The sequence below is a fragment of the Streptomyces sp. NPDC048361 genome (assembly GCF_040651795.1).
GTDB lineage: Bacteria > Actinomycetota > Actinomycetes > Streptomycetales > Streptomycetaceae > Streptomyces.
In genome coordinates this window covers 1-57,671 of record NZ_JBEZKW010000021.1, presented here as the reverse complement: position 1 = coordinate 57,671, position 57,671 = coordinate 1, and the positions used below count along the sequence as shown (strand labels likewise).

The 57,671-nt window shown below is 72.1% G+C and carries 43 protein-coding genes, 1 tRNA gene and 1 pseudogene (1 of these 45 running past the window's edge); 25 read left to right on the top strand and 20 right to left on the bottom strand.

The genetic code is table 11. The features are described 5' to 3' along the window. The 11 genes from AB0D31_RS14875 to AB0D31_RS14825 all read left to right on the top strand — a co-directional run. Positions 1 to 1,472, top strand: partial view of a sodium-translocating pyrophosphatase gene (locus AB0D31_RS14875; protein ID WP_362722029.1) — the 3' portion only. The gene continues 922 nt to the left of window position 1, outside the view; the window shows 1,472 of its 2,394 coding nt (coding positions 923-2,394); the start codon falls outside the window, past its left edge; the stop codon is at positions 1,470 to 1,472. Between the two features lie 178 nt (positions 1,473 to 1,650). Further along, the gene (locus tag AB0D31_RS14870; RefSeq protein WP_362722026.1) at positions 1,651 to 2,328 is read left to right on the top strand and encodes a small secreted protein; all 678 of its coding nucleotides are present in this window, start codon (positions 1,651 to 1,653) and stop codon (positions 2,326 to 2,328) included. A gap of 156 nt (positions 2,329 to 2,484) precedes the next feature. Then, on the top strand, positions 2,485 to 3,984 hold the full coding sequence (locus AB0D31_RS14865) for a methyltransferase (protein ID WP_362722023.1): 1,500 nt from the start codon (positions 2,485 to 2,487) through the stop codon (positions 3,982 to 3,984). A 492-nt stretch (positions 3,985 to 4,476) separates the two neighbouring features. Continuing rightward, on the top strand, positions 4,477 to 4,704 hold the full coding sequence (locus AB0D31_RS14860; protein WP_362722020.1) for a hypothetical protein: 228 nt from the start codon (positions 4,477 to 4,479) through the stop codon (positions 4,702 to 4,704). A 198-nt stretch (positions 4,705 to 4,902) separates the two neighbouring features. Further along, positions 4,903 to 7,728: a type I DNA topoisomerase gene (gene topA, locus AB0D31_RS14855; RefSeq protein WP_362722017.1), complete on the top strand. Its 2,826-nt coding sequence runs from the start codon at positions 4,903 to 4,905 to the stop codon at positions 7,726 to 7,728. Between the two features lie 142 nt (positions 7,729 to 7,870). Then, on the top strand, positions 7,871 to 11,326 hold the full coding sequence (gene tmk / locus AB0D31_RS14850) for a dTMP kinase (RefSeq protein WP_362722014.1): 3,456 nt from the start codon (positions 7,871 to 7,873) through the stop codon (positions 11,324 to 11,326). A 532-nt stretch (positions 11,327 to 11,858) separates the two neighbouring features. Further along, positions 11,859 to 13,064 carry a DNA polymerase III subunit delta' gene (locus tag AB0D31_RS14845; protein ID WP_362722164.1) on the top strand — a complete coding sequence of 402 codons (1,206 nt, stop codon included), beginning with the start codon at positions 11,859 to 11,861 and terminating at the stop codon, positions 13,062 to 13,064. A gap of 129 nt (positions 13,065 to 13,193) precedes the next feature. Continuing rightward, complete coding sequence (locus AB0D31_RS14840; RefSeq protein ID WP_362722012.1) at positions 13,194 to 14,753, top strand: alpha/beta hydrolase; 1,560 nt, start codon at positions 13,194 to 13,196, stop codon at positions 14,751 to 14,753. Between the two features lie 104 nt (positions 14,754 to 14,857). Next, positions 14,858 to 14,931, top strand: a tRNA-Thr gene (locus tag AB0D31_RS14835). A gap of 268 nt (positions 14,932 to 15,199) precedes the next feature. Further along, positions 15,200 to 15,778: an ABC transporter permease gene (locus AB0D31_RS14830; protein WP_362722010.1), complete on the top strand. Its 579-nt coding sequence runs from the start codon at positions 15,200 to 15,202 to the stop codon at positions 15,776 to 15,778. Between the two features lie 730 nt (positions 15,779 to 16,508). Next, on the top strand, positions 16,509 to 17,087 hold the full coding sequence (locus tag AB0D31_RS14825) for an ABC transporter permease (protein ID WP_362722008.1): 579 nt from the start codon (positions 16,509 to 16,511) through the stop codon (positions 17,085 to 17,087). 200 nt (positions 17,088 to 17,287) lie between these two features. Here AB0D31_RS14825 and AB0D31_RS14820 read toward each other — a convergent pair whose 3' ends face one another. The 5 genes from AB0D31_RS14820 to AB0D31_RS14800 form a co-directional block, all read right to left on the bottom strand. Then, complete coding sequence (locus AB0D31_RS14820) at positions 17,288 to 17,518, bottom strand: hypothetical protein (RefSeq protein ID WP_362722005.1); 231 nt, start codon at positions 17,516 to 17,518, stop codon at positions 17,288 to 17,290. Positions 17,519 to 17,525: 7 nt separating this feature from the next. Then, on the bottom strand, positions 17,526 to 17,846 hold the full coding sequence (locus AB0D31_RS14815) for a hypothetical protein (RefSeq protein ID WP_362722002.1): 321 nt from the start codon (positions 17,844 to 17,846) through the stop codon (positions 17,526 to 17,528). A 621-nt stretch (positions 17,847 to 18,467) separates the two neighbouring features. Then, positions 18,468 to 18,830 (bottom strand): DUF4333 domain-containing protein, encoded by a 363-nt coding sequence (locus AB0D31_RS14810; RefSeq protein ID WP_362722161.1) that lies wholly within the window; start codon positions 18,828 to 18,830, stop codon positions 18,468 to 18,470. Positions 18,831 to 19,157: 327 nt separating this feature from the next. Next, positions 19,158 to 20,390, bottom strand: coding sequence for an MFS transporter (locus AB0D31_RS14805; RefSeq protein ID WP_362722159.1), 1,233 nt, complete (start codon positions 20,388 to 20,390; stop codon positions 19,158 to 19,160). Between the two features lie 180 nt (positions 20,391 to 20,570). After that, positions 20,571 to 22,028 (bottom strand): GH1 family beta-glucosidase, encoded by a 1,458-nt coding sequence (locus AB0D31_RS14800; protein ID WP_362721999.1) that lies wholly within the window; start codon positions 22,026 to 22,028, stop codon positions 20,571 to 20,573. 215 nt (positions 22,029 to 22,243) lie between these two features. On the opposite strand from AB0D31_RS14800, the gene AB0D31_RS14795 reads away from it, so the two are divergent. Further along, positions 22,244 to 22,891, top strand: a complete 648-nt coding sequence (locus tag AB0D31_RS14795; protein WP_362721996.1) for a histidine phosphatase family protein — start codon at positions 22,244 to 22,246, stop codon at positions 22,889 to 22,891. A gap of 109 nt (positions 22,892 to 23,000) precedes the next feature. On the opposite strand, the gene galE is transcribed toward AB0D31_RS14795, so the two are convergent. From galE to AB0D31_RS14780, 3 genes are all read right to left on the bottom strand, one after another. Next, the gene (gene galE / locus AB0D31_RS14790) at positions 23,001 to 23,999 is read right to left on the bottom strand and encodes a UDP-glucose 4-epimerase GalE (RefSeq protein ID WP_362721994.1); all 999 of its coding nucleotides are present in this window, start codon (positions 23,997 to 23,999) and stop codon (positions 23,001 to 23,003) included. Between the two features lie 351 nt (positions 24,000 to 24,350). After that, a complete protein-coding gene (locus tag AB0D31_RS14785; protein ID WP_362721992.1) occupies positions 24,351 to 26,084 on the bottom strand; it encodes a bifunctional 3'-5' exonuclease/DNA polymerase in 1,734 nt (577 codons plus the stop codon). Positions 26,085 to 26,466: 382 nt separating this feature from the next. Then, complete coding sequence (locus AB0D31_RS14780; protein ID WP_362721989.1) at positions 26,467 to 27,810, bottom strand: LuxR C-terminal-related transcriptional regulator; 1,344 nt, start codon at positions 27,808 to 27,810, stop codon at positions 26,467 to 26,469. A 161-nt stretch (positions 27,811 to 27,971) separates the two neighbouring features. On the opposite strand from AB0D31_RS14780, the gene AB0D31_RS14775 reads away from it, so the two are divergent. After that, positions 27,972 to 28,880, top strand: coding sequence for an NADP-dependent oxidoreductase (locus AB0D31_RS14775; protein WP_362721986.1), 909 nt, complete (start codon positions 27,972 to 27,974; stop codon positions 28,878 to 28,880). Between the two features lie 147 nt (positions 28,881 to 29,027). On the opposite strand, the gene AB0D31_RS14770 is transcribed toward AB0D31_RS14775, so the two are convergent. Then, the gene (locus AB0D31_RS14770) at positions 29,028 to 29,942 is read right to left on the bottom strand and encodes an AraC family transcriptional regulator (protein ID WP_362721983.1); all 915 of its coding nucleotides are present in this window, start codon (positions 29,940 to 29,942) and stop codon (positions 29,028 to 29,030) included. Between the two features lie 132 nt (positions 29,943 to 30,074). Here AB0D31_RS14770 and AB0D31_RS14765 point away from each other — a divergent pair, with 132 nt between their 5' ends. Next, a complete protein-coding gene (locus AB0D31_RS14765) occupies positions 30,075 to 30,968 on the top strand; it encodes an MBL fold metallo-hydrolase (RefSeq protein ID WP_362721981.1) in 894 nt (297 codons plus the stop codon). Between the two features lie 104 nt (positions 30,969 to 31,072). Here AB0D31_RS14765 and AB0D31_RS14760 read toward each other — a convergent pair whose 3' ends face one another. Then, the gene (locus AB0D31_RS14760; protein WP_362721978.1) at positions 31,073 to 31,753 is read right to left on the bottom strand and encodes a GDSL-type esterase/lipase family protein; all 681 of its coding nucleotides are present in this window, start codon (positions 31,751 to 31,753) and stop codon (positions 31,073 to 31,075) included. Positions 31,754 to 31,841: 88 nt separating this feature from the next. Between AB0D31_RS14760 and AB0D31_RS14755 the strand changes: the two genes are divergently transcribed. Then, positions 31,842 to 32,819 (top strand): WD40 repeat domain-containing protein, encoded by a 978-nt coding sequence (locus tag AB0D31_RS14755; protein ID WP_362721975.1) that lies wholly within the window; start codon positions 31,842 to 31,844, stop codon positions 32,817 to 32,819. Positions 32,820 to 32,923: 104 nt separating this feature from the next. On the opposite strand, the gene AB0D31_RS14750 is transcribed toward AB0D31_RS14755, so the two are convergent. From AB0D31_RS14750 to AB0D31_RS14715, 8 genes are all read right to left on the bottom strand, one after another. Then, the gene (locus tag AB0D31_RS14750; protein ID WP_362721972.1) at positions 32,924 to 33,580 is read right to left on the bottom strand and encodes a DUF4360 domain-containing protein; all 657 of its coding nucleotides are present in this window, start codon (positions 33,578 to 33,580) and stop codon (positions 32,924 to 32,926) included. 344 nt (positions 33,581 to 33,924) lie between these two features. Beyond that, positions 33,925 to 35,043 (bottom strand): phosphoserine transaminase, encoded by a 1,119-nt coding sequence (serC, locus tag AB0D31_RS14745; RefSeq protein WP_362721969.1) that lies wholly within the window; start codon positions 35,041 to 35,043, stop codon positions 33,925 to 33,927. Between the two features lie 126 nt (positions 35,044 to 35,169). Beyond that, positions 35,170 to 36,423: a cytochrome P450 gene (locus AB0D31_RS14740; protein WP_362722156.1), complete on the bottom strand. Its 1,254-nt coding sequence runs from the start codon at positions 36,421 to 36,423 to the stop codon at positions 35,170 to 35,172. Between the two features lie 8 nt (positions 36,424 to 36,431). Beyond that, positions 36,432 to 37,661: a cytochrome P450 gene (locus AB0D31_RS14735; RefSeq protein ID WP_362721966.1), complete on the bottom strand. Its 1,230-nt coding sequence runs from the start codon at positions 37,659 to 37,661 to the stop codon at positions 36,432 to 36,434. Continuing rightward, positions 37,658 to 38,257 carry an ATP/GTP-binding protein gene (locus tag AB0D31_RS14730; protein WP_362721963.1) on the bottom strand — a complete coding sequence of 200 codons (600 nt, stop codon included), beginning with the start codon at positions 38,255 to 38,257 and terminating at the stop codon, positions 37,658 to 37,660. The genes AB0D31_RS14735 and AB0D31_RS14730 overlap by 4 nt, the downstream gene beginning before the upstream one ends. Beyond that, positions 38,238 to 38,585 (bottom strand): DUF742 domain-containing protein, encoded by a 348-nt coding sequence (locus AB0D31_RS14725; protein ID WP_362721961.1) that lies wholly within the window; start codon positions 38,583 to 38,585, stop codon positions 38,238 to 38,240. Before AB0D31_RS14725 ends, AB0D31_RS14730 begins: the two co-directional genes overlap by 20 nt. Further along, positions 38,582 to 38,983 (bottom strand): roadblock/LC7 domain-containing protein, encoded by a 402-nt coding sequence (locus tag AB0D31_RS14720; protein WP_362721959.1) that lies wholly within the window; start codon positions 38,981 to 38,983, stop codon positions 38,582 to 38,584. The genes AB0D31_RS14725 and AB0D31_RS14720 overlap by 4 nt, the downstream gene beginning before the upstream one ends. Further along, the gene (locus tag AB0D31_RS14715; protein WP_362721956.1) at positions 38,980 to 40,509 is read right to left on the bottom strand and encodes an ATP-binding protein; all 1,530 of its coding nucleotides are present in this window, start codon (positions 40,507 to 40,509) and stop codon (positions 38,980 to 38,982) included. Before AB0D31_RS14715 ends, AB0D31_RS14720 begins: the two co-directional genes overlap by 4 nt. Before the next feature lie 261 nt (positions 40,510 to 40,770). Here AB0D31_RS14715 and AB0D31_RS14710 point away from each other — a divergent pair, with 261 nt between their 5' ends. Further along, entirely contained in the window at positions 40,771 to 43,890 is a 3,120-nt protein-coding gene (locus AB0D31_RS14710; RefSeq protein WP_362721953.1) for an FAD-binding and (Fe-S)-binding domain-containing protein, read from the top strand. Between the two features lie 193 nt (positions 43,891 to 44,083). Next, the gene (locus AB0D31_RS14705; protein ID WP_362721950.1) at positions 44,084 to 45,082 is read left to right on the top strand and encodes an EamA family transporter; all 999 of its coding nucleotides are present in this window, start codon (positions 44,084 to 44,086) and stop codon (positions 45,080 to 45,082) included. Positions 45,083 to 45,680: 598 nt separating this feature from the next. On the opposite strand, the gene AB0D31_RS14700 is transcribed toward AB0D31_RS14705, so the two are convergent. Beyond that, a complete protein-coding gene (locus AB0D31_RS14700) occupies positions 45,681 to 46,382 on the bottom strand; it encodes a DUF4232 domain-containing protein (RefSeq protein WP_362721948.1) in 702 nt (233 codons plus the stop codon). A 380-nt stretch (positions 46,383 to 46,762) separates the two neighbouring features. Between AB0D31_RS14700 and AB0D31_RS14695 the strand changes: the two genes are divergently transcribed. From AB0D31_RS14695 to AB0D31_RS14660, 8 genes are all read left to right on the top strand, one after another. Then, positions 46,763 to 47,641: a TIGR03084 family metal-binding protein gene (locus AB0D31_RS14695; RefSeq protein ID WP_362721945.1), complete on the top strand. Its 879-nt coding sequence runs from the start codon at positions 46,763 to 46,765 to the stop codon at positions 47,639 to 47,641. Continuing rightward, positions 47,638 to 49,338: an acyclic terpene utilization AtuA family protein gene (locus tag AB0D31_RS14690; protein WP_362721942.1), complete on the top strand. Its 1,701-nt coding sequence runs from the start codon at positions 47,638 to 47,640 to the stop codon at positions 49,336 to 49,338. The genes AB0D31_RS14695 and AB0D31_RS14690 overlap by 4 nt, the downstream gene beginning before the upstream one ends. A 185-nt stretch (positions 49,339 to 49,523) precedes the next feature. After that, positions 49,524 to 51,125, top strand: a complete 1,602-nt coding sequence (locus tag AB0D31_RS14685; RefSeq protein ID WP_362721939.1) for a carboxyl transferase domain-containing protein — start codon at positions 49,524 to 49,526, stop codon at positions 51,123 to 51,125. Positions 51,126 to 51,257: 132 nt separating this feature from the next. Then, on the top strand, positions 51,258 to 53,150 hold the full coding sequence (locus tag AB0D31_RS14680) for a biotin carboxylase N-terminal domain-containing protein (RefSeq protein ID WP_362722154.1): 1,893 nt from the start codon (positions 51,258 to 51,260) through the stop codon (positions 53,148 to 53,150). Further along, positions 53,147 to 54,280: an acyl-CoA dehydrogenase family protein gene (locus tag AB0D31_RS14675; protein ID WP_362721936.1), complete on the top strand. Its 1,134-nt coding sequence runs from the start codon at positions 53,147 to 53,149 to the stop codon at positions 54,278 to 54,280. Before AB0D31_RS14680 ends, AB0D31_RS14675 begins: the two co-directional genes overlap by 4 nt. A 24-nt stretch (positions 54,281 to 54,304) precedes the next feature. Further along, entirely contained in the window at positions 54,305 to 56,044 is a 1,740-nt protein-coding gene (locus AB0D31_RS14670; RefSeq protein WP_362722151.1) for a 4-coumarate--CoA ligase family protein, read from the top strand. Further along, positions 56,041 to 56,775, top strand: a complete 735-nt coding sequence (locus AB0D31_RS14665) for an enoyl-CoA hydratase family protein (protein ID WP_362721933.1) — start codon at positions 56,041 to 56,043, stop codon at positions 56,773 to 56,775. Before AB0D31_RS14670 ends, AB0D31_RS14665 begins: the two co-directional genes overlap by 4 nt. After that, positions 56,763 to 57,470 (top strand): TetR/AcrR family transcriptional regulator, encoded by a 708-nt coding sequence (locus AB0D31_RS14660; protein ID WP_362721931.1) that lies wholly within the window; start codon positions 56,763 to 56,765, stop codon positions 57,468 to 57,470. Before AB0D31_RS14665 ends, AB0D31_RS14660 begins: the two co-directional genes overlap by 13 nt. Before the next feature lie 106 nt (positions 57,471 to 57,576). Here AB0D31_RS14660 and AB0D31_RS14655 read toward each other — a convergent pair. Continuing rightward, positions 57,577 to 57,671 (bottom strand): annotated as a pseudogene (locus AB0D31_RS14655) (RdlA protein); the annotation flags it as partial.

Genomic DNA, 57,671 nt, shown 5'->3' with positions numbered 1-57,671 from the left:
GCATCTTCGCGGTCGCCCCGCGGCGCGCCGACCGCAGCGGAATGTCGGCCATCAACCGCGGCTTCTTCATCTCGGCGGTGATCTCGCTCGCCCTGGTGGCCGTCGCGGTCTTCGCCTATCTGCCGTCCTCGTACGCCCAGTTGAACGGCGTCACGGACCAGGTGATCAAGGGCCATGACGGTGACCCGCGGATCCTCGCGCTCGTCGCCGTCGCCATCGGCATCGTGCTGGCGGCGCTGATCCAGCAGCTGACGGGGTACTTCACCGAGACCACCCGGCGTCCCGTCAAGGACATCGGCAAGTCCTCGCTCACCGGCCCCGCCACCGTCGTCCTGGCCGGCATCGCCATCGGCCTCGAATCGGCCGTCTACACCGCCCTGCTGATCGGTCTCGGCGTCTACGGGGCCTTCCTGCTCGGCGGCACCTCGGTCATGCTCGCGCTGTTCGCGGTGGCGCTGGCCGGCACCGGCCTGCTCACCACGGTCGGCGTCATCGTCGCCATGGACACCTTCGGCCCGGTCTCCGACAACGCCCAGGGCATCGCCGAGATGTCCGGCGACGTCCAGGGTGCGGGCGCCCAGGTGCTCACCGACCTGGACGCTGTGGGCAACACCACCAAGGCCATCACCAAGGGCATCGCCATCGCGACGGCCGTCCTGGCCGCGGCGGCGCTCTACGGCTCGTTCAAGGACGCCATCGCCACGGCCGTGGGCGACGTCCACGCCAAGGCGAACGAACTGACCTTGAGCATGGACATCTCGCAGCCCAACAACCTGGTCGGGCTGATGCTGGGCGCGGCGGTCGTCTTCCTCTTCTCGGGGCTCGCGATCAACGCCGTGTCCCGGTCGGCCGGAGCCGTGGTCTTCGAGGTGCGGCGGCAGTTCCGCGAGCACCCCGGGATCATGGACTACACCGAGCAGCCGGAGTACGGGCGAGTCGTCGACATCTGCACGAAGGACGCGCTGCGCGAACTGGCCACCCCCGGCCTGCTCGCGGTGCTCGCCCCCATCGCCGTCGGCTTCACGCTCGGCGTCGGCGCGCTCGGCTCGTACCTGGCTGGAGCGATCGGCACCGGCACCCTGATGGCGGTGTTCCTCGCCAACTCGGGCGGCGCATGGGACAACGCCAAGAAGCTGGTCGAGGACGGCCACTTCGGCGGCAAGGGCAGCGACGCCCACGCCGCCACCGTCATCGGCGACACCGTAGGCGACCCCTTCAAGGACACCGCGGGCCCCGCGATCAACCCGCTCCTGAAGGTGATGAACCTGGTGGCGCTCCTCATCGCGCCGGCCATCGTCAAGTTCAGCTACGGCGACGACGCGAACCCGCTCGTCCGGGGGATCGTGGCGGCGCTCGCCATCCTCGTCATCATCGGCGCGGTGTACGTGTCGAAGCGGCGCCGCGTGGCCGTGGACGACGACGGCAGCAACGAACGGGTCGCGAAGTCGGCCGACCCGGCGGTGGTTTCGTAACCACCGGCACGACAAGGGGCGGGCGGACGGTGGGGTTTGACACACCGTCTGCCCGTTCCGCTTGGTGCAAATGGCTGCAAATAGCCGCAATGGGAGACACATCACACGGACGGCACGCGATTGTCGCCCACTTGGCGTGTATGTTCCGGGGCCGAGAGCCTTGGAAGGGACCAAACCGGTGAACAAGAAGCTTGCAGCCGCACTGTCCGGCGGTGCGGTACTGATGCTGACGTTGTCGGGCTGCAGCGACGACTCCAGCAAGAAGGTCGACGACTGGGCGAAGACCTTCTGCAACACGGCCCAGCCCCAGTTCAAGAAGATCACTGACGCCAATGCCGCCATCCAGGCGCAGACGCGCGACGACAGCAAGCCCGCCGATGTGCAGAAGACCGACTCCACGGCCTTCCAGCAGATTTCGGACGCCTACAAGGCGCTTGCCGGAGCCGTCGACAAGGCGGGCGCTCCGCCCGTCAAGGATGGCGCCACCACGCAGCAGGAGGCCGTCAAGGGCCTGAACGCCTCGTCCGTGGCGTACGCCAACCTCAAGAAGAAGGTCGACGCGCTCGACGCCGGCGACCAGGCCGCGTTCGCCAAGGGACTTGAGGACATCGCCACCGAGCTCGGCAAGACCAGCTCGACGGGTGACGCCTCCCTGAAGAACCTGGAGTCCGGCGACGTCGGCAAGGCGATGCAGAAGCAGCCCGGCTGCCAGAAGCAGACGCCGTCCTCGCCGGCGCCCGGTTCCGACACGTCGGCCTCGCCGTCCCAGTCGGCCTCGCCCTCGGGCTCCGCATCTCCCTCGGGTTCGGCGTCTCCGTCCGGTTCCGCCTCGCCGTCGCAGAGCGCCAAGTCGTAGCCCGTACGCGACCCCGCTCGTGGCCCGGCCCCCTCGCGGGGAGCCGGGCCACGAACGTGCGTGGGTGATGGTCAGAGGCAGCGGCGACAACGGCCGGGTGAGGACGACCAGACTTCCCGCGCGGTGATTGTCAGAGGCAGCGGCCACAATGGCCGGGTGAGTACGCCCAGTCTTCCCGCGCCCGGTCACGCAGCCCGCCTGCGCGACGCCCTGCTCGCCGCCGCGTTCACCGCCGACGGCCTGCTCGACCTGCTCGGTGCCCCCGCGTATGCCGCGCTGGCCCGCAGCGAGACCGTCCCCGCCCTGCGCGCCACCCGCGGGCAGGCGCCGCTCGACACCCTGGTGCGGCTCTTCCTGCTCCAGCAGCCCGTTCCTCACGAGCGTGCCCAGGCCGCACTGCCGCTCGACGAGGCGCTCGCGGACGGCTGGGTGGTCCGCGCGGGCGACGAGGTGCGGGCCACGGTCGACGTGCGGCCCTACGGCGGCCCCGAGGGGCAGGACTGGTTCATCGTCTCCGATCTCGGCTGCGCGGTCGGCGGCGCGGGCGGCGCGAGCGGGCGTGACGAGGCCATGGTGCTCGGCGTCGGCGGCGCCTCCACCACCCTGGCCGGCATCACCGTCCGGATGCCGGTGGGCTCGGCCCTCGATCTCGGTACCGGCTCCGGCATCCAGGCGCTGCACGCCGCGCAGCACGCCACACGCGTCACCGCCACCGACCTCAACCCGCGCGCCCTGGGCTTCACCCGTCTGACGCTGGCTCTGTCGGGCGCGCCCGAAGCCGAGTTGAGGACGGGCTCGCTGTACGAACCCGCGGGCGAGGAGACGTACGACCTCATCGTCTCCAACCCGCCGTTCGTCATCTCGCCCGGCGCCCGGCTGACCTACCGGGACGGCGGCATGGGCGGGGACGATCTGTGCCGCACGCTCGTTCAGCAGGCGGGGGAGCACCTCAACCCCGGCGGCTACGCCCAGTTCCTGGCCAACTGGCAGCACGTCGAGGGCGAGGAGTGGCAGGACCGGCTGCGCTCCTGGGTCCCGCGCGGCTGCGACGCCTGGATCGTGCAGCGTGAGGTCCAGGACATCGCCCAGTACGCCGAGTTGTGGCTGCGTGATGCAGGGGATCACCACACCGACCCGGCGCGCTACGCGGAGCGCTACGAGGCGTGGCTCGACGAGTTCGAGGCGCGCAAGACCAAAGCGGTCGGCTTCGGCTGGATCACCCTGCGCCGCACCGACAGCGACCAGCCGTCCATCGTGACCGAGGAGTGGCCCCACCCCGTCGAGCAGCCCCTCGGCGACACCGTGCGGGCGCACTTCGAGCGCCACGACTACCTGCGCCGGCAGGACGACGCGGCGCTGCTCGCCGACCGGTTCCGCCTCGCCGGCGAGGTGGTGCAGGAGCAGGTGGGGCTGCCGGGCGCCGAGGACCCGGAGCACGTCGTGCTGCGGCAGAACCGCGGCATGCGCCGGGCCACCAAGGTCGACACGGTCGGCGCCGGCTTCGCGGGCGTCTGCGATGGTCAGCTGCCGGCCGGCCGGATCCTGGACGCGATCGCCCAGCTGATCGACGAAGACCCGGTGCTGCTGCGCGACCGCACCCCGCAGTCCATCCGGCTCCTGGTGGAGCAGGGCTTCCTGGAGCCGGTGGGGGAGTGAACCGGGCAGGGCGCGCGGTCAGGAGATGCCGGTCGTCGCGCCCGCCCGGCTGCCGCTGATCCTGCTGCCGATCACCCTGGCCACCGCGGTCGTCGGAACATACTCCATGGTGGCGACCGTGCTGTGGGGGCGACTCCTTTTCGGGGTGCCGCCGAGCTTTCCGCACCCGGTGCTCTTCCTAGGCGCTGTTCGCGGTCGGTGTGGGCGCCGCGCCGCTCGCGGTGAGGCTGCTCGCCGCATTCGAGCGCGGCAGCAGACGGCGGGCGACGCTCGATGTGATGTGACGCCGGTGCGAGGTGACGCTCAGTGCCGGTGTGACGCTCGACGCCTTTTGCCGGTGCCGTCCGTCGCCCTGCCGGGGAGCCGCGATCCGGCTGTCGGGGAGGGGATCTGGCTGAAATGGGCATGATCGGACGACCGTTCACCCGGAGTTCGCCGCGATGCGGCCCCCGCTCTGCCCGGGGGCGTCACACCGTGACGAGGATCGCGCCCATGAACGCACTGGAAGGGACCGAGGCGGGGCCGGCCGTCTTCGCGGGGACGGTGTTGGTGCTGTTCGGGGGCGCTCTGCTGCTGTGGACGGCGTCCTGCGCGCGTCGCCGCACGCCCGTCGCGCTCGGGGTACCCCCGGTGGCCTCCGCCGTGCTCGCGGCCGCCTTCGGTGTCGGATTTCTCCTGCTTGGCGTCTGGTGCTTCACCCGCATCCAGGGAACGTTCTAGACCGAAAGGGGATGAAACGCTTTTCGGAAGGCTTCGGGACGGTCCGGGCGGCAGGATCTCGGTAAGTCGGGTTACCGTTCGAGTGGCCGCTGCGGGCTTTTGCTGTTTGACACGGGGGCGGGTTGTACCGTCACACTCCGCAGCGACACGTACTGAAACGTGCTGAAACCCGAGTGCCGACCGGAGAGAAGAGCGAAGTTGTCCCCGACCAGCGAGACCGCAAAGGGCGGCCGCCGACTCGTCATCGTCGAGTCTCCTGCCAAGGCGAAGACGATCAAGGGCTACCTCGGCCCCGGTTATGTCGTCGAGGCGAGCGTCGGGCACATCCGCGACCTGCCGAACGGCGCCGCCGAGGTGCCCGAGAAGTACACCGGCGAGGTGCGCCGGCTCGGCGTGGACGTCGAACACGACTTCCAGCCGATCTACGTCGTCAACGCCGACAAGAAGGCCCAGGTCAGGAAGCTCAAGGAGCTCCTTGCCGAGTCCGACGAACTGTTCCTCGCCACCGATGAGGACCGCGAGGGCGAAGCCATCGCGTGGCACCTCCAGGAAGTCCTCAAGCCCAAGGTCCCCGTCCACCGGATGGTCTTCCACGAGATCACCAAGGACGCCATCCGGGACGCCGTCGCCAACCCGCGCGAGCTCAACCAGCGCATGGTCGACGCCCAGGAGACCCGCCGCATCCTCGACCGTCTCTACGGCTACGAGGTCTCGCCGGTCCTGTGGAAAAAGGTCATGCCGCGGCTTTCCGCCGGGCGCGTCCAGTCGGTGGCCACCCGACTCGTCGTGGAGCGGGAACGCGAGCGCATCGCGTTTCGTTCAGCGGAGTACTGGGACCTGACCGGGACGTTCTCCACCGGACGGACGGGCGACGCCTCCGACCCGTCCACGCTGGTGGCACGGCTCAACACGGTCGACGGCCGGCGCATCGCGCAGGGCCGCGACTTCGGCCCCGACGGACAACTCAAGAGTGACGTCCTGCACCTGGACGAGGCCAACGCGCGGGCCCTGGCCGCTGCCCTCGCCGACTCCTCCTTCGCCGTGCGCTCGGTGGAGTCCAAGCCCTACCGCCGCTCGCCGTACGCCCCGTTCCGTACGACGACCCTCCAGCAGGAGGCCTCGCGCAAGCTGGGCTTCGGTGCGAAGGCGACCATGCAGGTCGCCCAGAAGCTGTACGAGAACGGCTTCATCACCTATATGCGTACGGACTCCACGACGCTGTCCGACACGGCGATCAACGCCGCCCGGGCGCAGGTGACGCAGCTGTACGGCGCCGACTACCTGCCGGACAAGCCGCGCACGTACGCCGGGAAGGTCAAGAACGCGCAGGAGGCGCACGAGGCGATCCGCCCTTCGGGTGATCGTTTCCGCACCCCGGCCGAGACGGGCCTGACGGGTGACCAGTTCCGGCTCTACGAGCTCATCTGGAAGCGGACCGTCGCCTCCCAGATGAAGGACGCGGTCGGCAACTCGGTGACCGTGAAGATCGCGGGACGGGCGAGCGACGGCCGACAGGCCGAGTTCACCGCCTCCGGCAAGACGATCACCTTCCACGGCTTCATGAAGGCGTACGTCGAAGGCGCGGACGACCCCAACGCCGAGCTCGACGACCGCGAGCGGCGGCTGCCGCAGGTCGCCGAGGGCGACGCCCTGGCCTCCGAGGAGATCTCGGTGGACGGCCACGCGACCAAGCCGCCGGCCCGCTACACCGAGGCCTCCCTGGTCAAGGAGTTGGAAGAGCGCGAGATCGGGCGCCCGTCCACGTACGCCTCGATCATCGGCACGATCCTGGACCGCGGCTACGTCTTCAAGAAGGGCACGGCGCTCGTGCCGTCCTTCCTGAGCTTCGCCGTCGTCAACCTCCTGGAGAAGCACTTCGGGCGGCTCGTCGACTACGACTTCACCGCCAAGATGGAGGACGACCTCGACCGCATCGCGCGGGGCGAGGCCCAGGCGGTGCCGTGGCTGAGGCGTTTCTACTTCGGTGAGGGCGACGCGGCGACCGCCGGCGCCGCCTCCTCCGCCGGCAACGGCGACGGCGACCACCTCGGCGGCCTCAAGGAGCTCGTCACCGACCTCGGCGCCATCGACGCCCGCGAGATCTCCTCGTTCCCCGTCGGTGACGGCATCGTGCTCCGCGTCGGGCGCTACGGCCCCTATGTCGAGCGCGGCGAGAAGGACTCCGAGGGCCACCAGCGCGCCGACGTCCCCGAGGACATGGCGCCCGACGAGCTGACCGTGGAGTACGCGGAGGAACTGCTCGCCAAGCCGAGCGGCGACTTCGAGCTGGGCGCGGACCCGGTGAGCGGCAACCAGATCGTCGCCAAGGACGGGCGTTACGGCCCGTACGTCACCGAGATCCTGCCCGAGGGGACCCCGAAGACCGGCAAGAACGCGGTCAAGCCGCGCACCGCATCCCTCTTCAAGTCGATGTCCCTCGACACGGTGACCCTGGACGACGCCCTGAAGCTCATGTCGCTGCCGCGCGTGGTGGGCGTCGATGCCGAGGGCGTCGAGATCACCGCACAGAACGGGCGCTATGGGCCCTATCTGAAGAAGGGCACCGACTCGCGCTCCCTGGAGACCGAGGATCAGCTCTTCTCCATCACGCTCGAAGAGTCCCTCGCGATCTACGCGCAACCCAAGCAGCGTGGCCGCGCCGCCGCCAAGCCCCCGCTCAAGGAGCTCGGCGTCGACCCGGTCAGCGAGAAGCCGGTCGTGGTGAAGGACGGCCGCTTCGGCCCGTACGTCACCGACGGCGAGACCAACGCGACGCTGCGCACCGACGACAGCGTCGAGGAGATCACGCCCGAGCGGGGCTTCGAGTTGCTCGCCGAGAAGCGGGCCAAGGGTCCCGCCAAGAAGACGGCGAAGAAGGCACCCGCCAAGAAGGCCGCCACCGCCAAGAAGGCACCGGCCAAGAAGACGGCGGCCGCCAAGAAGACGACCGCGTCCAAGACGACGGCGGCGAAGAAGGCACCCGCCAAGAAGGCCGTCGCCAAGAAGGCCGCGCCTTCGGAGTAGGCCGGCGCTGTTGACGGGGGGCCGGGGCACACGCCCCGGCCCCCCGTTCCGCGTCGGGCGCCGGTGGAGCCGGGCCGGAGGTATCCGCCCATATGTTCGGGCACCCCCGCCGGGACCACGGCGCTCCGGATAGGCTGGGCGGATGACGCGAGGAGCCGAGCATCACCCAAGCTCTGAAGGATCAGGGGGGACCCCCACGGTTGTGAGCCCCATCTCCGAAGCCCTGGCAGCAGATTCACGCGAACGTGCGGTACGCGCCCTCTTGCGCATCCCCACGTTGCGACGGCTGTGGAGCGCGCAGCTTGTCAGCGGGATCGGCGACGTACTCGCCGTCCTTGTCACCCTGCTGCTGGCATTGCAGGCCGCGCTGGCCCAGCAGTCCTTCGGGGGTGGTTACCGGGGGGCGGCGTTCGCCGTCGCGGCGGTCCTCGGAGCCCGGGCGCTCGCGACGGTGCTCTTCGGTGCCGTGCTGCTCGGCCCGGTCTCCGCGCTCACCGCGCCGAGCGGGCCGCTCGACCGGCGCTGGACCATGGTCGGCGCCGACGGCGTACGCGCCGCGCTCCTGATCGTGGCCCCGCTGTGGATCGACTGGACGCCGTCCCACGCCCTGCTCCTCGTCCTCATCACCGCCTTCCTCGCCGGCGTCGCCGAACGGTTCTGGACGGTCGCCAAGGAGAGCGCGGCGCCCGCGCTGCTGCCCGCGCCGCCCCTGGAGGGCGCCGCCGTCCGGCCGCTCCCCGACCACCTGGGCGCACTGCGCCGCCTGTCGCTGCGTACGACGTTCGTGGCGATCCCCCTCGGCGCCGCCGCCCTGCTCGTCGCTGCCCTCGTCAGCAATCTGCTCGGCACCGGCATCGACTGGTTCAAGCTGCACCAGGCCGCGCTCGGCTCCTACCTCGCCGCCGGCCTGTTCGCCGCGTCGATCTCCGTGGTAGCCCTGCTCGAACTCCCCGACACCCAGACGCCGCGCGCCCGTTCACCCCTGGAGGGGTTGCGCAGGCCCAGCACCGGCAACGGCCCCGACAAGGGCCGCACCGGCGCCATCCCGCTCCTGGTGCTCGCCTGTGCATCGGTCGCCGGCGCCATCGCCGCGGCCGCGTCCGTCGCCGTGCTGCACGCCGTCGACCTGGGCGGCGGCCCCGCCGCGTTCGCGCTCCTGGTCCTCGCCCTGACCGGCGGCACGGTGCTCGGGATCCGTGGCGCCGCCAAGATCCTCCCGGTGCTGTCGCGGCGCCGGCTGCTGTCGTTCGCCATCACCGTCACGGGCGTCGCCCTGCTCGCCATAGGTCTCGTGCCCGACCTCGCGACGGTGCTCTTCATCGCGCTGGTCGCGGGCATCGCCGCCGGCGTCGCGGCCAACACCGGGCACGTACTGATCGACCAGGAGACCGAGGAGTACCGCAGGGTCCGCACCGGCGAGCACCTCCAGGCGGTCGTACGGGTCTCCATCGGGCTCGGCGCCATCGTCGCGCCGCTGCTCGCCGCGGCCATCGGCAGCCACCGCGTCGAGTCGGGCTCGTTCGTCTTCGCACACGGCGGCGCCGGGTTCACGCTGATGCTGGTCGGCGCGCTGCTGCTGCCACTGGCCGCGGTGGTGCTCGCCAAGGCCGACGACCGCCAGGGCGTCCCGCTGCGACGCGACCTGGCCGACGCCGTACGCGGCGCAGACCCCGCGCAACTGCCGGCCACCTCCGGATTCTTCATCGCCCTCGAAGGCGGCGACGGGGCCGGCAAGTCCACGCAGGCCGAGGCGCTCGCCGAGTGGATCCGCGCCAAGGGCCACGAGGTCGTCGTCACCCGCGAGCCCGGCGCGACACCCGTGGGCAAGCGGCTGCGGTCGATCCTGCTCGACGTGTCGTCGGCCGGCCTCTCCAACCGCGCCGAGGCGCTCCTGTACGCGGCCGACCGCGCCGAACACGTCGACTCGCTGGTACGCCCCGCCCTGGAACGCGGCGCCATCGTCATCTCGGACCGCTACATCGACTCGTCCGTCGCCTACCAAGGGGCCGGCCGTGATCTGTCCCCGACCGAAATTGCCCGGATCAACCGGTGGGCAACTGGCGGACTCGTACCGCATCTGACCGTTCTGCTCGATGTTTCGCCCGAAACGGCCCGCGAGCGGTTCACGGAGGCGCCGGACCGTCTCGAGTCGGAGCCGCCGGAGTTCCACGGCCGGGTCAGGTCCGGGTTCCTCACCCTCGCCGCCGCCGACCCCTCCCGCTATCTGGTGGTCGACGCCGGGCAGGAGCCGGAGGCCGTCTCCACGGTCGTCCGCCATCGGCTCGACCAGATGCTGCCGCTCTCCGAGGCCGAGATCAGGGCCCAGGAGGAAGCGCGCGAGAAGGCAGAAGAAGAGGCCAGGAAGCGCGCCGAGGAAGAAGCCGCGCGCAAGGCCGAGGAAGAGCGTCTGGAGCGCGAGCGCCAGGCACAGCTCGCCAAGTTGCGCGCCGAGGAAGAGGAACGCAAGCGGCGCGAGCTGGAGGAGGCGCGCCGCCGTGAGGAGGAGCGCAAGGCGGAGGAGGCCCGGCAGCGGGCCGAGGAGGCCAGGCGCCTCGCCGAGGAGGAGCGGGTCAGGCGCGAGGCCGAGGAGAAGGCGCGCGCCGTCGAGCAGGAACGCCTGCGCAAGCAGGCCGAGGAGGAGGCCCGGCTGCGCGCCGAGGCGGAGGCCCGCCGCCTGGAGAAGCAGCGCAAGGCGGAGGAGGCGCTGCTGCGCGCGGAGGAGGCCCGCCGTTTGGCGGAGGCCGCCGCAGCGGCGGCAGCGGCGACCGCGGCCAGGGCGGCGGAGACCGGGGCGGGCGCGGCCGCGCCGACCCGCTCGACGGGCCCGTCCGGCGCTGCCCGGCCCGCCAAGGGCGCTACGCAGCCGGGTGGTTCCGCTCCTTCCGGCGCACCCGGTGGGTCTCCCGCTTCCGGAGCTTCCGGTACGTCTCACTCCGGTACGTCTCACTCCGGTACGTCCGATTCCGCTCGTTCGGCCGGGCCGGGTTCGGCGGACGAGTCGGCATCGGAGGTCACCGTGACGACCCCGATCGTCAGCCCGAACGAGGTGACCCAGGCGGTTCCGGTCGGTGAACCCAACGAGATCACGCAGCCCGTGCCGGTCGCCGAGCCGGAGAAGCGGGGCGCGAAGGGGGCCAGGGGCGTGGCCGGTGCCGCGGCCGGTCGCGGCACGGACGCCGAGGAGACGACGGTCCTCCCGGCGGTGTCCGCCGACGAGACGGCCGTGCTGCCCGCGGTGACCGGGCCGCCGTCCACACCGTCCTCGCCGCACTCGCCGTCCGGCGAGGAGACGGCCGTGCTGCCACGGGTGCGCGGCGCCGATCCGGCGGACCGGGTGCCGCGCGGCCTGTTCCGTGACGAGCACGATGCGGGCCGCCGGGACGGCGAGGCCCACCGGGACGTTGGGGGCGACGGAGGCAACGAGCGCACGCGCGAGCTGCCCCAGATCGACCCGGCTACGGGCCAGGAGCGGCCGCGCCGGCGCTCGGATTGGGCCGAGGAGACTCCGCTCGATGATCTGCCGACGCTCGCGGACGAACTGCTCGGCCCGCACGACGGCGACGAGGACGACGACGGGCGGCGCGGCCGCCGCCGCTGAGCGGACCGCCCGCGGCCCATGCCAGGCCCGGCATGGGCCCTGCGGTGAGGCAGTCCACACCCCGAACATTCGTGCTGGCACGCAGAGCGATCTGCGTGCCGGCACGATCGCGTAGGGGGCCGGGATTTCCTACCGTTGTCAGTGCCGCGCAGGGCAGGACGACGACGGGCGGCGGCTGCGGCCGACCGCGGACCGCCGGCCACCGACCGCCGTGGCCGATCGCCGACTGTCGTCCGGTGCCGGCCGTGGACGATCGCCGACCGACCGCCATGGCGACCACCGACCGCCATGGCGACCACCGACCGCCATGGCGACCACCGACCGCCATGGCGACCACCGACGGTCGTGGCGCCCACTGACGGTGGTGGACGACCATCATCGACCGCGATCGACCGCCATCGACCGTCGTGGACCGCAACAACCATCGGCGGGATCACCTCCCTGACCTGCGGGGTCTGTGTTCTGGCATCCGCTGTCAGTGGGGTGCCGCACAATGAACGCAGCAGCGACCGGAGGAACGGAGGGGCAGCAGATGACCGTGTGGGACGACCTGGTGGGTCAGGAGCGAGTACAGGAGCAGCTGGGTGCCGCCGCCCGGGATGCCGATGTGCTCGTCACCGCCGAGCGTTCCGGGCAGCCGCGCCCCGAGGCGTCCAAGATGACCCACGCCTGGCTGTTCACCGGTCCGCCCGGCTCCGGCTGCCCGACCGCGGCCCGTGCCTTCGCGGCCGCGTTGCAGTGTGTCAGCCCGGACCGCGCGCTGGGTGCCATTCCGGGCTGCGGCTTCTGCGACGGGTGCCATACGGCGCTGATCGCCACCCATGCCGATGTCACGGTCGTCACCACCGAGGGCCTCACCATCGGCGTCAAGCAGACCCGTGAGCTGGTGCGGGGTGCTCAGATGTCGCCGTCGGGCGGCCGCTGGCAGGTGATCATCGTCGAGGACGCTGACCGGTTCACCGAGCAGGCGGCCAACGCGGTGCTCAAGGCCGTGGAGGAGCCCGCGCCGCGCACCGTCTGGCTGCTCTGCGCCCCCTCCCTGGAGGACGTGCTGCCCACCATCAAGTCCCGCTGCCGCCATCTCACCCTGCGTACGCCACCGGTCGAGGCGGTGGCCGACGTACTGATCCGGCGCGACGGCATCGAGCCCGAGGCCGCGTACGCGGCGGCCCGCGCCACCCAGGGCCACATCGGCCGGGCCCGCCGCCTGGCCACGGACGCGTCGGCCCGGGCCCGGCGGGCCGCCGTCCTGAAGGTGCCGCTGCGCGTCGACGACGTGGGGGGCTGCCTCAAGGCGGCGCAGGAGTTGGTCGACACCGCGGCCGAGGACGCCAAGCAGATGGCCGAGGAGGTCGACGTCAAGGAGACGGAGGATCTCAAGGCGGCGATGGGCCAGGTCGCGGGCGGGCGCATGCCGCGCGGCACGGCCGGGGTGATGAAGGAGCTGGAGGACAAGCAGAAGCGTCGCAAGACCCGCACCCAGCGCGACAGCCTGGACCTCGCGCTCACCGAGCTGACCGGCTTCTACCGCGACGTCCTCGCTCAGCAGCTCGGCACGAGGGTGGCCATCGCCAACGAGGACGTACGCGACGCGGTGGACCGGATAGCCCGAGCCTCCCGCCCCGAAGCCACCCTGCGCCGCATCGAGTCCATCCTGGCGTGCCGCGACGCACTGGACCGCAACGTGGCCCCGCTCCTGGCGATGGAGGCGATGACGCTCTCGCTGAGAGCGGGCTGAGAGCGGGCTGAGAGCGGGCTGAGTCGGCCGAGCGAGCGGGCCGTGGCCCGGGTTGACGGGATCACCCGTACGAGCCGCGCCGCTGCGCACCCGCATCGCATCCCGTCACAAGACGGCTACGCTCCGGAGATGGACTCCAGGCGCCTGCTCCGTACTTCAGCCATCGCCGTCGCGACCACCGGCCTGCTCATCTCCGGCTGCTCGTCGGGCAGTTCGTCCACCTCCGCGACGGCCGCCGCGCACACCGCGGCGGACGGGAACCCGGCCGGCGCGCCGAGCGCCGAAGAGCTCGCCCCGTACTCCTCGCAGAAGCTGAGCTGGCGGGCGTGCGGAGTCGGGAAGTTCGAGTGCGCCACGATGAAGGCGCCGCTCGACTACGCGAAACCCGCCGGCGCCTCCATCAACCTGGCGGTGGCCCGGGTCAAGGCGACGGGACCGGGCAAGCGGATCGGATCGCTGCTGGTCAACCCGGGCGGGCCGGGCGGCTCGGCGGTCGGCTACCTCCAGGCGTACGCGGGCATCGGCTACCCCGCGCCGGTACGAGCGCGCTACGACATGGTGGCCGTCGACCCGCGCGGGGTGGCCCGCAGCGAGCCCGTCGAATGCCTCACGGGCCGGCAGATGGACGCGTACACGGAGGTCGACCAGACCCCCGACGACGCGGCTGAACAGACGGCTCTGACCAAGGCGTTCAAGGAGTTCGCCGCCGGTTGCGAGGCCAAGTCGGGCAAGGTTCTGCCCCATGTGTCCACGGTCGAGGCGGCCCGCGACATGGACCTGCTGCGGCAGGTGCTCGGCGACGAGAAGCTGCACTACGTCGGTGCCTCGTACGGCACGTTCCTCGGTGCGACCTATGCCGAGCTGTACCCCGCCCGCACCGGCCGGCTCGTCCTGGACGGCGCGATGGACCCCTCCCTCTCCGCCCTGGACATGAACCGGGACCAGACCGCGGGCTTCGAGACGGCCTTCAAATCCTTCGCGACGAACTGCGCCAAGCAGAAGGACTGCCCGCTGGGCACCGGGTCGGTCGAGGATGCGTCGGACCGGCTCCGCGCCTTCTTCAAGGCCGTCGACGCCAAGCCGATCCCCACCGGCCAGAGCCGCAAGCTGGGTGAGGCCCTCGCCACGACCGGGGTGATCGCCGCGATGTACGACGAGGCGGCGTGGCCGGAACTGCGCACGGCCCTGGCCCGCGCCATGAAGGGCGACGGGGCGGGGCTGCTCACGCTGGCGGACTCGTACTACGAGCGCGACGCGAGCGGGAAGTACGCGAACCTGATGTTCGCCAACGCCGCCGTGAACTGCCTGGACTCGCCGCCGTCCTTCTCCGGCCCCGCCGAGGTGACCGCGGCCCTGCCTTCCTTCGAACAGGCGTCCCCGGTCTTCGGCGACGGCTTCGCCTGGTCGAGCCTTAACTGCGCGTACTGGCCGGTCAAGTCCACCGGCACCCCGCACCGCATCGAGGCCAGGGGCGCCGCCCCGATCCTCGTCGTCGGCACCACCCGCGACCCCGCGACCCCGTACAAGTGGGCCCAGTCCCTCGCCGACCAGCTCTCCTCCGGCACCCTCCTCACCTACGAGGGCGACGGCCACACGGCATACGGCCGCGGCAGCGACTGCATCGACACCGCGATCAACACCTACCTCCTCGACGGCACCCCGCCGACCAAGGGAAAGCGCTGCTCATAACCCCCGCAGCCCCGACCGGGGCCGGCCCGGGACCTGGTCGGGAGCACTCCAGAAACTGTGTAGACTTGGCGACGCTGCTGCCGCACCATGGTGCGCAGAGCGGTGCCGCCTTAGCTCAGTTGGCCAGAGCAACGCACTCGTAATGCGTAGGTCTCGGGTTCGAATCCCGAAGGCGGCTCTGTGGAAGCCCCAGGACTCACTCGCCGTGACCTGGGGCTTTTGCTTTTGCTGGATACGTCGGCGGTGCCGCGCACGGGCGGGCGGCGGTCACCCGTCCCCGTATCCGTCCCCAGCCCCCGTCCCAGTTCCCGCCGCAGTCAGGGCTCGGGCGCGGTTTCCGCGCCGACAGGGACGCTCTCCTTCGCGGCGCGCACGGCCTCCGGCCGCGTCCCGCCCGCAGGAACGCCCTCACGGTCAACATCACCCAGGGCCGTACCGAGTTCCGTGTGGTCGGCACCGTCGACGGGCCGGGCTACTACTTCACCGACGGCTTCGCCGCGCGGCAGCAGCCGGGCGTCGGGGCCCTCGCACTCCTCACCGACCAGGGCACGTCCGCCGACGCCATCAAGGCGCGGGCCGTCCGCGCCGTGGGCGACCAGGGCACAGTGGTCTCCGGCGCGGCCCGCGCCGCACTCCAGCCGGCATACGTGGAGCACAAGCGGTTCCTCGGCACCCAGCTCATCGGAGCCATGGCCATGCTCGGCCTGTTCACCACCGTGTTCGTGGTCGCGTCCATGCTGGTCCTGGCGACCGTGCTGCGGCGCCGGGAGATCGGCCTGCTGCGCATGATCGGTGCCTCTCCGCGCCAGGTACGCCGGATGATCCTGGGCGAGGCGGCCCTCATCGGTCTGCTGGGCGCGTCGGCCGGCTGCGTGGCCGGCGTCGCCGCCGCTCCGCTGCTCCGCACCATCCTGCAGCGCCTCGACGTGACACCGCCCGAACTCTCCGTAAAGGTGACGATGTGGCCGCTGCTCACGGCGGCCGCGATCGGAGTCGGCGTCAGCGTCAGCGTCCTGGGGGCCTAGTCGGCCGGCCGGACGGCCGCACGGGTCGCGCCGATCGAGGCGCTGCTGGACAGCCGGGCGAACAGCGCAACGATGAGCCGCCCCCGCTGGATCGGCGCACTGACCGTACTCGGCCTCGGCGTGGTGCTCGCGATCGGGCCGCCACGGCCGGCGCCGGCACCCGGGTCACCCTGGCGCTCTTCGCCACCATGGTGCTCATCGTGGCGGCAGCACTGCTCGCCCCGGTGCTCGTCGGCCCCGTCGGACGGGCGCTCACCACGCCCTTCACGAGGCTCCGTTCCGCCACCGCGCTTCTGGTACGGGCGGGGCGGAACTGAGCGCCAACTCCCGCCGGGCGGCGTCCCTCGCGGCCCCGGTGATCGCGGCGGTCGGATTCGCAGTCCTGCTCAGCGGCATGGTCGACACGATGCGCGTGGCGTACCCGGCGGGCGACGCGCTCCAGCTCACGGGACAGGTCGTCGTGACGCCCCGGACAAGACCCCGGGCAACACTGACGAGGTGGTCGCCGCCAACCCGGTGGGCAAGGCCGCACTGCCGATCCGGGCCTTCGTCCGCGACAAGGACGGCACGCTCACCTTCATCGACGCGCTCGGCTCACGCGACGTCCGCTGGAACACGCCGGGCCAGGCGGTGCTCGGCGAGAAGACGGCGGACTTCCTCGGGGTGACGGCGGGCGACGAGTACGCGGTGCGGTTCGCCGACGGCGCCACGGCGAAGGTGCGCATCGCCCGTGTCCTGCCGGGCGAACCCCGCCCGAGGCGACTTCGTGCTGCCCCGTCAACTGGTACGCGAGCACGACCCGGCGGCACTCACCGACGACATCTTCGTCCCGGCGGAATCGAAGCCCGCCTCCGTCGTGTCCGGCACGGCAGTGCACGACGCGGTGCGGTTCGCACTCGACGACTACGCCACCGACGCGAAGCTGACCGAAAGCCTGGCCGTCATGCTGATCGTCATCACCGTCGGCTACAGCGGGATCGCCGTCGCCAACAGCATGGCCATGACCGCGCACGGCCGGCGCCGCGACTTCGCCGTGATGAAGTCGGCCGGCGGCACGGTACGCCAGCTCCTGATGGTCTCCGTCGCCGAGACGTTCCTCGTCGTCACCGTGTACGCGGCCCTGGGCATCCTGGTGACCCTGGCCCCGCTGACCGCCATGGCGTCCGGCCTGTCCCAGACGACCTCCGCGCAGGTCGGGCTACACCTGAACCCGCCCACCCTCGCCGCCGTGACCCTCGGCTCCCTGACACTGGCGACCACCGCGACCGTGGCCGTCACCTGGCGGACCATGCGGCGCGAGGGGGCGTAGGGGGGGCAGGGGGGCAGGGGGTAGGCGGTCCTAGCTGTACTGGCCGGCGGAGGCGGTGTGCCGGCGGCGGAGACGACGTGGCCCGCGGTTCCGGGCGGGAGCCGGAGGCCCGCCCAGGCGAGGCTGCCGCCCGTCGTTCGCCCCCGTTTACGGTCGGCAGTGGCCAACCAGCGGCATACCGATGGCCATCCGGTGGCCGGCTACCCGGCGCCCCCGTGCTTCTTGGTGACGTGGGCTTGCCACGCCCAGCGGGCGGTGGCACCGACGAGAAGCGCGAGGAGGACCGCTCCCCAGTCGACGACGTGGGGGAGGCCCGGGAAGAACGCGAAGAATGCCAAGGTCGCCGCGGCGCCGACGGCGAAGGCAAGGATGCCGGCACGGCGGCGCTTGCCCTCCCAGGCGGGGTCGCGCGGGGTGGGATCGCTGGTCATGTGCGGCTCACTTGGTGATGTGGTGACACTGGACAACCCGCCGTGCGCCGTTGACATTGAGGTGGGCGCACGCCTTGCCGTAGTGGGGGAGCTTCTGCGGGCCGTTGTTCCTCATCGGGTCGACCTTGCACTCGTAGTGAGTTCTGCCGCGCGAGGTGCGGTACGTCCTGTTGTTGGTGTCCGCGTAGCTGAAGTCGATGCGCCAGTTGCAGAAACCGGCATTGAGGGCGCCGACGAATCCGCAGTCCACGCCCGCGTTCTGGTAAGTGATGCTTCTGCCGCCACCGCGGATGATGTGGGTGAACATGCAGCCCGTCGGAATCTTCATGGTGACCCCTCCGACCCCGTAGTCGAAGGACGCTACGGGCGCGGTGCCGACGGCGCCGGCGTATGCCGGCGAAGGGGGTAAGACGCGAGTGCGGCGGCTGTGGCGAGGGTGGCGACGGTTCGGGCCTGGAAATGGTTGCCCACGGGAATTCCCTCCGACGTAGTGATTCTCAGGGCCGGGGAACTCCGAGCCGCTCCGAGGTTCTGCGCCGAAGAGCTGATCACCGCGATGAGTGATCAACGGATTGAGGGGCTGACCAGCCGTGACTGTCCGTCCGGGTGACACCCCATCAAGGAGACCTCGCTGTACGTTCCGTACCCGAGGGGAACCACACGGAGGATGCGGGTGGTGGCGAGTGCGACACCGCGTATCTGCTGTACGTGCCGGCGTGGACCGCGCAGTGCTGGAAGCACGGGCCGTTCCGCAGTCGGCCCGGTGCGGGGCGCGGCGCGGCGCGGCGACCGCAGTAACTCAGAAGGTTCTCGCCGGGCCCGCCGGGGAGGTCCCGGCAGGGAGAGGTAACTGGGGCGCTTGGTGCGGGAGTTCGGATGGACGCCGGTGGCGGCAATGGCGCCGGCGCCGGCGCCATTGCCGGCCCAAGCCAACCGCCCGCAGATCGAGTCAGTTCGACGGGGGCGAACCCCTCTCGTCGGCCTTGATGTCGAAGTTGACCTGATCATCCGCGACCGACGTCACCTTCACCGTCACGCCCAAGGTGCTTCCGTCGTCCGCCGTGAGGGTGCAGCGCGAGGTGGTACCGACCTTGCCCACAAGGTCCTCGGGGCAGGTGACATGGGGCTTCGGCTGCCCCGTCGTGGCGGCCAGCTTCTCCGCGACAGTGTCGGCGACCTTCGCCGCGGACAGCTTCGGCGTGGACCTGCCTACCTCGACAGAGGCCGAGCAGCCCAGAAGCAGCGTGCCTGCCGCGACGGCGGTGACGGCGGCGAGGAACGATATGCCTGTGGGCATACGGGTTGTGAGCATCGAGAACTCCTGGTCGGCGGCCCGGCGCAAGGCAAGCCAAAGCAAGCCAAGCAGGGCAAGCGGGCGGTCGGCATGACCGGAGGAGCGTACCGTCGCGGTGCCGAGCGCCACCGGGTCACCGGCACCACCGGGCCGCCAGGGCCACGGGCGCCCAGAGCCACCAGGGTCACTGGTCCGCCGGCGCCACCGGTTCTACCGGGCCGCCAGGGCCTCGGGCCACCAGGGCGTCGGGCCACCAGGCCCACTGGCCCTACCAGGGTCACCGGCCCCCCGGCGCCGCCAGCGCCCCGGCGCCACCAGACCCACCGGCCCGCCACCGTACGTCCCTCACCGCACCCCCCTGATCCGCCCCACCAACACCGACCCGCCCACCCCGATCGCCCCCGCCAGCGCGTACAGCGTTCCGTAGCCGCCCAGGTGGGTCACGATCGGGGCCGCGATCGCCGGGGCCAGGACCTGGGGCAGGGCGTTGGCTATGTTGATGACGCCCAGGTCCCGGCCGCGGTCGGCGGCGCTCGGCAGGACGTCGGTGAGGAGGGCGAAGTCGACGGCGGTGTACACGCCGTATCCGACGCCGAGCACCAGGGACGCCACCACCGCTCCGGTCCATGTCTGCCATACCGCGAGCAGCAGCGTCGCCGCCGCGATGACGAGCCCGGACCAGACCACGAACACCTTGCGCCGGCCCGTACGGTCCGACCAGATGCCGCCGATCACCACCGTACCGAGCAGCGTGACCGCGTCGAGCGCCGTCAGGATGAGCACCCCGGTGCCCGCGTCGCCCGCGTAGTGCACCGCGTCCGACAGGTAGTACAGCAGGTACATCGTGCTGATCGAGTACGACAGGTTCATCAGGAAGCGGGTCAGCCACGCCCACCCGAAGTCCGGGAAGCGGCGCGGATCGATCCAGAAGCCCCGCACGAACTGCACGAACTCCCGCCAATGGAAAGGAACGTGAGCCCCCGGCAGCACCACGGCATCCCTGCGCATCAGTACGTACGGGACGATCGCCAGGAGCGAGAAGGCCGCGCACGCCGCATAGCCCGCCGCGATGCCGCCCGCCACCGTCGCCAGCGCCGTACCCACCAGAATGCCGACCACCTGGGACACGCCGAGCCAACCGCCCACCAGCCCGCGGCGGCGATGCGGCACCTGGTCCGGCACGGCGGCCGTCAACGCGGCGAACGACGCGTTCAGGGCCAGCTGCACCAGGCACCAGCCCGCCGCCATCACCGCGACGTTCGGCGCCCACGCCAGGACCAGCAATCCGGCCACCCCGCCCGCTCCGCCCGCCACGACCCACGGGATCCGGCGTCCCACCCGCGCCGTCGTACGGTCGGACAGCGCGCCGAACACCGGGTTCGCCACCATGGAGACCGCCGCGCCAACTCCCGTGACCAGAGCGAGCGTTGAGGCCTTGTGGTCGGGCGCGAAGTGCTCTGCCTGGCGGGCCAGGAGCAGTTGCAGCGGGCCGAACCAGCCGACCCACACCCCGAGGTTGGCCAGCGCGAGTGCCCCCACCCAGCGCCCGCCCGGCTCCCTCTGCGAGCCCGGGCCCAATTCCGAACCCTCCGCGCCCACCACACCCTCCGCGCCCACCACACCCTGCGTGCCCTTCGTACCCTCCGCCGGTGCGTCCAGGACCCCTGTCTCAGACTCCGCACTCACCGCGCGCCCCGGTGGACAGTCCCGGGCACCGCTCTCACCGAGCCTCCCCGTGGACAGTCCCGCGCTCCGCACTCACCGAGCCTCCCCGTCCGGGCCCGTACGGCTGTCCCGGGAGCCCGTACGGCTGTGCCGGATGACATCCCGGTACCACGCGTACGAATCCTTCGGCGTGCGCGCCAGGGTGTCGTAATCGACGTGGACCAGGCCGAAGCGCTGCCGATACCCCTCCGCCCACTCGAAGTTGTCCAGGATCGACCAGATGAAGTAGCCGCGCACGTCGACCCCGTCCGCCATCGCCCGGTGCAGGGCGCGCAGATGGCCGTCGTGGTACGCGATCCGACGGGCGTCGGCCACCCGGCCCCCGGCCGCCGGGTCGGGCCCCTCCCCGTACGAGCAGCCGTTCTCGGTGATCATCAGCGGGGGAAGCGCATCGCCGTACCGGTCGCGGAAGGCGACGAGCAACTCGTGCAGCCCCTCCGGCACCACGGGCCAGCCGAAATCCGTCCGCTCACGGCCCTCGATCTCGTACAGACCGAACGGCAGATCCGGCGGAAGCGCGATCCCGGCGAGGCTGGTGACGGCGTCCGGCCTCGGAGCGCCCACCAGCGCCGGGTTGTAGTAGTTGATCCCGTACCAGTCGAGAGGCGCGGCGATCACCTTCAGATCCTCGGCCACGGGGCCCGGCATCAGCGACGCCAAGCCCTCGTCCGGGTAGGCGCCGGTGAGGATCGGGTCGGCGAAGAGGCGGTTCATGAGCATGTCGTACAGCTCGGCCGCGCCCCGGTCCTCGTCCGTGTCGCCGGCCGTCCACACCGGGCTGTGCGACGAGGCGATCCCGATCTCCCGCGCACCGGCCGCCCGCAGCGCTTCAACTGCCCTGCCGTGCGCGAGGAGTTGGTGGTGCGCGGCGGGCAGCGCCTCGAAGACGAGACGCTTGCCGGGGGCGTGCTCGCCGAGCCCGTACCCGAGGAGGGTGACCTCGGCCGGCTCGTTGAGGGTGATCCAGCGCGGCACCCGGTCGGCGAGCCGCTCCGCGACGACCGAGGCGTACGCGGCGAACCGTTCGGCCGTGTCCCGCTCCAGCCAGCCGCCGCGCTCCTCGACGGCGAGCGGAGTGTCCCAGTGGAACAGGGTGGGTACGGGGGCGATCCCGGCGGCACACACCTCGTCGACGAGGCGATCGTAGAAGTCGAGCCCCCGTTGGTTGACGGGGCCCGCGCCCGTCGGCTGCACGCGCGACCAGGAGAGGGAGAACCGGTAGGCGCCGACGCCGAGCCGGGCCATCAGCGCGACGTCCTCGCGGTAGCGGTGGTAGTGGTCGGTGGCCACGTCCGCGTGCGAACCGTCCTTGATGCGGCCCGCCTCCCTGGTGAAGGCGTCCCACACCGAAGGCCCCCGCCCGTCGGCGTCCACGGCCCCCTCGATCTGAAACGCGGAGGCGGACACGCCCCACAGGAAACCGGGCGGGAAGGCGGGCAGCGGCGGCAGGGACGGCTGAGGAGGTATGGGCGGCTGCGTGGGCGGCGTCATGGGGGAACTTTTGGGCCCGGTGATGGGCCCTGTCAATGGAAAGTGAACAACTTTCATGTTCGCGGGGCGGGGCGGTCACGGCAACCGTCCGTACGGTAACTCGCGTGTAGGGAGTGTCCGATGGCCGATGGCCGGCGACCGGCGACCCGCGACCGATGTCCGATATCGGATATCGGATGTCAGATGGTGTCCGCCCACTCCCGAGGAGTACGACCGTGCAGAAGCCCACCGCCACCCGCTACCTCTACCTCGCCCGGCACGGCGACGCCGGCCACGAAGGGCCCGTGCTGACCGAGGCGGGGCGGCGCCAGGCCGGGCTGCTCGGGCGGCGGCTCGCCGGGGCGCCGCTGGCCGCCGTGCACTACGGCCCGCTGGGCCGGGCCGCCGAGACCGCACGGCTGATCGCCGCCGAGCTGGACGGGGTGGCCCCGGCGGAGGCCGCCTGGGCGGGAGACTACGTACCGTACTGGCCGCAGCGGGCCGAACTCCCGCCCGCCCACGCCGACGGCATCCTGGGATTCCTCGGCGATCCCGAGCCGGGGGAGCGGGAGTTGGGGGACGCGCTCCTCAAGGAGGCGGTGGCCCGGTGCACCGGGCCCGTGGAGGGGACCGAGCCGCGCCACGAGCTCGTCGTCACCCACACGTTCCTCATCGGCTGGCTGGTGCGTGCCGCGCTCGACGCACCCGGCTGGCGCTGGGCCGGGCTCAACCACGGCAACGCCGCCCTCACCGTCATCCGGTACGCCCCCGGCCGGCCCGCCTCCGTCCTGCTCTACAACGACATGGCCCATCTGCCCGCCGCGCTGAAGTGGACCGGATACCCCGAGCAGTTCACGGCCGAGTTCGGGCAGTTCGCGGTGTGAGCGGGCACCCGGGGCGGGGCGGGGTGGGAGCTCCTTCTCGCCACCGAGCAGTGCGCGTTGAGGGCCGTCCCGCTGAGGGGACCACAGGGCCTACGGCGCTGAGGGGACCTCACTCACCACCAAGAACGGAATCGCGCTTTGCATACCAGCGAAGCGAATCACGAATTCCCTCTTCGATGGTGAACTCGGCCTTCCAGTCGAGCAGTTCCTCGGCGAGGGTACTGGCCGTGAAGGCCCCGACTGCATCCCCGGGGCGACGTCCCGTTTCCCTGACCGGAAGCTTCTCCTCGGTCACTGACTCGAATGCCGTAACGAGCTCACGCACCGTGGTGCCCTGGCCGGTACCCAGGTTGATCACGCGGTACGAAGTGTCGCGGGTGACATCGTCAAAATGCACCAATGCCTTGATGTGGGCCTGTGCAAGGTCCCACACGTGGATGTAATCGCGGATCCCGGAGCCGTCACGCGTAGGCCAATCAGTACCGGTGATGGTGAACGATTCGCCAGCGTGATGGACATCGATCATCTTGCCCAGCGCATGAGTGGGCCGACGGATCTGAAGCCCAGTGCGCAGCTGCGGGTCAGCGCCGATCGGGTTGAAGTAACGCAACGAGGTGACCCGCAGCATGTCCGCGGCCGCGATGTCCTGAAGGATCGTTTCGAAGACGGCCTTCGTACGGGCGTAAGGACTGCTGATCTCCAGAGGCGAGTTCTCGTCCACGGAGAATGTCGCCGGGTCCGACTTGTAGATGGAAGCGGAAGAACTGAACAGGAACTTACGGCAGCCGCTACGGATGACGTGCTCAACGAACTGGATACCCTTGGCTACGTTCGCTTGGTAGTAGTTGAGGGGATCCGAGACCGAGTCGGGCACCACGATAAGCGCGGCACAGTCGATTACCGCGTCGATGTCTGGATGGTCGGAGAAGATTCGATCGACAATCTGGCCATCGCTGATGTCACCCTCGTAAAAGACTCGACCCTCAACGAACTCACTACGACCAGTGACGAGGTTGTCCAGGATGACCGGTTGAATCTCATGGTCGAGACAGGCCGAGGCGATAGTACTGCCGATGAAACCGGCGCCACCCGCAATAAGAATCTTCATGGTTCCTCCCCTTGTCTTTGCTTGCCTTGGCGCCCTCAACGAGAGCCGGCCGGCGCTCATGCGCTTCGGCACGCAGGTCACCCTAAGGGTTCTCCCAGGGGGCCCCTGGGGTGGTGGTTGGTGCTGATTGGGCGCTGAGGAGGTCCGCGGCTATGGACGGCTATGGACGGCTATGGACGCGGGGGCGGAGGTTCGGCCCGGGTGGTGACGCGTGCCCGGGGTGGTTCGGCTCGGGTGGGTGTGGCGTGGTTGAGCGGTAGGGCGCGGGGTGGCCGGCGGCCGGGGCGGTTCAGCTGCGGGGGTGGCCGGCGGCCGGGGCGGTTCAGCAGCGGGGGTGGTGGGCGGCCGGGGCTACTTCGCGTCCGAGTAGCGTTCCACGATCGCCGTCGTGAAGGGGAACCGCACCGGTGTGTCCCCGAAGGTGATCCGCCCGGCCAGCTCGCCGGCCTCGCGGATCGCCTTCGCCACGGTGTCGGCCTCGTCGGCGGGACAGTGCACGATCACCTCGTCGTGCTGGAAGAAGACCAGCTCGGCCCGGAGCCCGGCCGCGGTGATCGCCTGGCGCAGTGCGGCGAGCAGGAGCAGCGCCCAGTCGGCGGCGCTGCCCTGCACCACGAAGTTGCGCGTGAAGCGGCCCCGCGCCCGGGCGTCGCGCGAGGCGTAGCCATACGTGAACTCGCCGCCCGCCGCGCCGGGTTGGGGCTCGGTGTCCTGGGGGATGCCCGCCTCGTCGGCCTCGCCCGCGCCGAGCGCCGGCGGGCTGGTGCGGCCGAGCCAGGTGCGGACCAGGCGGCCCTCCTCGCCGGCCTTCGCCGCGTCGTCCACGTACGCCACCGCGAGCGGGAAGCGCCGGCGCAGTGCCGCCAGGTTCTTCAGGCCGTCACCCGAGGTCTGGCCGTAGATCGCGCCGAGCAGCGCCAGCTTGGCGTGGTTGCGGTCGCCGGAGAACGCCCGGTCGGACAGCGAGGTGTACAGGTCGCCGTCGTGGCCCGCCACCTCCATCAGGCCGGGGTCGCGGGAGATCGCGGCGAGCACCCTCGGCTCCATCTGGTCGGCGTCGGCGACGACCAGGCGCCAGCCCTCGTCCGCGACGACCGCCTGCCGTATCACCTTGGGGATCTGCAGGGCGCCGCCCCCGTTGGTGGTCCACCGGCCGCTGACCGTGCCGCCCGGCGTGAACTCCGGGCGGAAGCGGCCTTCGCGCACCCAGTCCTGCAACCAGCTCCAGCCGTGCGCGGTCCAGATCCGGTACAGCTTCTTGTACTCGATGAGCGGCTCGACCGCCGGGTGGTCGAGCTCGGCCAGCTCCCAGCGGCGGGTCGACTTGATGCGCATCCCGGCCTCGGCGAACGCCTTCACCACGTCGGTCGGCAGGTCCGGTCTGACCCGGCGCCCGAAGGCCGCCGACACTTGGTCGGTGAGCTCGGCGAGACGGCGCGGCTCGCCGCCGCCCCCGGTGCGCGGCGACCCGCTCGCGTAGCGCTCGCCGAGCAGCTCGTCCAGGAGCTCGCGGTGCACATCGGCGCGCCAGGGCAGCCCCGAGCGGTGCATCTCGGCGGCGACCAGCATCCCCGCCGACTCGGACGCGGTCAGCAGCCGCATCCTGGCGGGGTGCTCGGCACGGTCGTGGCGGCGCTGCTGATCCGCGTACACCTCCAGGAGCGCCGCGAAGGGCAGGTCGGCGGTGGAGCGCGGCTCGAACTCGAAGAGGGAGGACTGCGAGCCCGGCTCGGCGGCCCTGGGCGGTGGGTCGGGCGGCACGGGCCGGTTGCGCAGCCGGGCCCACGCGGCCGCCGCGGAGCGGGGCTCGCCGTACCGGCCCTCGTGGCCGAGCAGCAGCAGCTCGGCGTCCTCGGTGTCGTAGCACCGCTCGATGCGGGCGCCCGCGGCGAGCAGCCGGGGGTAGATCTCGGCGGTGGAGCGCCACACCCAGCGGCCGACGTGCGGGCGCGCGAGGACGGCTGCCGCGAGGTCGGGCTCCTCGCGCGGCTCGCCCAGCGGCAGCCCGTCGTCCCCGAGGGGTGCGAGCCGTGCCCCGCCGCCCTCGGTCGCCTCGATGGCCCACCGATCCCACCGTTCGTCCACGCGATCGAGTCTGGCACCCGCCACTGACAACGGCCCGTCACTGACGACGGCCCGTCACTGACGACGGCCCGTCACTGACGACGGCCCGTCACTGACAACCGCCCGTCACTGACGACGGCCCGTCACTGACAACCGCCCGTCACTGACAACCGCCCGTCACTGACAACCGCCCGTCACTGCCAATGGCCCGCCACCGCGGCCGGGCGCGTCCGCGGTTCGCCGGGGTCGCACGGGGCCGCCGCGGCCCTGGGTCCTCAGGGGTGGGACCGCGGGTCGCCGGCTACGCGCCGAGCCGCGCTTGCGGGGCGTGGCGGGTGGGGCAGCTCGGCGTCGCGCTCCCGGGGCCTGGCGCACAGGGCCACGCGTCCCCGCGGCCCCGCACTCACGCCACCGCGTGCAGCAGCGCCGCCGCCTCGCCGCGTGAGCTGACGCCCAGTTTGGCCAGGATGTTCGCGACATGGAACTTCACCGTCGACTCGCTGATGTGCAGCGCCTCGGCGATCGTCCGGTTGCGGTGGCCCTGGGCGAGGTGGCCGAGTACCTCCGTCTCGCGCGGGTGCAGGCCGGCCAGCGGTTCGGCGCGCGGACCCGGTGCGGTGCCGAGCGGCAGGGTCACGGTGGCGGTGGTGCCCCAGCCGGGCAGCGCGTCCACGGCGAGGGTGCCGCCGAGCGCGGCCAGGCGCTGGGCGACCCGGCGGGTGTCGAGCGCGGCGCGCGCCGACTCGCCCGGTCCGTCGTCCCGTACGGCGGCGACCAGGTGGCAGTCGGCGATCCGCCAGCGGACGTGGATGCGGTGCACGCCGTCCTGCGCGGTCATGGCGAGCACCAGGGTGCGGACCGCGGCGCGCGCCAGGTGGGCGACGTCGGCCGGTACGGCCGTCTCGGCGGTCTCCGCCTCCGGCGGCGCGAGCTCCAGGCGCATCGCGCAGTGACGGAAGAGGGGGTGCAGGGAGTCGGCGAGCCGGGTGAAGGCTTCGGCCGCCGGTTCCTCGGTGAGCTTCTGGTCGCGGTCGGCCGTGGCGCGCAGCGCGACCAGCGCGGATCCCGCGAGGTCGACGGCGCGGTCCCGGGCCGCCCGGTCGTCGAGGCTCCGGCTGCGCAACACCCCGAGCAGGGCGGTGAGGGTGGCTTCGTGTGCCTCACCCAACTCGGTGATGACGCGGGCCCGTTCGGCCGCGGACGCCCGTGACTGGGCGAGCGCGCCCGGCACCGCCTCGATGTAGATGCGGGCGCGGTGTCCGGTCGCCAGGTCCCACAGGTGCTGCACGGTCGCCGCGTCCGCTTCGCCCAGCGGGGGCCCCGGCGATGTGCGTACGAGGACGAGCAGCGGCGGCCGGCCGGCCATCGGAGCGGCCTCGCTCGCGGCGGCGACCACGTCCCGTTCCGTGCCGCCGAGCACGGCGGCACCCTGCCACACGTGGCCCGGTGTGACGAGCGCGCCGAGCGCCTGGAGGTCGGCCGCGGTGATCCCCCGGGCCGCCGCCTCGCCGTGCACCTTGAACGGCGAGTGGCTGCAGTGCCCGGAGAGCTCGGCGGCGACCGTGTGCGAGAGGAGCGGGGCGATGGCCGCCGAGAGCGTCGGCAGGATCTCGTTCATCGGGCCGCACACCAGCTCCGCGGCCCGGGCGAGCGCGAGTGCGAGGGCGGCGGGGGCCATGGCCGGGTGGGCAGGCATCGGCTTGCCGGGGACGGCGCGGGGTGTGCTGCGGCTCGTGCGGGGCTCCATCGCCCCAGCGTACGGTCGGCGCGGCCGTCCGTGCCCCGTCCTTCGGCCAGGTCGAACCAGCCGTAAGACGGGCCTTGTTGGGCCCGGTGGCGGCGGAGGGTGGAGGTCAGGACGCAGAGGCCGCCGAGGCCGGCGTGGTGAACGATGCGAGGAGTGCTGTGATGGAAGCGATCGTGTACGAGCGGTTCGGCGGGCCCGAGGTGCTGGCCCTGGGCGAGCGGGACACGCCGCGCCCGGGCCCCGGCCAGGTGCGGGTCAAGGTGATCGTGGCGGGCGTCAACCCGGTCGACTACAAGGTCCGCAACGGCTGGATGCAGGGGCAGTTCCCGGTGGACTTCCCGGCCGTCCCGGGTCTGGAACTGGCCGGCGTCGTCGCGGAACTGGGCGAAGGCGTCACGGAGTTGACGATCGGTGACGAGGTGTTCGGGCACGCCGACTCCGGCGCGTACGCCGAGTACGCCCTGGCCACCCATGTCGTACGCAAGCCGGCCGCGCTGTCCTGGGAGCAGGCCGTCGCGCTGCCCATCGCGGGCGAGACCTCCGAGCGGGTCCTGAACCTGCTCGAACTGGGCTCGGGTGAAACCCTGTTGGTGCACGGAGCGGCCGGGGTGACCGGTTCGGTCGGCGTGCAGCTCGCGGTGGCCAGGGGGGCCACGGTGATCGGGACCGCTGCCCCGGACAACCATGCCTTCCTGCGCGAGCTGGGCGCGATCCCCGTCGCGTACGGGCCCGGCCTGGTCGAGCGGGTGCGCAAGGTCGCCCCTCAGGGCATCGACGCGGTGTATGACGCGGCCGGCAAGGGCGCGCTGCCCGATTCGGTCGCGCTGCGCGGCGGCACCGCATCGCGCATCGTCACCATCGCCGACACGGGCGCCGCCGAGTTCGGTGTCGTCTTCAGCGGCGAGATCGCACGGGACCCGCGTCCGGTCTTCACCGGCCATGCCCGCCTGGCGGCCGCGGGCAGGCTCCGCGTCCGTCACGCCGAGACGTTCCCGCTCGCCGACGCGGCGAAGGCCCTGGAGCTGAGCGAGGGCGGTCACGTCAAGGGCAAGCTCGTCCTCAAGCCGTGAGGGAAGCCATGAGGGAAGCCATGAGGGAAGCCGTGGGGGAAGCCGTGGGGGAAGCCGTGAAGGCTCGCTCCGGCGGCACACCCGACGCGGCTCACCCGACGCGGCTCACCCGACGCGGCTCACCCCACGCGGCTCACCCCGTGACGCTCACCCCGCCACGGCCCCCGCGCGATAGCGCCCCGGCGTCGTGCCGTACTGCCGGCTGAAGGCGTGGGAGAGGGCGTACGGGGTGCTGTAGCCGACGCGCCGGGCGATGGAGTCGAGCGCGTCGGGGGTGGTGCGCAGCAGCGCCGCCGCCCGGGTCAGCCGCCACCAGGTGAGGTACGCCATCGGCGCGCGCCCCACCAGGGCGGTGAACCGGCGCGCCAACGTGGCCCTGGACACGCCCACTTGGGCGGCGAGGGTGTCGTTGCTCCAGGGCCGCGCCGGGTCCTCGTGCAGGGCGTGCAGGGCGGCGGCCACCGCCGGGTCGTGCAGCGCGGCGGGCCAGCGCGAGGTGGTGCTGTCCGTCATCCAGGCCCGGACGAGATAGACGAGCAGCAGGTCGAGCAGGCTCGGCAGGGCGATCGCCGCGCCCGGCCGGGCGGAGCCGACCTCACGCCCCAACAGGTCGATGGCGGCGCGCAGTTCGTCGTGGCGGCCGGCCCGGTTCGGGATGTGCACGACGTCCGGCAGGTCGGCCAGGAGGGGATGGGTGTGGCGCCGGTCGAGGCGGTACTTGCCGCACAGCAGCTCCGTATCGCCTGCTGTGGCACCGGAGTTGGCGGCGGCGGTGCGGGACCACTGGGCGAAGTCGACGGCCCGGGCGAGGGTCGCCGTGTCCGCGGGGCGGTCGGCGATGACGTGTCCGCTGCCGTGCGGGAGCAGCACCGCGTCGCCGGTGTTGAGGGCGAGCGCCGTCCCGCCCTCGGTCAGCATCCAGCAGCCGCCCTCCAGGACGACGTGGAAGCCCGCGCCCTCGTACGGGTCGAGCCGGGCGCACCACCGGCCGCCCACCCGCAGCCTGGTGGAGGAGGGCCGCCCCACCCGTACCGCGGAGATCGCGTCGCTCACCAGGTCCATGCGGCCAGCCTAGCGGTGACGCGTCGAGCCGGTGAGGCGTTCGCGTATTCAGGTGAGCCGAGAGAGCATTGGGCGTCTCATGCCGGCTGTCTAGAGTCGTACCGACGGACAGTGAGCGGAAGGCGGCAGGGCATGCGGAGCATCACGCTGGGCGAGGTCGAGATCATCCGGGTCGTGGAGTGGGAGGGCACCTTCGGGTCCGCCCGAGCCATCGTGCCCGAGGCCGGGATCGAGGCGTGGAAGGCGGAAGAGGAGATGCTCGCGCCGCATTTCTGGGAGCGCGACAGCGACCAGTGGATCGGCGCCCTGCAAACGTGGGTGCTGCGCAGCGGCGGGCGGACCGTGCTCGTGGACACCGGCGTCGGCAACGGCCGCGAGCGGCCCAGCATGCCGATGTTCCACCACCGGAACACCGATTTCCTCGGCCAGTTGGCGGCCGCGGGGGTGCGGCCCGAGGACGTCGACGTCGTCGTCAACACGCATCTGCACGCCGACCACGTCGGCTGGAACACGGTGGCTGCGGGCCCCGGCGCGTGGGTGCCCGCCTTCCCCAACGCCACCTACCTCATGCCGGCCGCCGACCACGCCCACTTCGACCCGGCCAACGGCCGCGACCTGCGCGTGGACGACGTGGAACTCTTCGAGGACAGTGTCGCGCCCGTGGTGCGGGCCGGGCAGGCCGTGCTGTGGGAGGGCGAGCACCGCATCGACGACAACCTCGTCCTGGAGGCCGCGCCGGGGCACACCCCGGGCTCGTCCGTGCTGCGGCTCGCCTCGCGCGGCGAGCGGGCCGTGTTCGTCGGCGACCTGCTGCACAGCCCCGTGCAGATCGCTCATCCGACGCACAACAGCTGCTTCTGCGAGGACGAGACGCTGGCCGCCGCCACCCGCCACCGCATCCTGGGCCGCGCGGCCGACGAACGCGAACTCGTCGTGCCCGCGCACTTCGGCGGGCCCGGCGCCGTCGAAGTGCGCCGCGAGGGAAGCCGGTTCGCGGTCCAGGCGTGGGCCTCCTGCACCGCGTAACGCGGAGTGGGCGTCATTCAGCGCGTAGCGCGGGGTGGGCGTCATGCACCGCGTAACGCGGCCTGGCGGCCCCCCCCAGCGCGTAACGCGGCCCGGGCTGCTTCCTACAGCGCGTAACGCGCGCCGATCTCCCAGGCGCCGTGCAGCGCGCCCGCGAAGGCGGCCGCCAGCTTGTGCTCGCCGCCGGGGCTCGGATGCGTACCGTCGTAGGTGTCGGTGCGGATGTCGTACGTGTCGGGGACCGCGGCGAGCAGCAACGGCGAGGCGGCCGTGTCGAGGTCGGCGACGGCCTTGGCGAGCAGCACGTTGAAGCGGTCCACCTCGGCGGCGAACGGGGCGTCGTCGCGGGCCCGGATGTTGGGGATGACGGGCAGACACACCATGCGTACCCGCGGGTTGGCGGCGCGCGCGCCCGCGACGAACGCGCGCACACTGGCGGCGGTCTGCTCGGCGTCCGTGTAGAACCCGAGGTCTATCAGGCCGAGTGAGACGAGCAGGACGTCGGCCCGGCTCTCCGCGACGGCCGGGCCGATCAGCGGCGCCATGTGCAGCCAGCCCTCGCCCCAGCCCGCGAGGTGACGGCGGGCCGCGGCCGGGAAGTCGGGGGCGGCGTACTCGTGCGAGACGGGCGCCCCGGCCGCCGGGTCGTACAGCGCGGTGCGCGGCCCGACGATCTCGTAGGCGCCGTGCAGCGACGTTTCGAGGTGGCGCCACATGCGGTAGCGCCAGGTGAAGTCGCCGGGGCACCCGATGGTCATGGAGTCACCGACGAAGAGAAAACGCATGGGGGTCATCATTACCGATCGGTACGCCCGGCGGCGACGTGATGGTCGACACCTCCGGTGCGTGGAGTCGGCCGGGGAGACTGGGTCCATGCGTTCGCTTCTGAGAGTGTGCGGGACGGCCGGCGTCGTCCTGATGTGTGCGGCGGGTCCGGCCCTGGCCGACGACGGCGGCTTCACCATCAAGGACCCCCGGATCAAGGAGTCCAGCGGGCTCGCCGCGAGCCGCGCCCACCCCGGCATCTACTGGACGCACAACGACAGCGGTGACGGCCCCTATGTCTACGCCGTCGACGCGAAGACGGGACAGACCGTCGCCCGGGTCACCCTGACGGGCGTGGGCCGGCCGCGCGACGTGGAGGCCATCTCGATCGGTCCCGACGGCGACCTCTACGTCGGGGACATCGGCGACAACCTGGACGGCTCCTGGAACCACGTCTGGATCTACCGCTTCCCCGAGCCCGCCGAGCTGAAGGACCAGACGGTGAAGGCGACGCAGTACGACGTCCAGTACGCCGACGGGCCGCGCAACGCCGAGGCGCTGATGGTGCACCCCAAGACCGGCCGGGTCTACATCGCCTCCAAGCGCGAGAGCGGCGGCGGCCTCTACGAGGGCCCGGCCAAGCTGTCGGCGTCCGGCACGAACGTCTTCCACCGGGTCGGCGAGGTGCCGTGGGTGACCGACGGCGCGTTCTCGCCGGACGGTACGAAGCTGGCGCTGCGGGGCTACTTCGCGCTGGCCGAGTACGCCTGGAAGGGCGGCACGGGCGACCCGCTGGGCGACTGGCACGCGGTGCCCGGCACGCCGGTGCAGGCCCAGTCGGAATCGGTGACGTACACCCCGGACGGCTCGGCCCTGATGGTCGGCTCCGAGGGCGCGGGGAGCGGCGTGGTCCGCGTCCCTCTCAAGGAGGACGGCGCCAAGTCGCCCACGGCGGGCGGACGTTCCACCGGATCGGGTGACGGTGCGGGCAACGGGAACTTTGTCGTCGGCGCGATGGTTCTTGCGCTCGCCACCGCGCTCACCCTGGGCGCGAAGCGGGTGCTGAGACGGCCGGGGAACAGCTGAGAGGTGCCGTGCCGGGGGACGGGGACGGGGGCGGGGCCGGGGCCGGGGCGTGAGGGCGGGGCCGAGGGCCCGCGGGTATGCGGTGCGGGCCCCCGGTCGTGCGGTCAGCGCGGGTCGGGGCACTCCTTCCAGGCCAGGTGGTAGATGGTCTGGATGTCGCCGTCGGTGGAGTCCATGGCGATGAAACTGTTGCTGTGCGGGTCCGAGGTGCCGGCGCCGACCCGCAGCTCGGTGTTGATGTTGAAGTTGCGCTGGACACCGCAGGGGGCCCACACCAGCTGGCCCCAGTCGGTGGTGTCGTTGGCCTGCCAGTCGTCGTTGTAGGGGCCGGTGAAGGGGTGCGTTCTGCTTGCCGTGTCCGACGAGCCCTGGAAGTAGTACGAGGCCTTCTGGGTCGCGCTCGCGCCGCTCTCCAGGTGGGCGAAGCCGCGGTAGTCGGCGCTCGCGACGGCGTAGGTGAAGCCCGACGGGACGTGCACGATCAGGTTGAGCTGGCAGTTCTTGCGGAAGTCGGTCGGCTTGGCACCGGCGCCCACCTGGGCCAGGTACTGGCTGTACGTGACGGTGAAGGCGGTGTTGTCGGGCGAGACGGCGACCGCGGCGGTGCCGATGGGACAGCCGGAGCCGTTGACGGTCGCGATCTCGATGACGATCTTGTCGGGCGGGGCGGTGATGCCGGTCGCGGCGGGCGCGGCCTGCGTGAAGAGCGACGAGGCGAGGAAGGCCGCGGTCGCGGCGCCTGCGAGAAGTGCACCGGGCATGAGGTGATGCTCCGATCGGGGGTCGGTGGCCTTGCGGAACGTGGGGAGTCCAGCCGCATGCCCATGCCGTCGTGGATGCCGGCGCGGAGGTTGTCGTGGATGCCGACGTGGATGTCGTTGCGCGCGACATAGTTGAGACATGAACATGTCAAACCTGCGGATCGGTCCGGCCGTGGTGCGGAGCGTGCCGGATCGCTTTGGATGGTAGGGAGCAACTCCCTTGCGGAATAGGGCGGTTATCGGCCGCGGCGGCCGGGGTGGCTGCCGCCGTACGCACGAGGGCCCGGCACCTCGACGGTGCCGGGCCCTCGGACGCGTACGCGCGGGTGACTACGCGCCGATGCTCAGAGCTGCTCGATGACGTAGTCGACGCAGGCCGTCAGGGCCTGGACGTCGGCCGGGTCGATCGCCGGGAACATCGCGACGCGCAGCTGGTTGCGGCCGAGCTTGCGGTACGGCTCGGTGTCGACGATGCCGTTGGCGCGCAGCGCCTTGGCGATCGCGGCGGCGTCGATACCGTCCGCGAAGTCGATCGTGCCGATGACCTGCGAGCGCTTCGCGGGGTCGGTGACGAACGGGGTGGCGTGCTTGGAGTCCTCGGCCCAGCCGTACAGGGCGCTCGACGATGCCGCGGTGCGCGCCGTCGACCACGTGAGACCGCCCTGGCCGTTGATCCACTTCAGCTGCTCGTTGAGCAGGAACAGGGTGGACAGGGCGGGCGTGTTGTACGTCTGGTTCTTCAGCGAGTTGTCGATCGCGGTCGGCAGCGAGAAGAACTCCGGGACGTGACGGCCGCTCGCGTGGATGCGCTGGGCGCGCTCCAGGGCGGCCGGCGAGAACACCGCGAGCCACAGGCCGCCGTCGGAGGCGAACGACTTCTGCGGGGCGAAGTAGTAGACGTCCGTCTCGGTGATGTCGACGGGCAGGCCGCCGGCGCCGGAGGTCGCGTCCACCAGGACGAGGGCACCCTCGTCGGCGCCGGCCACGCGCTTGATCGGTGCGGCGACACCGGTCGAGGTCTCGTTGTGCGTGAACGCGTACACGTCCACACCCGCCTCGGCCTTCGGGTCCGGGTGGGTGCCCGGGTCGCTGCTGATGACGGTCGGCTCGGCCAGCCACGGCGCCAGCTTGGCGGCCTTGGCGAACTTGGAGGAGAACTCGCCGAAGTTCAGGTGCTGCGACTTGGTGTCGATCAGGCCGTGCGTCGCCACGTCCCAGAACGCGGTGGAGCCACCGTTGCCCAGGATCACCTCGTAGCCCTCGGGCAGGGAGAAGAGGTCGGCCACGCCCTGGCGCACCTCGCCGACCAGGTTCTTGACCGGGGCCTGGCGGTGGGAGGTGCCGAGCAGGGAGGTGCCGGTGGCGGCCAGGGCGTCCAGCGCCTCGGTACGCACCTTGGAGGGGCCCGCGCCGAAACGGCCGTCGGCGGGCTTCATGTCAGCGGGAATCTGGATCTCAGCCACGGTCGCGAGCGTAGCCGGTCCCGGTGTGTCCGGGGTGCCGGGTCCGCCCGGTGAGACGGCCCCCACACCCCCTTCCCCGGGGCTCCGCCCCGGACCCCGGTTCGCGCGCCCGTGGGCGGACCCGGGTCAGGACAGGTGGACCGGGAGGTCGAAGAGGTCGTTCTGGGTGACTATCGGCTTGTTGCGGAGGGCGGACGCCGGGACCGCGAGCCGCAGGGAGGGGAAGCGGGCGTACAGGGCCGGCAGGGCCACCCCCGCCTCCAGGCGGGACAGCGCCGCCCCGGGGCAGACGTGCGGGCCGTGACCGAAGGAGATGTGCCGGTTCGGCGTGCGGGTCACGTCGAAGTCACCCGCCGACGGCCCGTGCTGTGCCTCGTCGCGGCCTATCGCGCCGAAGGAGACGATCAGGGCCTCACCGGCCGGCAGGACACGGTCGCCCACCGCGACATCCTCCGTCGCGAAGCGGAACAGGACGTGCGAGGTCGGCGTCGACCAGCGCAGGGTCTCCTCGATCACGTTCTCCCACGAAACCGCCCCGTCGAGGACCAGCTTGCGCTGCTCGGGGTGGGTCTCCAGGGCGACCACCGCGTTCACGATGAGGCTGATCGTGGTCTCGTGGCCCGCCGCGATCATCAGCTGGAGGGTGTTGGTGATCTCCTCCGTGGTGAGATGGTCGCCGTCCTCGGACGCGGCGATCAGCGCACTCGTCAGGTCGTCGCCCTGCCCGCCCCGCTTCGATTCGACGATCCGCGCGAACAGCTCCCCGAGGTCCGCCATCATCTGCGGCACCTCCTCCGGCGGTGTCTGCGTGGAGAAGAACTTCTCGAAGAGGCTTTTCAGGCGCGGGTGGTCGGCGGCGTCCACGCCCATCAGCTCACTGACCACGTTCATGGGCAGCGGGTAGGCGAACTCCGCCTTCAGGTCCACCACTTCGCCGGCAGGCCGCGCCGCGAGCCGGTCGAGCATCGACGTCGTCAGCGACTCGATGCCCGCCCGCAGCCGCTCCACCCGCCGCACCGTCAGCGCCTGCGCGACCAGGGTGCGCAGCCGGCGGTGCTCCTCGCCGTCGACGGTCAGCATCGAGCGGCCCGGGTTGGCGAGCCCGATCAGCGGCCAGTCCAGCGGAATCTCGCCGCGCCGCCAGGCGCCCCAGCTGTCGATGTCCTTCACCAGACGCGGGTCGGTCAGCAGCGCCCGGGCCTCCGCGTGGTGCGTCACCGAGTAGCAGCCCACCCCGCCGGGCAGCACGACCCGTACCAGCGGACCCGCCGCGCGCAGCGCCGCGCTCTCCGCGTCGAGGTCGGCGACGAACGGGTCGAGGGTGAGGGCCCCGTCGTGGTCCACGGGGCACTGCGACGGTCTGCTCGGCCGGCTGCTCATCTGGCTGCTCATCTGGCTGCTCCAAGGGCGGGAGTGGGAGTGAACGTGACGGGAAGCTCGGTCAGGCCGCGCAGCCACGGTGACGGGCGGCGGGTCAACTGCCCGGCGGAGAGCGGAAGATCGACGTCTGGCAGCCGGTCGAGCAGCACCTCGATGCCGGTCCGCGCGATGACCTCGGCGACCTCCTGCGCGGGGAAGGGACAGCGGTGCTCGCCGTGCCCGAACGAGAAGAACGCACTGTTGCCGCCGGTCAGCGCGCCCGCGTCGATCCGTATCTGCGGGTCGCCGTTGGCCGCCGCGAGCCCGAGCAGCAGCAGGTCGCCCGCGCGGATGTGCTGCCCGCCCAGGCGCGTGTCGCGGGCGGCCCAGCGGCCCGCCACGTTCTGCGTGGGCGTGTCCTCCCACAGCACCTCGTTCATCGCCTCACCGACGCTGTGCCGCCCGCCGGCGAGCGAGGCCGCGAACCGGTCGTCGGTGAGCATCAGACGCAGCGAGTTGCCGATCCAGTCGGCGGTGGGCTGGTGACCGGCGGCCATCATCACCATCAGGTCCTGGCCGACCTCCTCGACGGTGAAGCCGTACGGGTTGGCGAGCATCCGCGACGCCACGTCCTCGCCCGGCTCGACCTGCTTGGCGTTGAGCAGCGCGTACATCGACTCGGCGAGATGGCGCTGCCCCTCAAGGGCGCCCTCCCGGCCGTTGATCATGTCGTTCATCGCGGTGACCAGGCCCGGGCCCTGCTCGTCGGCGAACCCGTACAGCTTCGCCAGGACCCGCACCGGCAGGAGCATCGCGTACTGGCCGACGATGTCGCAGCTGCCCGTCCCGCACAGCGCGTCGATGAGCTCGTCCGCGAACCGCTCGGCGTGGCTGCGCAGTTCGAACGGATCGACGGCTTCGAGCGCCTCGGAGACCATCGCCGCGCGCTCGCGGTGACGCTCGCCGACGGTGTAGAGGATCGACGGCTGCTTGCGGCCGATCATCGGCAGGAGCGGCCAGTCGGCGGGGATGCGGTCCCACTGGTTCCACAGGTCGGAGTCGCGCGAGAACAGCATCGGGTCGCTGGTGACCTGGTGCAGCTCGCGGTAGCCGAGCACCAGCCACGCCGGCACGTCGCCGTCGAGGACGACGGGCGCCACCGCGCCGTGGTCGCGCCGCATGTCGCGGTAGAGCGCGTTCGGCTCGGTCTGGAAGCGGGGGCCGCTCAGCGGGACGGGGGCGGGGATCGGGCACGTCACGGTATGAGCTCCGGTGCTTGTCGCAGGCGTGCGAGATGTTCTACGAGAGTGATCAGTACGGTCTTGCTCGACTCGCGGGCGCGGGCGTCGCAGCGCAGCAGCGGCACCTCGGGCGGCAGGTCGAGCGCCTCACGGACCTGCGCCTCGGTGTGCGCGGGCCCGCCGAAGTCGTTGCACGCCACGACGAACGGCGTGCCGTGGTGCTCCAGACGGTCGATGGCGTACCAGGAGTCCGCGAGGCGCCGGGTGTCGACGAGGACGACCGCGCCGAGCGTGCCCGCGAACAGCCGGTCCCACAGGAACCAGAACCGCTCCTGGCCGGGCGCGCCGAACAAGTACAGGACGTTGCGCGCGTCCAGGGTGATGCGGCCGAAGTCGAAGGCGACGGTGGTGGCCGACTTCGTGCCGACGCCGTTCAGGTCGTCGACCGCCTCGCCCGCCTTGGTCATGGTCTCCTCGGTGTTCAGCGGACGGATCTCGCTGACCGAGCGCACCATGGTCGTCTTTCCGACGCCGAAACCTCCGACGACGACGATTTTGAGGCCATTGTCCGCGGTCCCCGCCAGGGCGGGCCGTTCAGAGATTTCGGAGGCCAACGAGCACCTGCTCCAGGATGTCGGAATCGGGAAGGCGGTGGGTGGAGCGCGGATGGCGGGCGCTGATGCGGCCGGTGTCGTGCAGATCGGCGAGCAGAATGCGCACCACCGTCACGGGCAGGCCGAGTTCCGCGGCGATCTCCACGACCGCGGTCGGGAAGCGGCACATGGTGAGGATCGCCGCGTGCTCGGACTGCATGCCGGGCACCGGGTCGGACTCGGTGACCACCAGGGTGACCAGGTCGAAGGCGGCCGAACCGGAGCGGCTGCGTCCGCCGGTGAGTGTGTAGAGCCGGTCCGGCGAGTCGTCCCGGCCCGGCCGGCTCATGCCCGCGGCTCGGCGCTGAGGTACTCGCCGAGCTGCTCCACCAGCTCGGACATGTTGTGTCCGACGAGCCCGGCGTCCGCGTCCTCGGCGGCGACCACCGCGAGGTGCGCGCCCTCACCGGCCTCGACGATGAAGAGGATGCCGCCGTAGAACTCCGCCATCGCGGAGCGCACCCCGCCGGAGCCGTCGCCGAACTCCATGGACGCCCCGTGGGAGAGGCTCTGGATGCCCGCGGCGATCGCGGCGAGCTGGTCGGCCTGGTCGACGGAGAGCTCCGGGGTGCGGCACAGCTTGAGTCCGTCGCGGGAGAGCACCAGGCCGTGGCGGGCCCCCGGGGTGCGCTGGAGGAGGTTCTCCAGAAGCCAGTTGAGCTTCTCGTCGGTCGTGGTGCCGGTCATTCTGTGGTGCCTTCCGGGGTGGGGGACTTCGCGCGTACGGCCTGGCGGAAGCTGCTGAAGCGGGCGGCGGCGTCCGACGCCGCGGCGGTCGTGGCACGGGCCGGCGCCGCCGGGGCGTCGGGCCCCTCGGGGTGCGCCGCGGCCAGCGCCCGGCCCCGCTTGCGCTTGGGCAGCCCGCTCTCGCCGAACTGCGGGAACTCGCCACTGGTTTCACTCGGGGATCCGGATCCGGATGTCTCACCGCGGGACCCGGACGCGGGGTCCGGACCGGCGGGATCCGCGGCCGTCTCGTGGACGGCCTCCGGCTCGCCGGCCGCGGCCGTCACCAGGGGCCCGCGCGCCGGCTCCCGTACGGGCAGTTCCGGTGCGGCGGACTCCGGTGCGGCGGGTTCGGGTGCGGCGGGTTCGGGTGCCGACGGCTCCGCCGCCTTCAGGTCCTGCGGTACGTCGACGATGGACGCGGCCGTGGCCGGCACCTGACCGGGCGCCGCCGTGGCATGGGAGACCAACTCGTGCGGCAGCAGCATCAGCGCGCCCGTGCCGCCGCGCGCGGACGGCCGGAACGACACCGTCAGGCCGTGCTTGCGGGCCAGACGCCCGACGACCGCGAGGCCGAGCCGGGTTCCGGAGAGCCCCGCGAGGTCCGAGGACTGCCCGGACACGGCCTGCTCGGCGCGGCGCTGCTGCACCTCGCTCATGACCAGCCCGCTGTCCTCGACCGTGATGATCACCCCGGCCGGCACCTCTTCCACGTACACATGGACCTCGGCGGTCGGCGGCGAGAAGTTGGCCGCGTTGTCGAGGAGTTCGGCCAGCGCGTGCATGACGCCCTCGGCGGCGTGCCCGGCGACGGCCGCGTCGCTGGTGGAGTGGAGCCGCACGCGCTGGTAGCCGCCGATGCGGCCCATGGCGCCGCGCAGGATCGACTCCATGACGATCGGCCGCGACCAGCGGCGGCCCGAACGCGCCCCGGTCAGCACGGCGATGGAGTCCGCGAGCCGGCCCGCCTGCGCGGTGCGGTGGTCGAGGTGGAGGAGGTCGCCGAGCACGTCCTCGTCGGCGTGCCGGTGCTCCATGTCGCGCAGGTCGGCGAGCATGCCGGTGGCCAGCGCCTGCATGCGGCCGGCCGCGTTGGCGGTGGCGGCGAGCGCCGCGGCACGGGCCGACTCGGCGCGGCGCAGTTCGGCGGCGTGGGCCGCGATCAGCGCCTTGCGCTCGGCGGAATGCGCGGCGTCCAGCCGTACCGCGTCGGCGCTGCGCCGGGCGGCGTTGGCCTCCTGGGCGGCGATCTGGGCGTTGAGCGCGGTGAGCCGGTCACGCAGGACACGGCCCCGCAGCACGGTGTACGTCATGGCGTACGCGCCGGCGCTCAGCAGGGCCGCCGCGGCTCCGAGGCTCCAGCCGACCAGGGCGCGGGAGGCGGGCGTGGCCGAGACCACCGCCGCCGTGCAGAACGCGCCGGTGACCACCGCGGTGATCAGCAGGGCCGACGCGGAGGGGCGGGTGGGAGAGGGCGACGCCTTCATTGATCAATGCCTTACAGCGCTTATGGCGGGCGAAGGGGTGGTCGGGGGCAGCACGGGTGGAAGGTCGGGTTCCTGTTCCACGGGGGAACGCGGGGCAACTATAGGAGAGTTGGTGATCGAATTGGATAGTTCTTGGTGAACATTCCCGCTCATTGGGACCGTTGACCAGACACATTAAGGTCATCTGGGCGGTTTCAGGACACGGCATCCGTGACGTTGTGTCAAATCCGTTCTGTGGGACGCTGGGGGCATCCTGGGCCCATGGCAGATGGTGCGAACGGCGCGGGAGCGGGACGAAAGCGCGGCGGGGAGCTTGGCGCGGGCTCTGGCGGAGAGCTCGGTGCGGAGCTCGGCCCGGGCTCCGGTGCGGGCTTCGGGGCGGAGTTGGGCGGAACGCCCGGTCAAGCGCCCGGTCAAGCGCCCGGTCAAGGGCTCGGTCAAGAGCTCGGTGCGGAGCTCGGCGAGGAACTGTCCCGTGTCGTGCGCGGCCGGGTGGACCTCGGGGTCACCGCCCGCGCCCTGACGACGATGGACGCCTCCAACTACCGCCGGGTCCCGCTGGGTGTGGTCGCCCCGCGCGACGCCGACGACGTGGCGGCCGTCCTCGCCGTCTGCCGGACGTACGGGGTGCCGGTCGTGCCGCGCGGCGGCGGCACCTCCATCGCCGGGCAGGCCACCGGCACCGGGATCGTGCTCGACTTCACCCGCTTCATGCGCTCGCTCGTCTCCGTCGACGCCGAGTCGCGAACAGCCGTCGTGCAGCCGGGACTTGTCCTCGATACGCTCAGGGAAGCAGCCGCACCCCACGGGCTGACCTTCGGACCCGACCCGTCGACGCACAGCCGGTGCACGCTCGGCGGGATGATCGGCAACAACGCGTGCGGGGCGCATTCGGTGGCCTGGGGGACGACAGCTGACAATGTTCGTGATCTGACAGTCGTCGGCGCGCGGGGCGACCGGTACCGCCTGGCGCGCGGGTGGGAAAATTCGATCACGCCTGTTGGACTACGCGATGTTGTCAGCCGTCATCTGTCCATCCTGCGCACCGGCTACCCCCAGGACCTGCCGCGCCGCATCTCCGGCTACGCCGTGGACGCCCTGCTCCCCGAGCGCGGCGCCGACCTGGCGCGGGCGTTCTGCGGCAGCGAGGGAACGCTCGGCGTGGTCACCGAGGCCACCGTTCGTCTCGTGGCGCCGCCGCCCGCCCGCGCCCTCGCGGTGCTCGGCCACCCCGACGAGAGCGCGGCCGCCGAGGCGGCGCCCGCCCTGCTGCCGTACCGGCCGCTGACCGTCGAGGGCATGGCCGCCGATCTCGTACGGGTACGGGGCGGGGCGGGTCTGCCGCGCGGCGGGGCCTGGCTGTTCGTCGAGGTGGGCGGCGCCGATGAGCGCCAAGCGCGTTCTCGGGCAGGAGAGTTGGCGAAGGTGAGCGGCGCCCTCGATGCCGCCGTGGTGAGCGATCCGGCCGGGATGCGCGCGCTGTGGCGGCTCCGCGAGGACGCCGCCGGTACCGCGACGCGCATGCCCGACGGCACCGAGGCATGGCCGGGATGGGAGGACTGCGCGGTGCCGCCGGCCCGGCTCGGCGCGTACCTGCGGGAGTTCCGCTCCCTGCTGGCCTCGTACGGGCTGCGCGGCGCGCCGTACGGGCACTTCGGGGACGGCTGTGTCCACGTCCGCATCGACTTCGACCTCGTGACCCGCGACGGCGTCGGCCGCTTCCGGGCGTTCTCCGAAGACCTCGCCGCGCTCGTCGTGGCACACGGCGGCTCGCTCAGCGGCGAACACGGCGACGGGCAGGCCCGCGCGGAGCTGCTCCCCGCGATGTACGGGCCCGAACTGGTCGCTGTGTTCGCCGAGTTCAAGGATGTGTGGGACCCGGACGGGCTGCTCAATCCGGGCATTCTCGTGCGGCCCGCCCGGCTCGACGAGAACCTGCGCTTCGAGGTGCTGCCGAAGCGTGGCGCGGTGGACGTCGCGTTCGGGTACCCGCACGACGGGGGCGACTTCTCGGCGGCGGTGAGCCGGTGCGTGGGCGTCGCCAAATGCCGTACGCAACACGGCGGTTCGGAGTCGGTGATGTGTCCGTCCTTCCGGGCGACCGGCGAGGAGGAGCACTCCACGCGGGGCCGGGCGCGGCTGCTGCACGAGATGCTGGCCGGTGAGGTGGTCACCGGCGGGTGGCGCTCGCGGGAGGTGCGCGACGCGCTCGACCTGTGCCTGTCCTGCAAGGGCTGCCGCAGCGACTGCCCGGTCGGCGTGGACATGGCCACGTACAAGGCGGAGTTCCTGCACCACCACTACGCGGGGCGCCGCCGCCCGGCCGCGCACTACGCCCTGGGCCGGCTGCCCGAGTGGCTGCGGCTCGCGGCGCCCTTTGCCCGCCCGCTCAACGCGGCGGCCCGGGTCCGCCCACTCGCGGCGCTGGCGAAACGGCTCGCGGGGATCGCACCGGAGCGAGCGATTCCGCGGCTGGCGGTGCGGACGTTTCGGGCGGGGACGGGGGAGTTGGGGGCGGAGGGGGAGCTGGGGGGCCTCGGGACGACGGGGGACCCGGGGCAGCTGAGGGAATCGGGGGTCGTGCTGTGGCCGGACACGTTCACCAGGTATCTCTCCCCGGAGGTGGGCCGGGCGGCGCTACGGGTGTTCACGGACGCGGGAATCGCGGCACAGGTGCCGTTCGGGCGGCTCTGCTGTGGCCTCACCTATGTGTCCACCGGGCAGCTGGACCGTGCGAAGACGGTGCTGCGCCGCACGCTCGACGTCATCGAGCCGTACCTGTCCGATCCGGCCCGCCCCGTCGTCGTACTCGAACCGAGCTGCGCGGCCGCCCTGCGCACGGACCTGCCGGACCTGCTCCCCGCCGACCCGCGGGCGGCCCGCCTCGCCGCCTCGGTACGTACCTTCGCCGAGGCCGTCGAGGAGTGCGCCCCCCACTGGGCGCCGCCGCGCCTGGACCGCCCGGTGGCCGGGCAGACCCACTGCCACCAGCACGCGGTCCTCGGTGACGCCGCCGAACGCCGCCTGCGCGAGAAGGCCGGCCTGATGGGCGAGCTCAGCGGAGGGTGCTGCGGGCTCGCCGGGAACTTCGGGTTCGAGCGCGGGCACTGGGAAGTCTCGCTGGCCTGCGCGGAGGACCAGCTGCTCCCCGCGGTACGGGCCGCCGCACCCGGCACGGACATCCTGGCCGACGGCTACTCCTGCCGTACGCAACTCGCGCAGTTGACGGGCCGGCGGGCCAGGCACCTGGCGGAGGTCCTCGCGGAGGGGCTGGGGCAGGGGCTCGGGCTGGGGGAGGGGCCTGGGGAGGGGCAGGGGGAGGGCTCCGCGGGGGGCTGCTCTGCGGGAGGCTCCGCGGGGAGCTCCCCGGGGGCTCAGTAGGGGACTTCGCGGCGAGGCCGGGGGGTCAGGGATGGACAGCCCCAGAGCCGCTTACATTGGATGGACGGGTTCATTCCGCTTGCCCGGGTGGTGGCCGCGCGAAAACGCTTGCGGCGCATGGGCGGGGTACAGAATACTGAATCTACTGGTCCAATGTGGTGAACCGAGAGTGGCAAGGGAGAGGTGAGCGCCGGTGAATCCGGTCAGGGGTGCGGGTGCGGCGGAGCCGGTCGCGGCGGCCGCCGTCGCCGTACCGGAGGCTGCCGGTGTGCCGGCGGGTGCGGGTGCGGGTGCGGGTGCGGGTGCGCTCGGCGAGGGGACGCGGGGGCCGGGCCTCGGTGGGCGCCGGGCCGCGTTCGGGTCCGTGGCGCTGGTGGTGTCGGGCGGCATATCGGTGCAGTTCGGTGCCGCCGTGGCGGTGACGCTGATGCCGCGGGCCGGGGCGGCCGGAGTCGTGACGCTGCGGCTCGTCGCGGCGGCGCTCGTCCTGCTGCTGGTGTGCCGGCCCAAGCTGCGGGGGCATTCACGGGCGGACTGGGGCACGGTCGTCGTGTTCGGCGTCGCCATGGCCGGCATGAACGGCCTCTTCTATCAGGCCGTCGACCGCATCCCGCTCGGTGTCGCCGTCACCCTGGAGGTGCTGGGCCCGCTGGCCCTGTCGGTCTTCGCCTCGCGCCGCCTGGTCAACGTCCTGTGGGCGGGGCTCGCCCTGGCCGGCGTCGTCCTGCTCGGCGGGGGCGGCTTCAGCAGCCTGGACCTGGTCGGCGTGGCGTACGCGCTGGCGGCGGGCGTCTGCTGGGCGTTGTACATCCTGTTCAGCGCGCGTACGGGGCGGAGGTTCCCCCAGGCCGACGGGCTCGCCCTCGCGATGGCGGTCGGGGCGATCGTGTTCCTGCCGATCGGCATCGCGCAGGCCGGGGGCGCGCTGGTCGTGCCCTCCACGATGGCGCTGGGCGCGGCGGTGGCGGTGCTGTCCTCGGTGCTGCCCTACACCCTGGAACTCCTTGCCCTGCGCCGCCTGCCCGCGTCTACCTTCGCGATCCTGATGAGCCTTGAGCCCGCGATTGCGGCGGCGGCGGGGTTCCTGATCCTGAACCAGGCGCTGTCCTGGCCCCAGGCGCTGGCGATCGGGCTGGTGATCGGGGCGAGTATGGGGGCGGTGCGGACGCAAATCCGGGCGGTCTCGGGTTAGCTCCCTGGCTGGGCGGGGGGCTCCCCTTGCCGGGGGCGGTTGCCCACTCACTCACCCGTGCGGCTACTTGATGGTGCGGCTACCTGGGGCTCCGCCCCGGACCCCGTTCGCGCCTGAAGCGCTTGTCCTCAAACTCCCCCAAGGCCTTAAGGGCCAGGGGGGACCCCCATGACAGGCTGAGGTTGCCCATGCTGGCCGGCACCGAGTAATTGGGGGCGCGGGGAACTGCGCGGCCGGCCCCCACCGGGCCCGCACCCGAAAGCCGGGCCTCCAGGGCTCCGCCCCGGACCCCGTTCGCGCCTTGAGGGCGCTCGTCCTCAATCTCCCCCAAGGCCTTAGGGGCCAGGGGCCCCATGACGCGCCGGCTATGCCGCGCGGGCCGCACCGAGTACCTCAGGGGCGGGGACCGCGCCACCCGCCACCCGCGGCCCGCACACCGCGCCACCCGCCACCCGCGGCGCACACCGCGCCACCCGCGGCGCACACCGCGCCACCCGCCACCCGCGGCGCACACCGCGCCACCCGCCATCCGGGGCCCGCGGCCCGCGGCCCGCACAGCGAAGCCGACCTGGCCCGCGGCCCCCGTACCCGGGGTCGTTCAGTCGCCCTGGCCCGCGCTTCCCATCGGGCCCACCTTCACCTGGGAGCCGCCGTCCTCCGTGACGGGGAGCGACGCGGCGCCCGGCCACGGCAGCGTGGCCGGCTTGGTCTCTCCGGGCGGGGTCACCACCAGGCCCGTGATGCGCACGCCCGAGCCGCCCGAGTCGTTGGCCGGGTAAGTGATGCCGAAGTAGACCGACTTACCGTGCTTGAGGGTGTAGGGCGTGGCCGGCGCACCCGTGCGCTTGGCCGACACCGTGCCCGAGTTGGTCTTCAGGTCGACGCCCGCGAAGCCCGACACCATGCAGTCGTGGCCACTGGAGTTCATGAACTCCACGGCCACGGTGCGCTCCGCGTCACCACCGACCGTCGCGTCCTTGGCCGTGATGTTCAGGTCGAGAGTGCGGCACTTGGCGACCCCCTTGGCGCTCCCGCCGGACCCGCTGGAACCGGCCCCGGCCGACGTGGCCTTGCCGCCGGTGCTGCCCGTGCCGCTGGACCCGCCGGTTCCGCCCGTGTTCTTGCCGCTGCCCTGGTCCGTGCCCGTACCCGAGCCGGAATCGGAACCACCGCCCGCGGACGATGCGTTGGAGGCGGCGGGCGGGTCGCTCTGCGTGGAGCCGTCGTCACTCTGGCACGCCGTGAGCGAGAGACCCGCGGCAACGGCCAGGGCGGCGAAGGTGAGCTTGCGAACGCGCATCGATTCTTCCTCAGCATCGGTGGGAGTGCGGGCCGCTCGGCACGGGGAGGTGTGGTTCGGTACGAGCGAGCGCTTGTGCTCAACAGGACCACACGGACCGGCGAACCGTTCCTGCCGCCCGCCGCCCAAGACATTCCTGTTACCGGCACAGCCACCCCATAGACGCCGGTTGCCGGGCGTGGCGGCGGTTGCGCCCTCCTCCCGCGCCAACTGCCCCACTCCACCCGCTGGGACAGAGCCGTGACCCGGTGGATCTTGACGGTTGCCGCCGGATCCCGTCCATGGCCGGAAAATACATGCAAGCACGCTTGCTTGTTTCAGGCCCTGCTGCCATGCTCCGGGGCACACCCGCTGTCCGCTGCCTTGGAGGGGAGCGCACCGTGTCCGAACCGGCCGGCCCGACCGACGCCGTGCTCGATGTCCTTGACGACCTGCGTGCCGAGGGTGGTGAACTCGACGTCCTGATCGGCGAGTTGAGCCCCGCACAGTGGGGCACCGCCACCGCGGCCCCCGGCTGGACCATCGCCCATCAGGTCGCCCACCTCGCCTGGACCGACACCGCCGCCCTGCTCGCCGTCACCGACCCCGACGCCTTCGCGGCCGAGGTCGAGAAGGCGGCCGCGGCGCCGGACTCCTTCGTGGATGACGGAGCCGAGGCCGGCGCCCTGCTGCCGCCCGCCGAACTGCTCTCCTGGTGGCGGGACAGCCGCATACAGCTCCAGGACGCGTTGCGGGCGGCGCCCGCCGGAGCGCGGTTCCCCTGGTACGGGCCGCCCATGTCCACCGCGTCGATGGCCACCGGCCGCCTCATGGAGACCTGGGCGCACGGCCAGGACGTGTTCGACGCCCTGGGCCGCACCCGCAAGCCCACCGACCGGCTCCGCCACGTCGCCCGCATCGGCGTCCGCGCCCGTAACTATGCTTTTGCCGTACGGGGGTTGGCGGCGCCCGGTGAGGAGTTCCGGGTCGAGCTGACCGCCCCGGACGGTGCCGGCGTGTGGGCTTACGGGCCCGAGCATGCCCAACAGCGGGTCACCGGGCCGGCGTTGGACTTCTGCCTCCTCGTCACCCAGCGGCTGCACCGCGACGACACCGCAGTGACCGCCGAAGGCGCCGACGCCGACCGCTGGCTCGACATCGCCCAGGCCTTCGCCGGCCCCGCAGGACCCGGCCGCCCGCCCCGAGTCGAGCCTCCCGCCGACTCCCACTCCGCCCCCGGCCGCCCGCCCCGCGCCGCCCGCGGAGAGGCGGCCTCGTGAACCAGGGCGGCCGTGCCCTGCGGATCGGCAACGCCTCCGGGTTCTACGGCGACCGCTTCGACGCCCTGCGCGAGATGCTCACCGGCGGCCCCCTCGACGTCCTCACCGGCGACTACCTCGCCGAACTCACCCTGCTCATCCTCGGCCGCGACCGGCTGCGCGACCCACGGCTCGGGTACGCCAAGACGTTCCTGAGGCAGCTGGAGGAGTGCCTCGGGCTCGCACGGGAGCGCGGCGTGCGGATCGTCACCAACGCCGGCGGCCTCAACCCGGCCAGACTGGCCGACGCCATACGGGAGTTGAGCGACCGGGTCGGCGTTCCCGTACGGGTCGGCCATGTCGAGGGGGATGCCCTGCCGCTGCCCGAAGGGGCGCTCACCGCCAACGCCTACCTCGGCGGCGGTGGTATCGCGGCCTGCCTGCGCGGCGGGGCGGACATCGTCGTCACCGGCCGTGTCACCGACGCGGCCCTCGTCACCGGGCCGGCCGCGTGGTGGTTCGACTGGGGGCCCGAGCAGTACGACGCGCTCGCGGGCGCGGTGATCGCCGGGCACATCCTGGAATGCGGCACCCAGGCCACCGGCGGCAACTACGCCTTCTTCACGGAGTTCACGCCCGGCGCCCTCGCCCGGCCCGGCTTTCCGCTCGCCGAGATCCACGCCGACGGCACCAGCGTCATCACCAAGCACCCCGGCACCGGGGGCGTCGTCGACGTCGGTACGGTCACCGCGCAGCTCCTCTACGAGACGACCGGCGCGCGGTACGCGGGGCCCGACGTCACGGCGCGGCTCGACACCGTACGGCTCGACCAGGACGGGCCCGACCGGGTACGCGTCACCGGCGTGCGGGGCGAAGCGCCGCCACCCACCCTCAAGGCGGGCGTCACCCGCATCGGCGGGTGGCGCAACGAGGTCGTGTTCGTGCTGACCGGGCTCGACGTGGAGGCGAAGGCCGCACTGGTGCGGGGGCAGATCGAGGACGCGTTCGCCCGCGCCAAGTCCTGCCCTGCGCAGGTGCGTTGGGATCTGTCCCGTACGGACCAGGCGGACGCGGCGAGCGAGGAGGCGGCCAGTGCGCTGCTGCGGCTCGTCGTACGGGACTCCGACCCGGAGGCGGTCGGCCGCGTGGTGAGCGGGGCCGCCATCGAGCTGGCACTCGGCAGCTACCCCGGCTTCCACGTCACGGCTCCGCCGGGAAAAGGGGCGCCCTACGGGGTGTTCTCGGCCCAGTACGTCGACGCGGGCGAGGTGGAACATGTGGCCGTACTGCCCGACGGGTCACGGGAGTTGATACCCCGGGCGCCGCGCACCGTGTCTCTCGGGCCCGTGTCCGAGCCCGTCCTCGCCCCGTTCGGCGTCCCGGGACCCACGCGGCGGGTTCCGCTGGGGACGCTGGTGGGGGCTCGCAGTGGGGACAAGGGCGGGGATGTGAACGTGGGGTTGTGGGCCCGCTCGGAGGAGGTCTGGGCGTGGATGGGTCACGCCCTGAGCGTGGACGCGCTGAGGGAACTCCTGCCGGAGGTGAGGGAGTTGGCTCTGACTCGGCACGTGCTGCCGAACCTGCGGGCGCTGAACTTCGTGGTGGAGGGGTTGTTGGGGGAGGGGGTCGCTTCGCAGGCGCGGTTCGATCCTCAGGGCAAGGGGGTGGGGGAGTGGTTGCGGGCGAGGGTGGTGGAGGTCCCGGTTGAGTTGGTGTGAGTTTCCCTTCCCCACCCCGCACCTTCCCCGCCCCGCCCCGCCGCAGGCGCCCGTGACATCCACGGCGCCCGTGACATCCACGGCGCCCACGACGTCCGCGACGTCCACGCCGCCCACGGTGCCCGCGACGCGTCCACAGCGCCCACGTCCCGCACCACCTCACCCCACCAAGACCAAGGAGCCCCATGCCCACCCTCCCCACCGCGCTCGACCCGACCTCCCCCGAATTCCGGCAGGCCGCCGCGGCCATGCGGGGCAAGCTCGCCGAGCTGGAGGGGGAGCATGCCAAAGCGCTCGCGGGGGGAGGCGAGAAGTACACCCAGCGCCACCGGCGCCGCGGCAAACTGCTGCCCCGTGAGCGCATCGAGCTGCTGCTCGACCCGGACACGCCCTTCCTGGAGCTGTCCCCGCTCGCCGCCTGGGGCAGCGACTACCCCGTCGGCGCCTCCATGGTCACCGGCATCGGGACCGTCGAGGGCGTCGAGTGCCTGATCACCGCCAACGACCCCACCGTCCGCGGCGGCGCCTCCAACCCGTGGACGCTCAGGAAGGCCCTGCGCGCCAACGAGATCGCGTACACCAACCGCCTGCCCTGCATCAGCCTCGTCGAGTCCGGCGGGGCCGACCTCCCCTCCCAGAAGGAGATCTTCATCCCGGGCGGTGCGATCTTCCGGGACATCACCCGGCTCTCCGCGGCCGGCATCCCCACCATCGCCGTCGTGTTCGGCAACTCCACCGCGGGCGGGGCGTACATCCCCGGCATGTCCGACCACACCGTCATGATCAAAGAGCGGTCCAAGGTGTTTCTCGGCGGCCCGCCGCTGGTCAGGATGGCGACCGGCGAGGAGAGCGACGACGAGTCGCTGGGCGGCGCCGAGATGCACGCCCGTACCTCCGGCCTCGCCGATCACTTCGCCGTCGACGAGCCCGACGCGATCCGCCAGGCCCGCCGTATCGTCGCCCGCCTCAACCACCGCAAGGCGCACCCGGATCCGGCGGGGATCGCCGAGCCGCCGAAGTACGACGAGGAAGAACTGCTTGGCGTCGTCCCCGAGGACCTCAAGACCCCCTTCGACCCGCGTGAGGTCATCGCCCGGATCGTCGACGCGTCGGACTTCGACGAGTTCAAGCCGCTGTACGGGACCAGCCTGGTCACCGGCTGGGCCGAGCTGCACGGCTACCCCGTCGGCATCCTCGCCAACGCGCAGGGCGTGCTGTTCTCCGCCGAGTCGCAGAAGGCCGCACAGTTCATCCAGCTCGCCAACCAGCGCGACATCCCGCTGCTCTTCCTGCACAACACCACCGGCTACATGGTCGGCAGGGAGTACGAGCAGGGCGGCATCATCAAGCACGGCGCGATGATGATCAACGCGGTGTCCAATTCCCGGGTGCCGCATCTGTCCGTCCTGGTCGGGGCCTCCTACGGCGCCGGGCACTACGGCATGTGCGGACGCGCCTACGACCCCCGCTTCCTGTTCGCCTGGCCCAGTGCCAAGTCCGCGGTGATGGGGCCGCAGCAGCTCGCCGGGGTCCTGTCGATCGTGGCCCGCGCCTCCGCGCAGGCCAAGGGGCAGCCGTACGACGACGACGCGGACGCGGCGCTCCGCGCGATGGTGGAGCAGCAGATCGAGGCGGAGTCGCTGCCGATGTTCCTGTCCGGGCGGCTGTACGACGACGGCGTCATCGACCCCCGTGACACCCGGACCGTCCTCGGGCTGTGCCTGTCGGCGATCCACACCGCTCCCGTCGAAGGCGCCCGCGGCGGCTTCGGCGTCTTCCGGATGTGAGGGCACATGACCGAGCCGAGGGCCATGACCGAGTCGAGGGCCATGACCGTGTCGAGGGCTATGAGGGAGTCGCAGGCCGCGACCGAGCCGAGGGCCGCGACCGAGTCGCAGACCACGACCGAACCGCGAGCCATGATCAACTCCGTACTCGTCGCCAACCGGGGCGAGATAGCCTGCCGGGTCTTCCGTACCTGCCGTGAGCTGGGCATCGCCACCGTAGCCGTGTTCTCGGACGCCGACGCGGGCGCCCTGCACGTACGCGAGGCCGACACCGCGGTGCGGCTGCCGGGGGCCACGCCCGGCGAGACGTATCTGCGCGGTGACCTCGTAGTCGAGGCGGCGCTCGCCGCGGGCGCCGACGCCGTGCACCCGGGGTACGGGTTCCTCTCCGAGAACGCCGGGTTCGCGCGCGCCGTCACCGAGGCCGGGCTCACCTGGATCGGGCCGCCCCCGGAGGCCATTGAGGCGATGGCGTCCAAGACCCGCGCCAAGGAGCTCATGGGGCTGCCGCCGCTGAGCCTCGACACAGTCGGCGAGGAGGATCTTCCACTGCTCATCAAGGCATCCGCGGGCGGCGGCGGACGAGGTATGCGCATTGTTCGTCAACTGACCGACATCAAAAGCCAGTTGTTGTCAGCGCGCGCCGAGGCGCTCAGTGCCTTCGGTGACGACGACGTTTTCGTCGAGCCCTACATCGAGGGCGGACGCCACGTCGAGGTGCAGATCCTCGCCGATGCCCACGGCACGGTCTGGGTGCTGGGCACCCGCGACTGTTCCCTCCAGCGCCGCCACCAGAAGGTCATCGAGGAGGCCCCGGCGCCCGGCCTCACCCCCGAGACCGCCACCGAACTGCACACCCTCGCCGTGCGGGCCGCGAAGGCCACCGACTACCGGGGCGCGGGCACAGTGGAGTTCCTGGTAGCCGACCATACCGTCCACTTCCTGGAGATGAACACCCGTCTCCAGGTCGAACACCCCGTCACCGAGGCCGTGTTCGGCGTCGACCTGGTCGCGCTCCAGCTCCGTGTCGCCGAGGGCGAAGCCCTCCCGCCGGCCCCGCCCGAGCCGCACGGCCACGCCATCGAGGCCCGTCTGTACGCCGAGGACCCGGCCGACGGCTGGGCCCCGGGGACGGGCACGGTGCACCGGCTGGCCGTCGACGGGGTGCGGTTCGACCGCGGATACGCCGACGGCGACACCGTTTCCGTGCACTACGACTCGCTGCTCGCCAAAGCCGTCGCCCACGCCCCGACCCGCGCCGAGGCGGCCCGCATGCTGTCCGGCGCTCTGGAGCGCGCCCGCGTCCACGGTCCGGCCACCAACCGGGACTTGCTCGTGCGCTCCCTGCGCCACCCGGAGTTCACCGAAGGGCCCGCCGACGCGGGGGGCCGACTCGACACCGGGTTCTACGACCGTAACCTCGCCGAGCTGACCGCGCCGGCGCCCGGCGCGCACCATGCCGCGCTCGCCGCCGCCCTCGCCGACGCGAGCGCCCGGGCCGGACGGTTCGGCGGCGGCTGGCGCAACGTACCCTCGCAGCCGCAGGTCAAGCGGTACGGCGACCACGTGGTCCGCTACCGGCTCACCCGGCACGGCCTCGAAGCGGACGGCCACCCCGGGGTGCGTCTGAAGGCCGCCGAGCCCGGACGCGTACGGCTTGAAGTCGACGGCGTACAGCGGGAGTTCGCGGTGCATCGCTACGGCGGCACCGTGTACGTCGACTCCGCGTCGGGATGTCACACCTTCACCGTCCACCCCCGCTTCACCGACCCCGGCGATCTCGTCGCGCCCGGCTCGCTGTTCGCCCCCATGCCGGGGGTCGTGGTGCGGATCGCCGACGGGGTCGAGGAGGGCTGCCGCGTCGACGCGGGGCAGCCGCTGCTCTGGCTGGAGGCCATGAAAATGGAGCACCGCGTCATCGCTCCGGCCTCCGGCACGCTCACCGCGCTCCACGCCGCCCCCGGCCGTCAGGTCGAGGTAGGTGCCCTGCTCGCCGTAGTCGCATCGGAGGACGAAGTCGTATGACCGGTGTCATCGAAAGCCAGGAGAACAAGGATCTGCGGGCCGCGGTCGCCGCACTCGGCGCCCGGCACGGACGCGGTTTCGACCGCGCGGCCCTGTGGTCGGAGGCGGCCAAGCTCGGCTACCTCGGTGTGAACCTGCCCGCCGAGCACGGCGGCGGGGGCCGCGGCATGGCCGAACTGTCCATCGTGCTGGAGGAGTTGGGGGCGGCGGGCTGTCCGCTCCTGATGATGGTGGTCTCGCCCGCCATCTGCGGCACGGTCATCGCGCGCTTCGGCACCGAGGAGCAGAAGCGCACCTGGCTGCCGGGGCTCGCCGACGGGACGCTGACGATGGCGTTCGGCATCACGGAGCCCGATGCCGGTTCCAACTCGCACCGCATCACCACCACCGCGCGGCGCGACGGCGACGGCTGGGTCCTCACCGGGCGCAAGGTCTTCATCTCCGGCGTGGACATAGCCGACGCGACCCTCATCGTGGGACGCACCGAGGACGCACGGACCGGCAGTCTCAAGCCCTGCCTGTTCATCGTTCCGCGCGACACCCCGGGCTTTGGGCGCTCGCAGATCGACATGGAACTCCAGACGGCGGAGAAGCAGTTCGAGCTGGTCCTCGACGAGGTGCGGCTGCCCGCCGCTTCGCTGGTCGGCGACGAGGACGCCGGGCTGCTCCAGCTCTTCGCCGGGCTCAACCCCGAGCGGATCATGACGGCCGCGTTCGCGATCGGCATGGGGCGTTACGCTCTCGCCACCGCCGTGGACTACGCCACGACCCGCCAGGTGTGGAAGCAGCCCATCGGCGGCCACCAGGCCATCGCCCACCCGCTCGCCCAGGCCCACATCGAGCTCGAACTGGCCCGTCTGATGATGCAGAGGGCGGCCGCGCTGTACGACGCGGGCGACGACACCGGGGCGGGCGAGGCCGCCAACATGGCGAAGTACGCGGCCGCCGAAGCCTGCGTGAAGGCCGTCGACCAGGCCGTTCACACCCTGGGCGGCAACGGCCTGACCCGCGAGTACGGCCTGGCTCAGCTCATCACCGCCGCCCGGGTCGCCAGGATCGCGCCGGTCAGCCGCGAGATGATCCTCAACTACGTCTCCCACCAGTCCCTGGGCCTTCCCAAGTCGTACTAGACGTACTAGGAGACCCCCATGGACATGGATTCCCCCGACCTGTCTGCTCCCGCCGGCTCCTCCGCCGTCCCGGCCTCCCCTGCGCCGCGCGTCTTGCGCAGCGAGTACGCCGATGTGGCCGTCCTCGACGAACCCATCCACGAGGCGGTCCTCGCCCGCTCGACCGCCTCGTTCCCCGACGCCGTCGCCCTCATCGACGGCGCCGACCCGAGCGCCACGACCGCGCTCACGTACGGTCAACTCGACGTGCAGCACCGGAGGTTGGCGCGCAAGCTGGTCCGTTCCGGGCTGCGCAAAGGCGATGTGCTCGCCCTGCACAGCCCCAACTCGACTCTCTACCCGGTCGTGTTCTACGGGGCGACGCGCGCCGGGGCGGCCGTCACGACCGTCCATCCGCTGTGCACGGCCGAGGAGTTCGCCAAGCAGCTGCACGACTCACGGGCCCGGTGGATCGTCACGCTGTCGCCACTCCTCGCGACCGCCCGCCGGGCCGCCGAACTCGTCGGCGGCATCGAGGAGATCTTCGTCTGCGACCGCGCCGATGGGCACCGCTCGATCGTCCACGACCTGCTGAACGACGACGCCCCCGAGCCCGTCGCGATCCCCGAGCCGGCCGTCCCGATCGACCCCGCCGAGGACATCGCCGTCCTGCCGTACTCCTCCGGCACCACCGGCGTCCCCAAGGGCGTCATGCTCACCCACCGCAGCATCGCCACCAACCTCGCACAGCTGCATCCGCTGGTACCAATGGTGCCCGGCGACCGCATTCTCGCGGTGCTGCCGTTCTTCCACATCTACGGCATGACCGCGCTCCTCAACGCGCCCCTGCGGGCCGGCGCCACCGTCGTCGTGCTGCCGCGCTTCGACCTCGACCAGTTCCTGCGCGCGATCGAGAAGCACCGCATCACCGGCCTGTACGTCGCCCCACCCATCGTGCTCGCCCTCGCCAAGCATCCAGCGGTCACGCGGTACGACCTGTCCAGCCTCGAATACGTCATGAGCGCGGCGGCGCCGCTCGACTCCCGCCTGGCGCAGGCCTGTTCGGACCGGCTGGGGCTGCCTCCGGTGCGGCAGGCGTACGGCATGACCGAGCTGTCGCCCGGCACCCATGTCGTACCGCTGGCCACCCCGAACCCGCCCGCCGGCGCGGTCGGCAAGCTGCTGCCCTCCACCGAGATGCGCATCCTGCGCCTCGACGACCCGGCCCGTGACGCCGGGCTCGGCGAGGAGGGCGAGATAGCGATCCGCGGCCCGCAGGTCATGAAGGGCTACCTCGGCCGGCCCGAGGCGACCGCCGAGCTGATCGACGCGGACGGCTGGGTGCACACCGGCGATGTGGGGCGCGTCGACGAGAACGGCTGGCTGTACGTGGTCGACCGGGTCAAGGAACTCATCAAGTACAAGGGGTTCCAGGTCGCCCCCGCCGATCTGGAGGCGCTCCTGCTCACCCACCCCGCCGTCGCGGACGCCGCCGTCATCGGCGTCGTCGACGCGGACGGCAACGAGGTGCCCAAGGCCTTCGTGGTGCGCAGGCCGGACGCGCCGGACCTGGGCGCGGACGACGTGATGGCGTACGTCGCCGAACGCGTCGCCCCGTACAAGAAGGTCCGCCGCGTCGCGTTCATCGAGGCCGTGCCCCGGGCCGCGTCCGGCAAGATTCTGCGGCGCGAGCTGCGACAACGGGAGAGCCGGGACAGTGGGGAGAGTCGGGAGTCACGAGAGACGCGACACGCGCGACAGGCGCGAGAGAAGGGTGACGCGTGACAGTCGTCAGGGCCGCCCACGAGCGGGGCATCACCACCCTCGCCCTCGACTCGCCCGCCAACCGCAACGCGCTCTCCAAGGCGCTCGTCGCCGAGCTGTCCGCGGAGCTCGCGCGGTGTGCGGGTGACCCGGAGGTACGGGCCGTGCTGCTCAGCCACACCGGCGGCACGTTCTGCGCGGGCGCCGACCTGAAGGCGCCGCCCGACCCGGAGGCCTTCGTCGCCCTGATGCGTGCCGTGGTCGGGCTTCCCAAGCCGGTCGTGGCCCGGGTGACGGGACATGTCCGGGCAGGTGGGCTCGGGCTCCTCGCGGCGTGCGACATCGCGGTGGCGGGGCCGGACTCGTCGTACGCGTTCACCGAGGTGCGGCTCGGCCTCGCGCCCGCGGTGATCTCCCTGCCGGTTCTTCCGCGCATGGACCCGCGCGCGGCGAGCCGCTACTACCTCACGGGGGAGCGGTTCGACGTGGCGGAGGCGGCCCGCACGGGCCTGATCACGGTCGCCGCGGACGACGTGGACGCGGCGCTCGAACCGGTTCTCGACGGGTTGCGCAGGTCGTCGCCCGGGGGCCTGGCCGCATCGAAGGCTCTGGTCACGGCTACCGTGACGGAGGCCTTCGACCGCTGGTCGAAGGAGCTGACCGCCCGCTCGGCGTCCCTCTTCGCCTCCGCCGAGGCGCGGGAGGGAGTGACGGCCTTCCTCGAACGACGGGACCCCGCATGGGTGTTGTGACCCCACCGACGACGCCACCGCAGCCCGCACACGAGTCGTCCCCCGACGCCCCGTCGACGACCGCGCCGAAGTCCGCGGCGGCGACTGCGCAGAAGTCCGCGGCGGCGACCGCACCGAAGTCCGCGCCGAAGGCTCCGAAGCAGGACCGGAGCCGGGCCACCCGGCAGCGTCTGCTCGAAGCCGCGGTCTCCTGTCTGGCCGAGCACGGCTGGACGGGCTCCACGGTGTCGGTGGTCGCCGAGCGCGCCGGAGTCTCGCGGGGCGCCGCCCAGCACCACTTCCCGACCCGTGAGGACCTGTTCACGGCGGCCGTCGAGTACGTCGCCGAGCAGCGTTCGAGTGCGCTGCGCGCCCTGGACCGCAGGGACCGCCGCGAGGTCGTGGCGGCCCTCGTCGGGCTGTACACCGGTCCGCTGTTCCGGGCCGCGCTCCACCTGTGGGTCGCCGCGTCCAACGAGCCCCAGCTGCACGCGCGGGTGACCGAGCTGGAGGCGAGGGTGGGCCGCGAATCGCACCGGATCGCGGTGGAACTGCTCGCCGCCGACGAGTCCGTACCGGGTGTCCGGGAGACGGTGCAGGGCTTCCTCGACATGGCGCGCGGCCTTGGCCTGGCCAATGTGCTCACCGATGACGCGGCGCGCAGGGAGCGGGTCGTGGCGCAGTGGGCGGTGCTCCTGGACGAGGCGCTGCGCTAGGGGGTGTCTGACGGATCACCAGGCACCCCCTGAGCGCGCCGTCGGAGCCGGGCGCACGAAAACGGCCGGCCCCGGGTGACCCGGGGCCGGCCGTCGACCGGGGTTGTCAGCTGCCGGAGGCGCCGTTGCCGGAGAGCACCGGGATGTCGTCCAGGATGTGCGACAGGGCCTCGTCGCGCTTGGCCTGGGTGGAGTTCTCGG

What these genes read in the sequence shown, in the direction of transcription:
- AB0D31_RS14860 (WP_362722020.1), top strand. Translation starts at nt 4,477, where the DNA reads ATGAACGCACTGGAAGGGACCGAGGCGGGGCCGGCCGTCTTCGCGGGG.
- tmk (WP_362722014.1), top strand. Translation starts at nt 7,871, where the DNA reads ATGACGCGAGGAGCCGAGCATCACCCAAGCTCTGAAGGATCAGGGGGG.
- AB0D31_RS14845 (WP_362722164.1), top strand. Translation starts at nt 11,859, where the DNA reads ATGACCGTGTGGGACGACCTGGTGGGTCAGGAGCGAGTACAGGAGCAG.
- AB0D31_RS14840 (WP_362722012.1), top strand. Translation starts at nt 13,194, where the DNA reads ATGGACTCCAGGCGCCTGCTCCGTACTTCAGCCATCGCCGTCGCGACC.
- AB0D31_RS14820 (WP_362722005.1), bottom strand. Translation starts at nt 17,518, where the DNA reads ATGACCAGCGATCCCACCCCGCGCGACCCCGCCTGGGAGGGCAAGCGC.
- AB0D31_RS14815 (WP_362722002.1), bottom strand. Translation starts at nt 17,846, where the DNA reads ATGAAGATTCCGACGGGCTGCATGTTCACCCACATCATCCGCGGTGGC.
- AB0D31_RS14810 (WP_362722161.1), bottom strand. Translation starts at nt 18,830, where the DNA reads ATGCTCACAACCCGTATGCCCACAGGCATATCGTTCCTCGCCGCCGTC.
- AB0D31_RS14800 (WP_362721999.1), bottom strand. Translation starts at nt 22,028, where the DNA reads ATGACGCCGCCCACGCAGCCGCCCATACCTCCTCAGCCGTCCCTGCCG.
- galE (WP_362721994.1), bottom strand. Translation starts at nt 23,999, where the DNA reads ATGAAGATTCTTATTGCGGGTGGCGCCGGTTTCATCGGCAGTACTATC.
- AB0D31_RS14780 (WP_362721989.1), bottom strand. Translation starts at nt 27,810, where the DNA reads ATGGAGCCCCGCACGAGCCGCAGCACACCCCGCGCCGTCCCCGGCAAG.
- AB0D31_RS14775 (WP_362721986.1), top strand. Translation starts at nt 27,972, where the DNA reads ATGGAAGCGATCGTGTACGAGCGGTTCGGCGGGCCCGAGGTGCTGGCC.
- AB0D31_RS14770 (WP_362721983.1), bottom strand. Translation starts at nt 29,942, where the DNA reads ATGGACCTGGTGAGCGACGCGATCTCCGCGGTACGGGTGGGGCGGCCC.
- AB0D31_RS14765 (WP_362721981.1), top strand. Translation starts at nt 30,075, where the DNA reads ATGCGGAGCATCACGCTGGGCGAGGTCGAGATCATCCGGGTCGTGGAG.
- AB0D31_RS14760 (WP_362721978.1), bottom strand. Translation starts at nt 31,753, where the DNA reads ATGCGTTTTCTCTTCGTCGGTGACTCCATGACCATCGGGTGCCCCGGC.
- AB0D31_RS14755 (WP_362721975.1), top strand. Translation starts at nt 31,842, where the DNA reads ATGCGTTCGCTTCTGAGAGTGTGCGGGACGGCCGGCGTCGTCCTGATG.
- AB0D31_RS14750 (WP_362721972.1), bottom strand. Translation starts at nt 33,580, where the DNA reads ATGCCCGGTGCACTTCTCGCAGGCGCCGCGACCGCGGCCTTCCTCGCC.
- AB0D31_RS14740 (WP_362722156.1), bottom strand. Translation starts at nt 36,423, where the DNA reads ATGAGCAGCCGGCCGAGCAGACCGTCGCAGTGCCCCGTGGACCACGAC.
- AB0D31_RS14725 (WP_362721961.1), bottom strand. Translation starts at nt 38,585, where the DNA reads ATGAGCCGGCCGGGCCGGGACGACTCGCCGGACCGGCTCTACACACTC.
- AB0D31_RS14720 (WP_362721959.1), bottom strand. Translation starts at nt 38,983, where the DNA reads ATGACCGGCACCACGACCGACGAGAAGCTCAACTGGCTTCTGGAGAAC.
- AB0D31_RS14715 (WP_362721956.1), bottom strand. Translation starts at nt 40,509, where the DNA reads ATGAAGGCGTCGCCCTCTCCCACCCGCCCCTCCGCGTCGGCCCTGCTG.
- AB0D31_RS14710 (WP_362721953.1), top strand. Translation starts at nt 40,771, where the DNA reads ATGGCAGATGGTGCGAACGGCGCGGGAGCGGGACGAAAGCGCGGCGGG.
- AB0D31_RS14700 (WP_362721948.1), bottom strand. Translation starts at nt 46,382, where the DNA reads ATGCGCGTTCGCAAGCTCACCTTCGCCGCCCTGGCCGTTGCCGCGGGT.
- AB0D31_RS14685 (WP_362721939.1), top strand. Translation starts at nt 49,524, where the DNA reads ATGCCCACCCTCCCCACCGCGCTCGACCCGACCTCCCCCGAATTCCGG.
- AB0D31_RS14680 (WP_362722154.1), top strand. Translation starts at nt 51,258, where the DNA reads ATGATCAACTCCGTACTCGTCGCCAACCGGGGCGAGATAGCCTGCCGG.
- AB0D31_RS14675 (WP_362721936.1), top strand. Translation starts at nt 53,147, where the DNA reads ATGACCGGTGTCATCGAAAGCCAGGAGAACAAGGATCTGCGGGCCGCG.
- AB0D31_RS14670 (WP_362722151.1), top strand. Translation starts at nt 54,305, where the DNA reads ATGGATTCCCCCGACCTGTCTGCTCCCGCCGGCTCCTCCGCCGTCCCG.
- AB0D31_RS14660 (WP_362721931.1), top strand. Translation starts at nt 56,763, where the DNA reads ATGGGTGTTGTGACCCCACCGACGACGCCACCGCAGCCCGCACACGAG.